This window comes from Pseudobdellovibrionaceae bacterium (genome assembly GCA_023898385.1).
GTDB lineage: Bacteria > Bdellovibrionota > Bdellovibrionia > Bdellovibrionales > UBA1609.
Map to the genome: position 1 here is coordinate 749729 of CP060220.1, position 57671 is coordinate 807399.

Sequence of the window (57671 nt, forward strand, 5' to 3'; positions counted from 1 at the left end):
AACTGCTGCTCACTGGTGATACTGCACTTGCCAGAACCAAGAGAAGATTGAAATTTGGCTTCATCAAATCCCTCGTGTTCTGCAGTACAGTTGTTAAACATGACTAGCAGCGATGCCACACCAAGGCTCAGCACACTGGCCAGAGCCTGTTTTATCGGTTTTCTTTTATGTTGGCCCACTTTCATCATCCCCCTAAAAAAGTAAACGCACGGCCTTTAGACTATTAAAAAAGTCGTACTAGCTATTGATCACGGTGATTTCACTTAGCTCACTTTCAGCAAAAGTACTTTGCGTCACAGACTTAATTAGGTCATGACGTCCAGCAAATGCCAAATAGTTCACAATAGCAGCAGCGACTCCACGTTCGGGACTTCCGCCCACTACAGTGTCTCTTGCCGCACCCTGGCCGTTGTTAAAGTGTCCTAATTGACGAGCTTTTTGCACGGGCTTTTGTTCAGGGTGATAAAAGAAGGTAATAATACCACTTCTTTCACCGCTGTCCGCAGTAAAGTCGGCACCAGGAACCAATGAGTCTTGTGAGGCCACAGATCCATCAGTTGTGATCATAATCATTGTTGGTCGTTGCAGGACGCGAGCCGATTCAAGCATTCGACCCACCATCACGCCAATTTCATTGTCTTTGTTGTCTTGGTTGGCTCGACCGTTACCATGGTAGTCACAGCCTCCGATGTTCATCATTGCCATAGAGGCGTTGCCTTTTAGAGCATTGTAAACAGCAGACGCATTACCACCATTGCCAGAGTTAAGGTCGTTAGCGTTATTCAAATTCCACACGGTTGCAAATTCATTGCTATCAAGCGGGTTGATGCTAACATTGCCGTCACCACCAGATACCAAGTTAATATTAGTGTCCGTGGCAATGTTTGTAAGTTGTGAAAGAGCTTGTCCACCACTGAGGCTAGCTAAATTTCGCCCCTGTGTAGCACTTAACCCACCAATAGCACCAAAGAGTTTTACTTTCTGGTCATCTGTCATAGATGCCAAGCTTCCTTGTACACTCACTGCATTGGCCACATCAGTGAATCGATTCACCATCAAGGGAGCTGTGTTGTTGCGAATGGCGGGTTGGTTTCTGTTTTGACCAAGCGCCGGCAAGAAATCACCCTTAGTGACTTCAGCAAGCATTCCAGACGGGTTTAATGCATTGTTTGCCGTATCATCTTGTGAGGCCACAGCAATACCTAGGACCGCTGTGTTGGCTATAGTGGCCGGCGTAGCGTTTGCTAATACTCCGGCTAGCAACTGGCTTCGATCAGCAAAGCCACCACTTTGAGCTCCAAAGGAAGGGTCAACGTTAAAAGCTCCTGCCGCACCCAGGCCTAAGCGTGAGTAACTTGGCAAGAAATCTCCGTCTTGTCCCATAAATACAAAGTTACCGGCGATAGAGAACCCTCCAGCACCGTTGATCACCATGGCAGCTGGCATTTTTTGTGCCGTGGCCACACATTCGGCGGCATGGGCCACAGAAGATCGGGCGATCATTTCTACAATAGATGGCATAAACAAAGTGGCCGCAGAAGCTTTTAAGCCTGAGGCTAAAAACTCGCGCCGAGTCTTTGGCATGCCGTGGTTTTGAACATATTTGTCTGCGATTTGAAGATTGAGCTTTTCTTGCTCAGTCATCATCTCAGTGTTGGCTTTTTTAAATACTTTAAGTTTCATTTTAATATCCCCTTAAATAAATATTGTTTTAGCTCTCGATTACATCCTGTAGCCATCGAGGCTAGCCAAGACTGACGTGCAGATCGCTATGGCCGCATGGCGACTCTTACTGTCTGCAGCTGACGAATCCACAATATCCATGACATTTTGAAGTAATAAATCGTGTTCTTCTTGGGTCTCATCGCGGCCCCAACAAGCCCGAGCCATGCGTCGCATAGTCTCTTGGGCACCGGCCAAACTTGGCGCTGCCGTACCGGAGATCGCATTAAAGATCCTGCGATCTGTAGAGCTTAAAGCTAACTCTTCGTTGAAAAGATCATCACACACCTCCACAGCGATGGCAGCATGAGCCATAACTAGAGGTGGGTTTACATCCATCACATTACCAAACTCAGATAAGCTGCCTCTGCGGCTATCAAACTCATCTAAGGTCTTTTGGCTGACAACCTGTAAGCCAGTGCAAGCCACCATGTTATCAAGAACTTGTTTTCCGTAGGCAATCGATGCCGTTTCAGCACCTGGAATAATCTCTACGGCAATGTTTCCGCTGCAAGAGTTTTTGCTGGAATCGGTGGATACGCCGTCATCTGGCACCATTTGTCCGCAGGCATTCCCGAGAATAGCGATGGCTGCCGTGATAGTAGCAAGGCTAATGCCCACTGCTATTTTCTTTTTAATTGTTTTCATCTTAAATCCCCCTTAAATCCCTTTTTAATCACCTAGACAGTTTGGAGTAACGGCAACGCGCTCAAATAATTTTTTTAGTCTAAAGTTATCTTCAGTGGCGAATTTGGTCGCCAATTCTTTTAATAAACCTTCGTCAAATATTTCTGGTTCTCGTTTGCATACCGAACGGAAAACCCGAGTGGCCATGCAGTTTGGAAAGGCGCCAGCTGAGGCGATCATTCGCCCGAAGTCACCCATGCCATTTCCTTGAGGCAGATTTGACGGATCATTTATTGTAAATTCAGCAGAGCCGCCTAAACCCACAGGGTACTTGCCCCATTCAAAAAACTGTTTATTCACTCCGCCGATGAGTTGATTTTTCCATTTTGTATCGCGAGAGGCCCAGCCTCCAGGAAACACCTCGGCGTTTTGGTTCATCTTATTTACGATCAATGTGTTCGGGTCCATTTCTGTAGTTCGCGGATCGTCCTCATCGTTGCCATTGCCGACCACAAAAGTGTGCTTGAGAAACCCATTTTCAAAGGTGATACGGGCAAAAGCTTGTCTCAGCGGATCCATCTGAGAGTGGCAGCCACGGCAAGTGGTTTGATAGTCCACGTGGGATCCACCTGGAAAGCGGTCCACATCGCGACCGACCATGGCGTCTCCGCCGGTGTTATCCGCCCATTGTTTGATTGGGCGACATAGGAATTGCCTAAAGCTAAACTCCACCATACGTCGGTTGGTTCCCGCAATAGCATGAGATGATGTAAAAGCTCTTGAGGTAATAACGCCAGCAGGGTCTTTGTGATTCACTACGCCGCCGTTGCCATCATAAAGTTTTTGACCGTCTTGTCGGATAAGAATTTGTGAGTCGGCTAAGTTATAGTCCAGTTGCTCAAGTACTTGGTAGTGGTTATTAGACATCAGAAAATCTTGAATGGTGTCACTCGGGGCAGCTGTTCGCTCAGGGTTGCCTCGATAATAGAAATTTCCGTAGGCGAGTTGTCTAGCGTCATTTCCATCTCTGACATGGCCAATCACCGTGGCGGCAAAGTCATTAAGAGGCACATCAACACTTTCATCACGGTTTGACATGCGTTTTGCAAAATCTTTCACAGTACGGTTGTAAAAACCAGGCTCTGTTGTGGCTCGAGCCGCAGCCGTAACCAAGTTGCCCGATCTGATGTCAGCTTCCATTTGCGCCAGTATAGGGTTGTCAATGGGTGTGGATATTCCCACAACTCGCTTGTAAATCTTTTGAGCCAATTTTCTCTCGGCTGTGATAGGTGCAAATGGGTCGATCGGAAAAGTATTGTCTGACAGCCAAGGAGTGGGGTTGCGCACACCTAGAATTTCTTGTTGGGAAAGAGCTCGACAATAAATGGCCACCATTCGGTAAACCCCGCGCCAGGGTCGGTCTTGGGCGGTAAAACTAGAGGCTCCAATAAAAGGTTGTCCAGCGTCATCAAAAGCATTTATTTCATTGGCAAGTGCTAATACCGATTGATCACTCCATCGTGTAAGGTCGCCGCCAATGGTTTGTGTGGAGCGCAGAACGGGAATGCCGGCACGATCGCTCACATAAATTCTAGAAGCTCCTGCTGAATCTCTTGTGAAGTATACATGTTGGTAGGGGGCCTGTGTGTCGTTAAAGCGCATGACTCCGGCGGGAACCCGCATGGTGTCGTCACCAAGTGTCCCATCGTCGGGATCGTTGTTAAAACTTAGATTGCCGCCTTGATTGCGAACACCCACTTGAAAGAAGTGGTTTCCATCATAGTTGTGGCCTAAGAATAAATCAGTGCTGGCGGCACCTCGAGAAAGAGTTACGATTCTTAATGGTCCGTGTGGAGCAATTAAATCGTTTTGTACTGTGTTTTGAATCCAGGTCTCAATAGTGACTTCATTGCTGCCTTTACACTGATTGATAAGTTTTGTAGCAGGCCCTGCGGTGCGAATAAGGCTTTCTTGTGAAATCATCAGTCCGCCAGACTGCCAAATCACATCAGAGCGACTGTCTATGTTGAGGTTAAGTGGTGTGCCAATGGAGCTATGGTCATTGATCACAGTGCCACTGCCTTCGTTGAACTTGTAAAGGACAACGGCTTCGCTAGCGAGAGCACCGGTACCATCTTTTTCAAGAGCTAAGCTTGGCGTTGCTACTAAAAGCCCCGTAGCGAGACTTAAATAGACTTTCCAATTTTCTCTAAAACTAGTCATGTTGTATCCCCATACCCCAATAAATAGTCTGTGCTATTGCACAGTGATAAAATAGGCCGCGCCGGAGTTGTTCACTGTATTCCCGTCGTCCATGGCCTCACTACCCATAATTAAAGTGTTACCCGAGATCCCAATATCTGATCCCGCATTCTGTTGAGCATCGCGATTAGCTTGTCGCGGGATCATTTTGAATAGGATATTCCCGGTCATATCCATCTGGAAGGTGGCTCCAATTTCAGCTCCATTATGTCTGGAGCCCGGAGCACTCACATAAATTTTGTTATTGGCAATAGCTACGCCGCGACCGAAATAGTCACGCACAGCCACATCAGCGGCTTTAAGCTCAAGCTCGCTCCAAGAAGATCCGTTGGGCGTGTAAAGATAGGCGCGTCCGCGAGAGCTTTCGGCCTGTTCCGCACCCACTACAACATTCGTGCCGTCAGTGGCCACGTCAGAGCCGTACTGCATACCTGACCCAATCATGGTGCTTGAGCGCAGGATGTTTGATTCAGAATAGGTGCCGCCACTATTTCTAAACACGTAAGCGTAGCCTCGACCCAATGTGGCTTCTTCGCTGGACTTCATTGGAGCGCCGATGACTAGCAGCGAGCCAGATACAGCTAGTGATCGTCCAAAGTTATGATACTCGCCACCATTACTGGCCTGTAAGCGTTGTGAAAGGCTCCATGTGTTGCCAGACCGTGAAAAAACATACACGGCACCAGCATCTCTGGATGTACCCCAATCTTCTGTATCAGCGCCTACGATCACACGATCAGCGCTGTCGATGGCTACTTGCATACCAAAACGAGTCACATCATTGGGGTTCACTGTAGGAGTGGGTCCATTGATGGTGTGAATGAGGTTCCAGTTGTTGCCAGACCCTTCATATAAATAGATGCGACCAGTGTGGTTGTTCAATGAAGTAGAGCGACTAGCTATAGCAATAAGGTCTCCGCTAATAGCAACAGCGTTGATTTCTGTATAGGCAGCTGTGGACGGTTCTAAAATGGCAGTGGTTCGATCCCAGCCGCTGCTTGTTTTTTCAAATACATAAGCAGCACCAATTTTGTTGTTACCACCCCGGCCAGGAGCGCTGGCCACGGCGTGATTTCCGCTTATGGCGACCCGTGATCCAAGTGCTGCTTGCGTTTGTGGGTCAGAAGCCGCTAAATATTTTTCGTTCCAACAGACATTGGTGTAGTTGACTGTGATGGTTCCTGTAGAGCGGCCGCCACAGGTGTCTGTAGCAACTATGTTTATAGTTTTTGATCCACCTACGCATTCGGCCGTATCATTGGGCTGTACTTGAAATCCATTGTTGTTGCAGTCAACATCTAGTGGCGCGGAATTATTACAGTTAACATCTCGGTTTACGCCTCCATAAGTGGCATTTGTGCCGCCGGTGATCGTGTAGTAAGTGTTGTCGCGGTTATAGAGATTTTCAATGCCGTTGTAAGAGCGTGGTCGCATGCCGATATCGATGTTTCGAGTGTTCTTATTGATGGCTAGGCTTACTGGCACATAGCCGTTTGCCGGCAAACAAGGATCAATTACAGGAATCACGGGTTCAGTGACGGTTAAAACAACAGATTCAGATGATGCAATACCGCCGCTATTATCGTGGGCATAGGCATATATTGAATAGATGCCACCAGCGGTGATCCTTTGATCCCATTGAAAAGGTGCATCCACATCTTCGCCCACTTTTGTGCCATCAATCCAAAATTCAACTTTTTGAACTTTTCCATCAGAGTCTTCGGTTTGAACTGTAATGGCCACATCGGCCGGCGACATGGCTGAAGAGCCATTTAAAGGTGATGTGACAGTGATCGTGGGAACTGTATTTCCCAGTTCTCCTGTTTCAATTACGCCGGCACCGGGGCCACCGCTTAATCCAGTCACAGAGCCTGAATCAATGGCTTCACCCATAGGGCTGCAATTTTGAAAACTAAATAGGATGGCAAGGGCAGAGCTCACCGCTACACTGATATTAAACCAGCGCTGAATAGATATAGAATTTTTATTTCTGTCCAGCATGAGGTATCCCCCTCCTCCGTATATGGACCGACTACAATATCTTAAGGCAGTGTCAGTTGGTTCCCGCCTTAAGACCTTGTCGGCAGCTTTTTAGAAAACTTGAGACATAGGTCTGGTTTTCTCCGATTTTTAAATAGTGCAATGGTAGGGCCAGCTTATGGCCAATTAACGTCACTCTGAGTGTCAAAATCGAAAAAATCGTAAAAAAGTTAGATGTTTAAAATGAGGTTTTTATTCTTAATTGGTTTAAAACCTGTCTCATTTTGAGATTTATTAAATAGTTGGGCAGCTCACGATGAATATGAGGCGGCATCTCGCGTGACGCAGCATTGCTAGTGTTGGGATACTAACACTCAATAGTGTTATCATTGATTTCATGAACAGCGTTGAAAGTATTGTTGAATTACTTGAGTGTCTCATAACGAATCAACCTCTTAAATGGGGGCAAGATGGGTTGCAGTCAGAGGCCGGCCCTAAATATCATTCTATATCGGGCGTGCCATGGCTATTTCGAGATTCGACAAGCCAGTGGATTCAGTGGAAGTCGCGTTGTGAACAGCTCATAAGCACTTTGAAAGACGAAAAACAAAGATATGAAAAGGCTCAAATAAATAAACACGTATCACTCCTAAATCAGCGTAGGGGAGCCGTAAGCCGTGGTTTGCAAGTCAATATCGAGACCCTGAATCATCTGTTACAGGACTTTTTAAAATCAAATTCATTTTCAGTGCCGCAAAACTTCGCGCTCACAGACCGAGTGGCCAGCACTCAGGAAGCTCACAGTTATTTTGATAATATTTTTCGAGATTGGGTTTGGGGTAAAGAAGAAAACACAAAAAGCCTAGACCTGATAAAAAAAGTCTGGCCCGAATCCATAAAAGAACCAAATGTGGCTGTGCTCGGAGCTGGCGCTGGTCGACTGGGTGTGGATATTCACAGGCATTTAAAACCAAAAAACACCATTCTAGTGGATATTAATCCGGTGTTATTACTCACCGCAGAGCATCTGTTAACTAAAGGCCCCTTGGATTTGTGCGAGTTTCCAAAGACTCCGGTATCTATTGAGCAATCGGCTGTTTTGCATAGATTAGAAAGTGATGAGCGCAAAGGTAATAATATACATTTTGTATTTGCCGATGTGATGAACCTTCCCTTTAAAGCCAAGTCACTGGATGTGGTGGTCACACCTTGGCTTGTGGACATTATACCCGATGACTACCGCGATTTCAGTGCTCGTATGAATAGAGTGTTAAAGCCCGGCGGAGTGTGGATTCAGTTTGGCCCGTTGGGTTTTGCTCATAAGGATTTTTCGAAAAACTACAGTGTGGATGAAGTTCTTAAGATTGTAGGGGATCAAGGCTTCAATCTGACCACGTCTATCCAGGAAAGAATACCGTACCTACAGTCACCCCACAGCGGTTTTTGGCGAGTAGAAAACGTATTGATCTTTGCCGCCGAAAAAAAATCAGATGTGAAGCAGCCAAAGCGGTTTGAATCTCTCCCAGAATGGTTGCTGGATTTCAATAAACCCATATTACTCACAATTGAACTGCAAGAGCTGCGTTTTACAAACCAGGTTCACGCAGAAATTCTTGGAGCTGTCGACGGAAAGCGCACGTTTAACGAAATGGTGCAGCTCATGGCAAAGCACTACCAGATGTCCAGCGACCAAGCGACAGATGCGCTATTCACGCTATTAGCCCGCATCCATGAATCGAAGCTTTAGAGAGCCGACAAGCCAACGAAAATACCAATGACAATCAGAGATGGTCGTGCCTGGATCAGTCACCAAAACCTGGATAAAACCAGACAAGCCTCAAGGCAAGAAGGGCCCCCATGAGTGAGCCGCGTCCTCCCGATGTGCATGGCGTATCCGAGTTGCGGCACGTTAGTGACGCAATCCGAAGACGACATGCGGCCACTCGGGTCGGCGCGGCTCACTCATGGGGGCCCTTCTTGCCTTGAGGCTTGTCTGGTTTTACTTACGCCATCGGATTAGGGGCCGAATTCGATATTCCACCACTCTTGGAGTTTGGCACAAAGGCCGGTGGACTTGCTCGCACAGTGACTTCCGCCGCCGTGACCTTGCCCTGAAGCATTATTGATAAGCGTGTTGTTGCTCGCCGAACCGCCCGCAAAGGGGTTGGGGTTGAGAAGGCTGCCAAAGTGAATATCGTATCCCACGGTATGGCACGAGGTGCAAACTTGCACGCCGCTATAGACTTGTGAGTTGTAGAAAGTTTGACCGGCGCTTGATCCTGCAAAGGCCACATATTGTCGTGGTGTCCCTGAGAGTAAAATAAAACCTGTGGGTGAGTCGATGTAGGCATAGAGAAAATGGTATTGGTTATCGATGAGGTTTTTTGGAATGTTAAATGAAAAGTAGTGACCGTTGTAGGTGCCGCCAGTTTCATTGGCTGCTGCGTACCCTGCTAGAGTGCCTGAGCTGACAGTGCCATCTATATAGATGGCCACTTTTAATGTGGAGTTGGGGCTGTCTGGATCGTAGGCCCAGCCGCGAACATAACCGCTTTCATTGGCGATGGTCACGCTGCCCTTTGAGTTCGGGCCACCGGCTGGTGGCAGCATGGATGCAGATTCAGAGTCTGATCCGCTGGTTTCTTCAACACTTTTACAGTTATTAAAGCTGGTCATTAAGACAAGGCTTAATAAAAAAACGATGGTCCAAGTAATGCTATTTTTTCGTCGCATGCTCTCTCATCCCCCAAAAAAGCAGCTATCAGATAAATAGACATCGGCAGAACGCGTAAAAACTTAAGCCTTTGGTCGGGTTTTTTGATAAATAATCGTCAGATCGAAACAAATTGAACTAGAGCCCCAGATTTTTGGTGAATCAAGGGCAGGTGAGTACAAAGGCCACTTGGGCTACATTGCTTAAAGTAGACATTCCAAAGCGGCTGACTCGAACTTGATAAAGTCCCAGGTCTGAGTTGGCGATGTAGTCGATGGGTAATTCAAGGCCCGTGGCTCCGTCGATTTCTTCTCCGTTTTTTAACCACTGTAGGTCTACATCAGAGTCACCTGAGACTTCCACACTGAGTTCAATAGAATCACCCAGTTCTACGGCTTGTGAAGAGGGTTGTCTTGTGATCACAGGGCGTTGGGATGCGAAATCTCTCGAGTACTCGGCCAATGTTAAAAGATCCAGGTGTCGGCTTTCTTGCACGTAGCCTGAGAGACTTGATTCAGTGACGCTGCCGTTTTTCATGACCCTCTCCAAGTCCGCAGGAGTCAAGTGGCCGCCTTGGCTTCGTAAGTAAGCCAGTGCAAGACCTGCAGCTCCAGCGGCGACGGGTGAGGCCATGGAGGTACCTTGATAGTATCCATATTGGTTGCCAGGTAAAGTGGAGAGAAGTTTGCTGCAGAAACCGATACTTAATAAATCCGAAGCTGATATGCCGCTACTACAAGCAGAATTACTGCTTGATGCCATGGAGTTGTTGTATGAGCCGGGAGCTGCAATTTCAACGTAGGTCGAACTGTAGTTTGAAAAGCTACTACGGTTTCTCGTTCCCGCATCTGTGGAGGCCACGGCCATAAAGCCGTCTACATCTTTTGCATATCCTGCAGGCGAGTAAAAGCTGGAGTTGAGGTTCTTGTTGTCATTACCGGCAGCGGCAACCAGGAATGTCCCTTGCTCTGCCGCATATATCACGGCATCTTGAAGAGCCGTACTTCGAGCGGCGGCACCTAAACTCATATTGGCAATATCAGCCCCTTGGTCTGCGGCGTATCTGATGCCATTGACGATGTCATCAATGGCAGCACCGCTTCCCGTGTCGGGAAATACTTTTACTGCCATCACTTTGGCATGACTGGCCATGACACCTGCGCCGCCCACCTGATTGTTGGTGGCCGCGGCGGCCAGGCCGGCAACGTGAGTGCCATGCGTGTCACCATCCATCGGATCATCGTCGTTTTCAGCAAAGTCATATCCGAATTTTCCATTGCTGTCGGTCCACATAACGCTTTTTAAGTCGGGGTGAGTGTAATCAACCCCTGTGTCAATAACAGCAATCACCACGTCTTCTTTTATTCCGGTACTATCGTCATAAAAGATCTCCCACGCTTTGTCCGCTTTTTGGTTTATGAGATGCTCTTGCCGGTCCACGAAAGGGTCATCGCTGATAGCGAATTTTTCGGCACGTGCCTGAGGAGAAACGCCAATGAGGCAGGGGTCTTTGCGTAGTTCACTTTCAAGTTCGTCTAAATCATAATCGCGGTTCAACTGAAAGCGATAAGCCTGCACACGAAGTCGATGGGTTCTTTTTCTTGAAGCCAATACGATTTCTTCGCTGTGCTCTCCAGGGGAGTCGTTCACACATTCATTGTCGATCAATGCCACATATTCGGTGTGGGCTTTGAGCTTTTTATCTAACGACATGATTTGAGCCGAATCACTCTCAGAAATTTGCACTTTGTTATGGTTAAAGGGCGAGCTAAAGCTGATCGCTCCTTTTTTAAGGGCCTGCGGGTTTACGGTGCACATGGAAGCCAGCGTTGAATCACCAGTGGGTTCAAACGCTTTGCCGCAACCAAAAGAAAAAAGACCAGTTATCAATAAAACAAATAAAACAGACCGCCTCTGCACAATCATTCCCCCCGATTTTGCAAAGAATTACCAAAAGATTGAATAACTAATGAGCAATTAGGGGGCCAGATGAGGTGAGAATGAAGCGGCGTTCATCCTGGGCTCGGGTGAAGCTGGTAGACGCCTGCCTATCCGGTGATCAATTGTTGTATAGGCAACACTCGAATGAAGTACAAAGAAAGTCAGATCGCCCAACGGGTTGCAGGTTATGAGTTCACGGGGTTTTCAGGTGAAGTGTAATACGCTGAAGAGCAGAGTCATGTTAGGTCCTCCCGAGGCCTCGGGCTTTTAGTGGACCATCAGTCTCAAGACATAAGGCTTCAGGCCTTTAAAGAAAAATTCGACGGCGATCATCATAATAATAAGTCCCATCAGGCGAGAAAAAACCTTTGACCCACTTTCACCCAAAAGGCGCATGATTTTTCGAGATCCCAGGAGCAAAAAATACGTAGCCAGGCTCACCAGAAAAAAAGTAGCAAACAAGATCGTGCGCTGTGAGTAGGTGCTAGCATCGGTGGTCAACACGGTGGTGATGGTGATGGCGCCGGGGCCGTAAATGGTGGGGATGGCGAGTGGAGTGACAGCGGCAATTTTGGCCTCGTCCGTGTCGCTTTCGCCATCGGTGAGGGATTTGGTGCGGGCTATTTTTCCTTGAAGCATGTCAAAACCGGTGAGAAAAAATAATATACCGCCCACAATTCTTAGGCCATCTACAGAAATTTTAAAAAAATCGAAAATAAATTTTCCTGTTAATGAAAATACCACCATGGCGATAAAAGCGGTGACGCAGCCGCGTTTGGCGACCGCCACAGCTTTGTCGCGACTGATGTTTTCCGTCATTCCGAGGTAAAGCGGCATTACGGAAAAGGGGTTCACAATGGTAAAAAGACTTGTGAACGCAAAAAGAAAATAAGAAATCTGCTCTTTCATGGAACTTACAATAACATCTTTTACTATTTTTGAGTAATTTTAGATTGTGAGATTTTTTGCAGAAACTTGTCGGCTGTGGTTTCTGTCAGGCTGAAGCTAAAGCCAGGTATGTAAACCTTAATGTAAGGCTCTCCTCGGGCCGAAGCCGAGAACTCTTCGACGCCGCAGATGTGTTCGGGCTTTACCCAAACTCTGGTTTTTTCTTTGGTGGTGAACTCTATGTAGTCGCTCATATAAAAATCATCACTTATGTACGGTGAATTGCCCAGCATTTAGTTTATCAAAATATTCTTTAGAGGCTGCGCGTAACTTTGGAAACAGCATCCAAACAGCAAATAGGTTTGGAACCACCATCAACCCCAACATGATGTCTGAAAAGGCAAGCACCGGCCCCAGGGTCCAAACAGCACCCACGATGGCCAGCAAACAAAAAAGCCCTTTGTATATAAGAAGCGACTTTGTGCTGCCGGGAAACAGAAAATCTACGGCCCGCTCGCCGTAGTACGACCAGCTAAGTAGTGTGGAGTAGGCAAAAAGCACCACAGCCGTAGTCACAAAGAAAGTGCCAAACCCAGGGATACCCGTATCAAAGGCGGCAGCTGTCAGAGTCACACCTTCAACGCCGTCAGAGTTCAAGTGAGCTCCTGAGATAAGGATCACAAGTGCGGTCATCGAACAAATCACCACGGTGTCGATAAAGGGTTCAAGAAGAGCCACCACACCTTCGCGGATGGGCTCATCAGTGGAGGCGGCACTGTGAGCAATGGGGGCCGATCCCAAACCGGCCTCATTTGAAAAACAAGCTCGGCGTACACCTTGAATCAAGGCACGGATAGCGCCACCGGCCACACCTCCGGCGGCTGCGTTTAAACCAAAGGCCTCTGAGAAAATGCTAGAAAACACCGCTGGGACTTGCCCAATGTTAGAAACAATAACGATCAAAGCCCCGATCACATAAATAGCTCCCATCAGCGGCACTAGTATTCCAGTGACATGGCCGATTCGTTTAATTCCGCCGATGATCACCATACCTGTGAGTAGAGAAAGGGTAATTCCAGTGACCCACTTGATCAAGTTTTCATCATAGGGCAGGCTCCGCACGAGAACACTGGCCACTTGATTGGTTTGAAACATATTGGCCGCACCGAAAGAGGCAACGATGGCGGCAAAAGCAAAAAACACGGCCAGTGGTCGCCACTTTTCACCGAGACCGCGAACGATATAGTGCATGGGACCGCCATGAACCTCGCCCCGCTCGTCCACGTGGCGATACATCACAGCCAAGCTGCATTCCGAATATTTCGTAGCCATACCCACAAGGCCAGTGACCACCATCCAAAACACAGCGCCCGGTCCGCCGGCACTGATTGCCACAGCCACACCGGCAATATTACCCAACCCCACCGTCGCTGAAAGAGCCGTGGTAAGAGCTTGGAAGTGCGAAATCTCGCCCGGATCATTCGGGTCATCATAGCGACCACGTATCACGTGAATGGCATGAATGAATCCCTTAATTTGCACAAAGCCCAAGAGCAAAGTGAGAGCCAGGCCAGTGCCCACAAGCACCACCACCATGGGCAGGCTCCAGATCGCACCGACAATTACATTTAATACATTTTCAATAGAATTTAATATCCCCATGGGATCAAAATGTATTGGCCTCTGCCTATGGGGTCAACCATGAAGGTCGTGTAACATAAGGTTTGGGATTAGTTGGCAGCCATGCGTTGACGAATTTCTTGCCATTCTTGCTCAAGAAATAAGCCAGTGTTCGAGCCCTTTCGTCGATAGCTTGCGATCAGTTGTCTAGCATCTCGAAGTCGGTTGCTGCGCAGGAGCATTTTTACGTAATGTTGGGCCACAGTGGTTTGCACGGTGTCGGGTTTGGCCTCTAGCACCACCAGGTAATATTGACGAGCTAAATCAATATGACCATTTCGATCTAGAGTTTTTGCATATTCATATTGAGCTTCTAGTTCCGTGCCGCCTTCTTTGAAGTATTGTCCTAATGTTTGCATGGCTTCATAGTCTTTTCGTTGTTTGGCCTGCAAAATTCCAAGTTCAGCCAATGTTTCTTTGTCGGCGCCGTGCTCGTAGGCACTCAATAGGGCCGTTTCGGCCAAGTCATAAAACTTTCGATCCAAGCAAATTTGCGCATAGTGAGTCATATCATACTGCGTGGCCAGGCCCAGGGTCTGTTTGGCCTTGATAGAAACCACGGAGAGAGAGTGTTGTCCCCAGGTCGAAATAAAAATCAATGAGCCCGCAAAAATAAGGGCAAACATAAAAAGACTGATGGCCGTGCGCTTTTGGTAGTTTTCTAAAATCTTGTTGGGCTTTTTGCTGGATGACCACCCGCAATCACAAATCATCGTGCTCCCAAACATATGTGTAGGCTTAATCGGATCAAAACATCTTGGACAACGCAATTGATTGGATCGCATAGACACCCCTCTTCGTCTCATAAGCAGTGTACATGGCACATTCTGTGCCACCGTCATTGGCCCCTAGAATCCCTGATACGGGTTAAAATCGTGCAACGGTTAACCTTCTGATCAATGGATTGACAATTGCTTTGTTGGCAAGGCAAATGGCTATCTATGGAAAAATCAGTGTTGTTTTCAGAAGAAAAAATCGGTGAGCGGGGTTTGGGGGTTGTGCAGCTCAACCGACCCCGGGCCTTAAACGCCTTGAACTTAGAGATGTTTGAACAGTTGGCTGAGCGGTTGCTGCGCTGGCGCGAGGATCAGAGCATTGCCTGTGTGGTTCTATTAAGTGGTCATGAAAAGGCTTTTTGTGCCGGCGGCGATGTCAAAGGTCTTGTGGAAGGTCTTCGAAAAGGTCCTGAGGGTTTAGATTTAGCCAAAAGGTTTTTTGTTTTTGAGTATTTTGTAGATTATTTGATTCACGCCTATCCAAAACCCGTGTTGGCTTGGACTCAAGGTCTCACCATGGGAGGCGGGATTGGTATCAGCAATGGAGCCAGTCATCGCGTGGTGGTGGAGACCTCAGTGTTTTCCATGCCGGAAGTGAATATAGGGCTGTTTCCCGATGTGGGTGCCAGTTTCTTTTTGCGAGACATGCCTCATGATGTGGGTTTGTTTCTGGGTTTGACGGGATATCGATTGGGTCCCGAAGATGCCATGGCCTTAGGGTTATCCGACTATTATTTAAAAGACGAGTGGAAGCGAAAAGTTTTGGCCGATATCACAAGGCTGCCATGGGTTGGGGAGAGGGGTCATGATGTGAGTCTTCTTGATGACTACTTAAATGGTGTGCAACGCCAACGACCAGCGCCCAGTTCTTCTTTCGTGAAAGAGTTGCCAGCGGTCATGGACCTTGTGGATTACAAACATGTGTTGGAATTTGACAAGGCTTTTTCTGAACTGAAAAAAAGTGAGCGACTCACTGCCGCTTATGAGAATTACACTCGCGGTTGCCCCCTATCAAAAGCCATTACCTTTCGCCAATTAAAAACCGAGCCTTTTCCGACATTGCGTGAGGCGTTTTTAAAAGAATGGCATATGGCCATTACAAGTTGTGAAAACTCCAATTTTGTCGAAGGCGTGAGAGCCCTACTTATAGACAAGGACAATCAACCAAATTGGATGCCTGCGGATTTGAATGAAGTCACTGAAGATCAGGTCGATCCCTATTTCAACGGGGCGAAAAACTCGGCCTCAGAGTTAGATGCTATGATGAAACGTCACGGGATTTAGGTCGGTTTTACTGACTCAAGTGTGTTTGAAGTCGTGAAAAGGAATAAAAGTCCAAAGGCAATAGTTGTTAAGGTGGCCATAGGTAAGGCTAGCTCCAGGTACGACATGCTTTAAAAGACGTGTGGTTTAGGATCGCAACGCCGTCGATAATTCAGCCAGCGGCAAGGTGACTTGTGTGCCCGATTCTAGATTTTTGATTTCCACTTGAGATTTGGCTAAATCCTCATCCGAAAAAATCACGGCCTTTTTTGCCTGCAAACGATCGGCTTTTTTTAGTCGCTTACTCATATTGCCACTGAGTACACACTCCACAATAAATTGATTCTCACGAAGGGTTTGCGCCAGTTTCAGACTTTCTTTTTCAGCCTGTTCTCCCAGCGGTATCAAGGCGATCAGCGGCTCAGCGTTGAGAGTGGGTTCATAGATAAGAGCCAGTCGCTCGATTCCAGAGGCCCAGCCTACGCCTGTGGTTGTTGGGCCACCCATTTGCTCCACTAGACCATCATAGCGACCGCCAGCAAGAACAGTGTCTTGGGCGCCTAAATTTTTTGCCTTAAACTCAAACACACAATGGCAATAATAATCCAATCCGCGCACCAGGCGTGGGTTTTTATTGTAGGGTATTTTTAGCAGATCAAGGCCTGCACACACTTCATCAAACATTTCTTTGGATTCTGCATTCAAAGAGTCATGGAGCCGCGGGGCTTTGCCTATGATGTCTTGGTCTTTTTCATCTTTGGAGTCCAAAATGCGCAGTGGATTGGTGCTGAGTCGTCGTTGACTGTCTTCGCTCAACTGAGTTTCATGTTGCTGGAGATAGTTCACAAGTTTTTCTCGATATTGCAGGCGGCTTTGGGTGTCGCCGATGGAGTTGATATCCAATGAGATTTGATCTTGTAAGCCCAATTCTTTTAAAAACAAAGCCGCCATGGCGATGACTTCGATGTCATCTCGCGGTTTATCTGCACCTAAGTGCTCCACGCCCACTTGATGAAATTGGCGAAGGCGCCCTTTTTGCGGTCGCTCATAGCGAAACATGGGACCATTGTAAAAAGCCTTAAATGGTAGCTGGCGAGTTAAACCATTTGAAATAAAAGCCCGCACAATAGGGGCCGTTCCCTCAGGGCGTAGAGTGATTTCTTCATTGCCCCGATCTACAAAAGTGTACATTTCTTTATGTACAATATCCGAGGTGTCGCCGAGTGTGCGTTTGAAAACTTGCGTGAACTCGAAAATCGGTGTGGTGATGCCTTGAAAGCCAAATCGCCGAGCGACCTCTTCAGCGATGCTTGTGATGTTTTGATGCTTTTTGTAGTCTTCGCCCCATAAATCATGGGTCCCGCGCGCGGGTTGTAGTTTGCTCATTAAAGATAACCTACGATAGGGTGCGAAGTGGCGCAAGCATTTGATGTTTCCGGGGTTGATCTTTACATGTACATCGGTGACCATAGTAAATTATGTCCAGTATTGTCTTTGATATCAGTCCAAAAATCAGCGCAAGAACAGCCGTTTTTCCAGGGGACCAGCCCTTCACCCAAGCGTCCTCCTTGAGTTTTGCCTCGGGGGATCACTTAGAGTTATCGTCGATCAAAACCACTTTGCATATTGGGGCCCATGCCGACGCCCCCAGTCACTACATGGCTGGCGGTGCGCCCATTGATCGAAGAAGCCTTGACTATTACATGGGTCCTTGTCAGGTGGTGCAATGGGCAGAGCCTGTAGTTGGTAGAATCACTCTGAAACACTGGGGAGATCGTTCGGTGTTGGCGCCCCGAGTGTTATTTGCAACAAGATCTTTTTTAAACCCGGATCAATGGAGCAATGAGTTTGCATCACTCTCACCAGAGTTGATCAACTACCTGGCCGAACGCGAAGTGATCACAGTAGGTATAGATACGCCTTCGATTGATCCAGCTGAGGCAAAAGATCTGATCAGTCATCAAGCGGTGGCGGCAAATGACATGGCCATTTTAGAAGGACTCATTCTAAAGAGTGTGCCAGAGGGTGTTTATGATTTGATCGCCTTACCACTAAAAATTGAAGGGGCCGATGCTTCTCCCGTTCGCGCTATTCTTGTGGCAGATGGGAATTATAGTAAAACCCCAGTTGCGCCTTAACATCTTTTGGTAGTTCAGGCAGTTTTGATTTCGGTATAAAAAAAGTGGTCAACTGAAAAAAATCGCTGAAAACTTTGTGGCGTTCTGCTGTGGCCTGGAGATAATCGCTGCCTGAAGATCCGCCGGTCCCAATTTTAGCGCCCAACATGCGGCGAGCCATGAGCGCGTGCCGGTATCTCCAACTGGTCATGTTCTCGTCAATATCTTGAAGAGCGGTGATTAATGAAAATGGAATCTGAAAAATGGGTTGGTGGCGATAGAGCTGAATAAGTAGGGCGGCTCTTGTCGCTTTATGCGAAAGCCTCCAAGTGCCTTGCTGCCTCTGCTGTTCATAGAGTTTTTCATCGAAAAGGGCTGCGAATTTGCCCTCTGATTGTTCTATAGAGGCTACACCGCGCTTTTTATCTTCGTCTGATAAAAAGGGGTTTTGCTTCAAAGCGTCCCGCTCTTGCTGAAACATAGATCCGACGGCTTCTCGATAACGGCCCCAAAAATCAAACTGACCAATTTCTAAAAAGGGAGTGCGCTCAAGCCAGCGTTCGATGCAGTCAAAGAGTGAACTTTGCTCTTCAAGTTCTGAAATGCCTTGCTGTTGGTCAGGACGTAGGTGTTCTGTGTAGCGGGTGTTATTGTAAGAGAGGCGTTGGTTAGGCATTAAACCCAATTTATTTTCAAGAACCCGAAACTGTGCGCTTTGAAAACCACTGGCCGGATATAACAAATCACGAAAATCAAGAAAATCTAGGGGCGTCATTGTTTCTATAATAGACACCTGTTCAAACAGCAGCCTCTGAATCTCGATCACTCGATGTAGGCGGGAGACTGCCGTGCCCATATCTTGTTCATCCACGGTGGGTTGATTGAAACAACTTAAAATGGAGTCCACTTCGTGCAGAATCTGTTTAAACCAGAGTTCATAGGCTTGATGAACGACAATAAAAAGCATCTCATCATGGGCCGGTCGACCATCTTCAGCACTTCGAGGCGTTTGACTTGAAAGTATTTGATCGAGCTTCAAGTAGTCATGGTAGTTGATGGGTTTATAGCTCATAGTTTTTTCACCTCGTTTATGGTTTGAATAAAGCTTTCAATGTCATCAAGGGTCGTATCAAAGCTGATCATAAGTCGCGCGATCCAGGTTTTCTCATCCCAAATATAAAAAAAATGTCTATCCCGCAAAGGTTTCGTCCATGCCTGTGGGAATTTCATAAAAACTGAGTTGGCTTGTACGGGATGGACCACTTCGACGCCATCTATATCCTTTAGGCGTGTGGCCAACTCAAGGGCCTTGCTGTGACCCTCACGCGCGATCTGTTTCCAGAGTTCTTCAGGGCCCAGCAGTTGCAAGAATTGGGCGGCCAGAAATCGCATTTTTGAAGGGAGCTGCATTTGCTGTTTTCGAACGTATTTGAAATCTTTTTTGGCCTGGTCGTTAAATAAAATCACCATTTCCCCAAAAAGCAGACCATTTTTGGTGCCGCCAAAAGACAGGGCGTCTACGCCCACATCAGCGGTGAGTTCTTTAAATGTGGCATTTAATGCTTCCGCCGCATAGATAAAGCGGGCTCCATCCACATGAAAAAATAAACCATGTTGTTTGGCACACTGACTAAGAGCTAGCATTTCTTCTTTAGAGTAAAGGGTTCCCAACTCTGTAGGTTGAGTGATGGAGATGGCTTTAACTTGCGAGAAGTGTTGGTCGCCCTTTCGAATCAACGTTTCTTCAACTTGGGCGGGTGTCAGTTTTCCGTGTTCGGTGGGGACAGCAATCAGTTTGCATCCAATATTCGCCTCAGGAGCACCACACTCGTCCACGTTTAAATGGGAGTCCGTGGTGCACACTATACTGTGGTGACTGCTGACCAATGACTTTATCGCTAAAACGTTGGCGGCTGTGCCATTGAAAACCATGTGAGCTTCAGCCGTGGAGCCAAACAGTTTTTCCACAAGCTTATAGAGCTCATGACTCAGTGGATCTGTTCCATAGCTGGGAGAGTGGCCTGAGTTGATGTGAACAAGGGATTCCATAATGGCTGGATGCACACCCGCATGGTTGTCGCTGCCAAATCCCTTGGTGGCATTAGGTTCACTCATGTTTGCCTTCAATGGATCTCAAATAAACATGCATGATTTGAGCGGCCAGTTTCGCTGTCTGTCCATCGAAGTCCAAAGGCGGAGAGACCTCATAAATACCTAATAGGGGTACATGCAACCGGGAGACCAGCAAATGAAATAGTGGCATAAAGTCATTAACGCCAAAGCCTGTGGGCCAGGACTGACTGCAGCCCATGGCGGCCGTGGAGGTGAAACCATCAATATCCACACTGATAAAAGTAGGTCGGCCTTGCCAAAGTTTTTCGCCTAAGGCCCGCGTGACGTAAACATTGAATGACTCACCCGAAAGTAAAATGTCTTCTTGTGAAATAATCTGTCCGCCACGATCGAGTACCCATTGCCAGTGAGTTTTACTGTTGCAGTGGGGTTGAACGCCGATTTCAACAAAGTCAAAATTGCTAAAATGAGACAGTAGGCGGTAAAAGGGAGTGCCGCTAGAGAGCTTTTCTTCACTGGGCCTTACATCTAAGTGTGCATCAAAATTAATAACCAGGGGTTTTTGTCCCAAATCTTTGCACCAATTCAAAAAGGCAGCGCCATCTGGATAACCATAATCATGACCGCCCCCCAGGCCCACATAGTGATGAGACGAACGCAAGGCCGAAAGAGCCGTTTCTTCAGCCACCTTGTGTCGGTCAGAAAGCGAAAATTCTGAAACGTTGAGATTTCCAATATCATAAAGACCAAGATGAGGATCGCGATGAGGTGATGGGGTCATGCGATAAAAAAAGTTTCGAATTGAGTCGGGCCCTTTGCGGGCACCGAGCCGCCCACCATTAATCTGAATGCCTTCATCGTCCGGGTAGCCAGAAATAACCAGACCCGGTTTGTTGGCACTAAGCGCTGCCACTTTAGTAGAGCGAACCAAGTCGCCCAGTCGAGGATCCAATTTATCGTTTCGGCTAAAAAACAAAGTGGGATTAGATGGTGTAAACAAAGTGCGTCGCCTCATTGGATTGTGAGATGGAAACAGTCATCGCCCCATTTGAAGGCGTCCGCGGGAGGTGTGCCACGGGTGGGCACGAGTGGCCGCATGTCGTCTTCGGATTGCGTCACTAACGTGCCGCAACCCGGATACGCCATGCACATCGTGAACCCGTGGCACACCTCCCGCGGACGCCTTCAAATGGGGCGATGACTGTTTCCACATGGTGTATCGGTCGTTAAAGGAAATTTTACTTGAAAAGGCAATTTAAAAACGTGTGTCTTCGTTAGTGAAATGTGGGTTTTGTTGGGTTATGTTGTAAGGGTAGGCGGCGCCTTGACGCGCTTGGTAAATTTTGTCTTTTTGGGAGGATGTTTTGGCTCACATTCAATGTTCGATGGTGATCCCTGGCGAACGCAGCGAGGTGTTTCAGTACGTTACGGCGTTGGAAAACCAACCCTTACTTCTTGAAGACACCATTGAGGCGGAAAATCTCAATGGCGATCGCATACTGGAAAAAGATGCGGAGTACAGTTTTTTGATGTGTCGCATGCATTTTTCGCAGCCGGTGCGACTTTATGTGACAGAATTTATTCCCGGTGATGTGTTGACCTACCGGCAGACCGAGGGTCTGTTTGAAAAGTGGGTTCACACGATGAAGTTCACAACTCATGGCCCAGGTGAAACTTTGGTCACTGATTTGGTCGAATACGCGGTGCCCATGGGAATATTAGGGAATTTAGCTGATGATTTGTTTATTCGTAAAGATATGGGACGGGTGCTAAAGGCTCGACTCGCTCATGCAGCAGAGTATTTTGAGCGACGCCGGGATGCGAGAGAAATGCAACAAAACTTGGGCAGTGCGGAGAGCGGTTGATTTTACCTGCCGCCATTGATAGCGTGGGACAAATTATTTCTGAAGGAGAACCGTCATGGCTTTTGAACTACCTGCACTTCCATTTGAAAAAAACGCACTAGAACCCCATATTTCTCAAGAAACCATCGAGTATCACTACGGCAAACATCATAATGCCTACGTCACTAAACTAAATAGTCTGATCGAAGGAACAGAATTTGCCAACGCTTCACTAGAGGACATCATTAAAAAATCCAGTGGCGGCATCTTTAATAACGCCGCTCAGGTGTGGAACCACACGTTCTACTGGCATTGTTTAAGCCCCAAAGGGGGAGGTCAGCCCACAGGTGATTTGGCCGCGGCTATCGATAAGACGTGGGGATCTTTTGATAAATTTAAAGAAGAGTTCACAAATACAGCAGCTACACTTTTTGGCTCAGGCTGGGCCTGGCTTGTTAAAAAGCCTAACGGCACTCTCGCGCTTGAGCAAACCAGTAACGCCGGGTGTCCGTTGACCACTGATAGCAAGCCACTAATGACATGTGATGTGTGGGAACATGCCTACTACGTGGACTATCGGAATGCGCGCCCCCAGTATCTTGAGGCTTTCTGGAAACTCGTGAACTGGGATTTTGTGGCAAAGAATTTTAAGTGATCTAGGTAGAGAGACCAGAGCTTGAAATACGGATAGGTTCCGGCCACAAAAAATAGATAAAATCGAAGAGTCCACCCAGGCCAGGGCTTGAGGTGAGGGGGGACAAGTGCATCCACGCTGCCCTCCCGATGTGCATGGCGTATCCGGGTTGCGGCACGTTAGTGACGCAATCCGAAGACGACATGCGGCCACTCGGGCCGGCAGCGTGGATGCACTTGTCCCCCCTCACCTCAAGCCCTGGCCTGGGTGGCCGGTCTGTCACTGAATCGAATGTGTCATTATCTCTGGTTTTTTCTACACGACATTTCTAAATTTAAGTTCTGCTTGTAGGGCTTTTAGCTGGTCCAAGGGGAGACTTCCGACGCCATCGATGAGAATCTTGGTCAAGGCCTCTTTGTGGTCAATATGTTCCCAGGATGTCATTCTGTCGTAAAAGTTGGCCACAGCGGCGGCTGTCACTAAAGGGTCGAGTTGGTTGCCTGTGGTCTTTTTGGGGAAACCACTTCCGTCCACGCGTTCTTCATGTTGCAGCACAACGCTCAATGTAATTTGGTCCACGTGGGCAAGGTCTTTTAAAATGCGAGCTCCTTCGGTCGGGTGCTTTAAATAACTGGATCGCTCTTGTGGGTTGAGTTGGTTCACCGGGCGATCCACCTGCAAATTGGACCTGTGGTGAGCGATGTCGTGAATTGTGCAGCCGACCAAGAAGGCATCAATGAGAGGGGCTTTTGCTTTTGTCAGTCCTGTTTTGTGGGCAATACCGAGAGCGAGGGCGGCCACGTTGATACCATGCTGGGCATAATTGCAATAGGCGTTGGGAATAGACAGCAAGCAGGCCACGGATTCTTGCTCGGTCATTAAGAAATCCGCAAATTGCCGTACCGAATCTTTGAGGGCCACGTAAAACCCGGGGTTGCCGGGTTCGTCGAGCACTTCTTCCACTGTGGCTTGCAGAGCTCCTTGAATGATTTCTGTTCGAATTTGAATGGGTTTGTCGAGGTTTGATTCATACGCTTGTGTGACGTTTCTTGATAGGTAGTCGCGGTAGGATTGTTTGTCAGTGTTCGGAATGTACATGCGATCGAGTTTTTTCTTTTGCAGGCGGGCTAGACGCTCTCCCTCAAAGCTGTCGCCTTTTCGGCAGTACAAAATAAATTTTCCTGCAACTCGCACGTAAGCATCAAACGGAATGGGAAGGTCCCCGCGTAACGTGCTCACTCGAATGGACATGTAATCACTTGGGTTCATCGCATCGTCCTTAGTAAATTGTGTCTTTTTTTGGCGATAATCGCAATGATTAAAGGACTAGGTCTGATTTTATTGGTGGGTATTTGCGGGTCAAAGCTGGTCTAGGGTCCATTGGGCCAGGTCGCCGAGACGAGGGTGATCAACAAGAGCGACAACATCGGCTCTTAACGCCGCAAGCTTGTGGTTTGCTGTAATGATTAGCGCATTTCTTTTTAGCCCCACGCCGCCGGCTCGCAAGAGGGGGCTGCCGTGTAGTTTTTTTTGTATTTGTTTGTTTGAAGTGCTGAGGATCCAGTGGAGTTCATCGATAAGATCGATATCATTGGCCAAAAGCTTTGGCACCATGGCCTGCATTTCTGATTTGCCAAAGGCCTTTTCATTCCAGGGGCAAACGGTTTGACAAATATCACATCCAAATAGCCAATCGCCAATGTGAGGTCGAAGCGCCAACGGGGGGTTGGATTTACTCTCTATGGTCCAATAAGAAATACACTTGGTGGCATCGAGTTTTTTGGCTTCAACAAGAGCCTGAGTGGGGCAGGCATCTATACAGCGAGTGCAGGTGCCACAGCGATCAGGGTGGAGGGCCACAGCGGAAGATCCTAACTCAAAAGTCGCTGGTGGTAACGAGCAATAAATTTCACCAATAAAAAATAAGCTTCCATTTTTTTGATCAATTAAACAGGTGTTTTTTCCCACCCAGCCCAACCCGGCTCGATAGGCCAAGTCTCTTTCAAGCACCGGGCCTGAGTCTGTGATGGCTAAAAATTCATGATCTGAAAATTCGTCTTTTAACGCCAAGGCCAAGGCTTGCAACTGCTTCTTGAACCAATGGTGATAGTCTTCGCCTCGAGCATACAGGGCCACGCGGCTTTTTTTAATAGGTGTGGAGGTCGGGTGGGGGTGAGGAAGGTAGTCTATAGCCACAACTATGGCGGATTGAGCGGACGGCAGCACCCGATGGGCCTCTTGTTTTTGTTGAACGTGTGTCTCTAAGTAGGCCATTTCGCCATGGTATTGATCTTTTATCCACTGGCGGTAGTGCTCCATGGATAGGGGGGCTGTCAGTGCGGCAAAACCAAAGCGCTGAAAGCCAAAGTTTTTGATCTGTTGTTCGATTCGTGATTTCATAGCGCCAGGTGGTTAATGTGAAACTTCTCTCAGCTTTTGAAAATCATAAACAATGGCCTCATGTCAAAGAAGTGGCTGAAAAACTTATTAATAACGGTTTTAAAGCCTTTCTGGCCGGTGGTTGTGTACGTGATGCCATAATAGGACGAGTGCCAAAGGATTTTGATATTGCCACTGATGCCCCTCCAACAGCTGTGGAGGGTTTTTTTGAAAAGACCATACCCGTGGGGCGAGAGTTTGGAATTGTGATTGTGCCGTTTTCGGGATTTCAGGTGGAGGTGGCCACATTCAGAAAAGATGGGGCCTATGTGGACGGCAGGCACCCTGAAGCTGTGACCTTTAGCTCACCCCAAGAAGATGCGGCTCGCAGAGATTTTACTGTGAACGCTTTATTCTACGATATTCAATCCAATGCCGTCATTGATCACGTGGGTGGTCTGCAAGATATAAAAGACAAATCTCTACGGGCCGTGGGCGATCCTTGTCGTCGGTTTGATGAGGATAAGTTGCGTTTAATGCGTGCCGTGCGTTTTAGTGGTGAACTGAATTTCTCGTTGGCTCCGGCCACTTATTTGGCACTTTGCGAGAGGGCCGAATCGATTCAGGCGGTTTCCGTAGAGCGTATTTTTTCTGAAATGAATCGAATATGGCTCAGTGAAAATCCGGTGAAAGGATTCAATGGATTGTTTGAAACTGGTCTATTGCAGGTGCTGATGCCGGAATTATTTCTGAACAAAGACCAAAGTGATGCAGTCTCCTGCGGTCAAAAGTTCAAAGTGATGCTCAATGGTTTTATGCAGCGAAAAGTTAATGCCATTGAGTCCTACTGGGCTGGATTATTTTTGTCATTCAATGTGAGTGATGCCAAGGCCCACGATTGTCTGATGGAATGGCACGGTCCGCGGCAACTGGCGGACGATGTGACTTGGTTGGTGCAACACTATCATTCACTGATAGCGATTTTTACCAAGCATCCGGCTAAGGCTTTGCGTTTACTGGGACATGGGATGGGTGTTTATTTATTGGACCTTCTTCAGTTTAAATCGATAATAGAAAGAGGTGACACCTCGTCATTGGAGTCTTTGGTGATAGCTTACAACCAAATCTGTGACTCACAAGGCCTGCTGCCTGCGGCCTGGGTCAAGGGGAAGGATGTTTTAAACTTAGGCCTAGCGCCCGGCAAAAGTGTGGGAGAGCTTGTGGAGGCCGCCTATGATCGGCAGTTACTCGGTGAGAGTTTAAATCGAAAAGAATTGTTAGAATGGTTAATGAGTGAAGTGTCCCGTCGAGGACTTTCCTAGACCATCAAGGCTTCCGAGTACAAGGCCATAAAAAATTGAAAAATCGCCGTAAGCATTTTTATCAAATCCTTTATAGAGGCCAGTCACAAATGAAATGGGTAAGTGAAATCCAGCTTGCATGTTCAGGTGCATTTCTAGGCCCGTGGACCAAAAAGAAGAGTCAAATTGATTCCTTTGGTAGGCGCCTCCGCCAAGCGGGCGACTGAGTGCCGCGCCATCTACGGAGATGCCATCAACAAATACCGATGCGGTCAGGTCATTGACGAACAAGGGAAACAATCCTCGACCCTGATAAATATCAAAAACGGGAAAGCTGTAACTGAGGCTGGTGTTGACTAGGGATTTTCCAATGAAGGCGCCACTAGGATAGCCGCGCATCAAATATGAACTATTAATCAGGCTTGCCACATAGTTGACGCCAGAGGTTTTGTCTCCTAGCTCGACCAGATCTTGCGTTTGAATTTCAGGGGCAAACGTCCCTTTGAGTTGCCAGCCAATACTGTGCTGGGGTCTGAGGCCTCGAGTCCATTCATATTGCAAGCTGCCGCTGGTTTTGTTGTATGTTCGAAAATTTGGTCCACCATCGTAAAAATAAGACAGCCATTCAAGGCGCGATAAAAAGTGATTGTCTTTATAGCCTCCTTCGGGTCGCTCGCTATTTGTGGAGTCATTATAGCTCACGCTGATCAGAGAACCCCACCTTTCAATGGGAGTGCCCTCAAAACTTCCGGATTGGCTAGAGATGCTACCCAGGTTCATGATCCATTGGTTGTTTTCCGCTAAAAAGAATCCGGCTCCCACCTGACCCGAGCGACTGGTGAGAAGCGCCCCGCTGGGGAAGTAGTCGTTGTACTCCACGTAACTCATATACAACGACGTGGGCAGGGATCGGTTGGTGAAAGACACCGCGTAAGAGGGCAGTTGTGTCACTGTGTCGTAACCGAGGTTTAAGGTGTAACTGTTTACACCTGCGGGGTCTGAACCCGTGGTGAGTGCTTGAATCAAAACGCCATCTTCCATGGGATAAATAAAGGGAATCCAATATTTGGGAAGCAGATACCCAAGAGGAGAGTAATCTTTCTTTTTCATTGAGATTGACTTTAAGGGTTTTTCTGAAACTTCAGGCCAATAGGGTTTCACCACGGGATCAAGCTGTGGAGGATGTTCTATGGCCAGTGGTTTGGACTTGAGCTTTAACCCTTGGCTGGTGAGCTCACTAGCATAAATGGTTTGAGTTTTTGTATCCAGATCGCCACTTGTGACTTGGGTCAAGGTGTTGGTTAGGGGCTGGGCTTTTTCGTAGGGAAACTTTGATAGAAAAAGATTTTCAGCCCCCGTTTGTCCGCTGACAAAAACAAGGCCACTGGATGTGAGGCGGGGCATCTTTGCCGGCCGGTAGGTCGGCAAAAGAGACTTGATTTTGCCGCTATTCATATCAAGAGCATAGAGCATTTCTGGTGTGCCGGGGCTTTTCTTTGAAAAGGCCACAGTGTTTTTATCTAAAAACTCAGGCCTTGAAAGTCGAGTGCCAGATTCGGGCTTGTAGATGATTCGGGTCTGACGGGAGGGAAGAGACATCAGAGCGAGCTCACTTTTATTGGGGCCCATTTTTATAAACGCAAGGCGGTCACCTTCTGGAGAAAAGGCGGGCTCATGAGCTCGGAGTCCCTTTGTGATGCGCCGAACTTGTTTTGTCTTTAGATCATAGAAAAATAAATCACGATAACTGTTGTAGTGGTTGACCGTGTTGAGTTGATCAAACACAAACCCGCTGCTGTCGGGCTTCCAACTGGCTCTTAAAAACCCATACCCGCGATGCACGACCTCACTTTTGCCATGTGCAAAGGTGGGCGTTCCCTCAAGGTTATTTTCTTTTTTGATCAACCGCAATTGCCCCTGTTGTTTTGGCACAAAACCTGGAAACACCAGCCATTGACCGTCGGGGCTAACGGATGGGCTATGTTGTCCGGCACCGGCCAGATTCATAGAGACTAAGGGGATAGAGCGCTTGTCTTGAATGGATTTTATCTGCTCGCTCGCATCACTTGTGAGGCGCTGATACAGTGAAAGACGAAGCTGTTCGTATGTTTTATCTGTGATCTTTAAAGCCGGCTCGTCTAAAAGAAACAGTGGGATTCGTCGTGAGTAGTGCTGATTGATTTTTTCAAAAATGGCCGGATCATTTGATCGCGCCATCTCCGTCCACATCAAAGAACCATAAAAATAAGGTCGGCTTCCGAAGGGCCATCGGGGAATGCTTGAAGGATTTATTTGATCTAAAGTTTCTTTTGAAAGTTGGTTTTCGTGCACAAGGGCCCTGATGGCCGCATGCACGTAGTCGGAGCGCAGACGCCCGCCATCACTCAGGCGAGTTTCCATTTCAACGGCCAGTCCCTCCATGTACCATCGTGGCAAGACGGCGTTGGGGCGCACCACGTTTCCAAAAATGTATTTGAAAGGAACGTAGAATCCATGCACGGGTTGAAAATTCAAAATATGAGTGTACTCATGAATCATTAGCTCCTCGGCCCAAGAGTCGAAATCGCCGATGGAGCTAATGGGGTCTGGCAAAACCGTATGAGCCACAATGATGGGCTCAGGCACAAAAGTGGCCATGCCGTTGGCCGAGTCCGTTGAGCTATCTAGCAAGACCAGCGTTTTTTGAGGGGCTTCCTTGAATATAGGCAAAAGCCGCGTGCGAGCGACCTCGGAAGCCACGGCGTATTCGCGAGCGGCCTCAGGATAGCGCTGGTCGTAAATGATTTGAAAATGGTCTGTTTCTAATACTTCCCATTTAATACGAGGGTCGCTGGCCTGTGCAAATGGATACGACAAAACACACGCCAGCCCAAAAAGAAGGCCTAAATAGCGCATCACTGAGACTTGCGATGTGTTTTGGCTTTAGTTCCAGAATGGTTTTTCCAGTTAAACTCTTCGCCGGCAATATAGCGGTTTTTCCAGTTCTCCCAAGTTTGTTTGCCCAGCTCGTGTCGAACCTGCCCATCTTTGTCGAAAATCTTCGGGCTCTTGCCAAAAATAAAATCCAAAACTTTACTCATGGATGTACCGCCTTGTTAGTTGCTCCAGTTAGTGATTTCTAATGATTGGCTCTGGGGACTCACCCCCGTGAGAGTGCCCACGGGCTCAGGATAGCTGTATCGATTGTTGTTGTCCGTGTCCACAAAGGCACAAAGCGTATAGGTATCATTGGGAAGAAATCCAATATCCTGCCCCTCGCTCTGCCACTCAGTGGGGCCAATTTCGCCAATAAGAACTGAGGAAGAAGGTGAAAAAGAAGTGGTGGTTCCCCAGGCTGAAAACACATCGTCCATAATAAACAATGACTCAAGTTGCAAAAATACACTTTCGCAATCAGCAGAGGCGTGTCCATGCCAGCCCACATAGACTTTTAATGTGGGGTTGCTCACGGGGTCACAATCATTGTTTTGACTGATGTCGCATTGAAAATACACGGCCGGAAGTGCCACCAGTGACGAAGATCCACCTGAGGCGCCATCAAAACAACCTGTGAGAGTGAAAACGGAAAATAAAAACAGCCAATGAATGAGTTTCATTGGCTTTAGGTTTACCGAGAAATGGCTAAGGCGTCACCCAGTATCTTCGCCTGAGGTGACGCCGGACTCAGTTGACAGTCTGAGTTATCGACGACCGCCATGGCCGCCACGGCCATCGCGTCCACCTCGGCCAGGTCCGCGGCCTCGATCATCGCGGTCACGATCCCAGCGATTGGGGACATCAATAAACAAAGTGACACTATCTACTTTAATGTTACCAACAAGATCAATTTGCCAGGGCCCCGTGCGCCACTGGTCCCAGTTACGTAAGAAAACGGTGTCATAACTCCAGCGACTATTGTCGTAATAGTTGCCCTTATTGTCGATGGTAGCCCAGGATTGATCATTGTGGCCCACAGTCAATGTGGCACGGCCATGACCCATTCGACTTTTTGCAACAAGGCGAACAGATTCAAGCTTAGCCGAACCGTTTTTGATCATATCAATGAGGCGATGGCGATAGCCATGTTGTTGCTCGGCTTTGGCTTTTAAAAATAAGACATCAGGTCTATACGGACCAGCTTGAAATTCTTGTCCGCGGTAATCCAACTCAAGAGTTTCAATGTCGGCCTGCGCCGTAGCAGCAGCTAAACTGACCACTAAAGATGCGGCCATGCAAAAGCGAGATAGTGTAGACGTTCTTTGTAACATAAGAGTTCCCCTCGTTTATGTGGTTGAAGTGACAAATTGCTTGTCGAAGAACTCATTGAGCACGGATTGTGCCAAGGCGAGGAGTTGATATTTTTAATTTCAAGCTAAGACTGGGGTCAAAGCGACACAGAACAAAAGGGTTTCGGTTAATAGTAGGGACAGAAGGTGACCGAAAATATCTTTCGGTCACATTCCTAAATGTTCACACATGAATCAATAATCAAAGCGGCTTGAGCATCATCGGGGAGTTCGCCTCGCTTTTGCACAAAAAGATCAATTCGGCGATCAAAGCATTCTTCAGAAGCGGTAGAGCGGGCTGCATTTTTATTGGGGCCATCTGTTTTAATGGTACCAATATCACCGGCTTGATATTGAAAGGTGGCTGTTTCAGAGGCCGCAGCAACGCCAATATGGCCTATAAGGATAAATATGATAGCGGCAAATAGGGCTGCAAAAAGTTTCATTTCTCCCTCCCGGAGTATTGTTTAACCAGGTAAAGAGCAAATAAAGAGCCAGTGCCACTTTGAAGGGTTCACGTAAGTTGCGGAAAACATTACGAAAATAGATGCTTGGTCAGGGGAGAGGTCATTTAGAAGGGGCCTTCAGCTCAAAAGGCCCCAATTCGTCACAGGGGTGTTCAGCCTTAAAACAGGCCCCGGCCTCTCTCTTTTTTTGTCGATCTAGGAGTGAGCTAAAATGTATCTGTGGTTGAGATCCCCCATTTTCTGGAGGATTTTCAGGGCGACGTATTGCATATCCTTATACCCATAGGCCTAGCGCTTATTATCAGGTGTAGCCCTTTAACAAGAAATTCCAATACATAAACGGAATAAAATGCCGTTTCAGTTGGTACATGCTCCAGCGTTCTTTGGCCTGGTTGAATGGAAAGGTTTCCATCACTTCACCGTCGTAGCCAAACTCAGCCAAAATGCAACGGCTTCGGCTAGTGATTAGGGGGCATGAGGCATAGCCATCATATTTGGCTGTGGGCTCAAGGCCATCAACCACCCGCATAAGGTTATCAAAAGCTACGGGGGCCTGACTGCGAATGGCAGCTCCGGTGCGCGAAGTGGGGAGGCTACTGGCATCGCCTAAGCAAAAGATATTTTTGAATCGTGGGTGTTGAAGTGTGTATTTGTCGGCTTCGGCCCAGCCGCCTTCTTTGGCAGCGATGGGACTGTTTTTAATAAAGTCGGGCGGGCCCATGGGAGGTGTGACATGAAGCATGTCATAATCCATGGTCACAAGTTCTCCGGTGTCGAGATTTTTAAATGTAGCCTTCTTGTTGGGGCCGTCCACTTTTACAAGATCGTGTTTAAACAAGGTTTTAATATCTCGTGAATCTACTACTTTTTCTAAAGCCTCACGATATTTGGGCACGCCGAAGATAGCGCCGCCGGCCGAGACAAACATGACTTCCGATTTGTCACGCACACCCGACATACGGAAATACTCTTCTGCCAAATACATCACCTTCTGCGGAGCCCCAGCACATTTCACAGGGGTGCTCGGCATGGTGAAAATCGCTCTTCCGCCTTTAAAGTTTTTCTCAAGCTCCCAGGTGTAGTTTACAGACTCAAAGGCGTAATTGCTGCACACGCCATTTTTACCTAAAGTTTCAGAAAGTCCTTCCACCAAGTTCCAGTTGATCTGAAGTCCTGGGGCAACAATCAGGTAGTCGTACTCCACGCGAGTGCCACCGGCAGTCATCACATAATTGTCGTCAGGAAAAAACTCAGTGACCCGGTCTTTCACCCATTCAACATTGTCAGGTATATAATCGGCCTGATCCCGAACAGATTTTTCGCGTTCAACGATGCCGCCACTCACAAGAGTCCAAAGAGGCTGGTAGTAATGTTTCTCTGATGGTTCAATGATGGCAATCTTATCGCCACCCATGCGCCGAGCAATCATTGCACAAACGGTGATGCCACCTGTTCCCGCACCAATAATCACAAACTGTCGTTTAACTGTACCCATGATGTCATCCTTTGCCAATATTTGAACCCAGAAGGAAGAGACAAGCCTCCTCAAGGAGAGGGGCACAGCTTCATCCACGCTGCCCTCCCGATGTGCATGGCGTATCCGGGTTGCGGCACAAAGTGACGCAATCCGAAGACGACATGCGGCCACTCGGGCCGGCAGCGTGGATGAAGCTGTGCCCCTCTCCTTGAGGAGGCTTGTCTCTTCCGTTCCCTCGTCTACAAAGCTATACTCTAATGATATTCCGATGATGGCAATATGGGTGAGGTTACTGGTGCGACATGTTGGGGGTGCGATTGTGCGCCGCGCGGTGAAAAGGTGTCGTCCTGTGGGTATATCTTCGCCATGTCAATTTCTGAGCGGCAACAATCCTTAGTGCAAGAGTTTAAAGATCTTCCCAATTGGGAGGAGCGTTACAAACGTATTATTGAAATCGGTAAAGAAGCTGAGCCTTTGTCTGATGAAGACAAGATCGATGAAAATCTTGTGAAGGGCTGCCAATCTCAGGTGTGGGTGACTGCCGAACTAGAAGGCAACAAAGTGTTTTATGCCGGCGATAGCGATGCGTTAATAGTGCGGGGCTTGGTGGCTTTGCTTATGCGGCTTTACTCAGGGGCCACGCCGGATGAAATTTTAGGTACAGATCCAGAGTTTATTTCTGCTTTAGGTTTTGAGCGTCAGCTAACGCCGAGCCGGGCCAAAGGGTTGCATGCCATGATCAAGCAGATCAAATATTACGCCCTCGCCTTTAAAGCCATTCAGCAACGCCAACAAGCGTAGTTGTTTAACTGATTGTGGCGTAGACACGGTGGGTGTCGTCGTTGTCTTCCAGGGCTTCTAGAAAGTCGATCACCTCTTGTTTTTGTTCTTCATTGATCTCAGAAAAGTTTTTTGGTCGATACCCGAGTTCGGCCTTTGTAATGTCCCAGCCTCTCTCAGTTAGCGCTGTGCGAATGGTATCTAGGTCTGACACCTCACCATAAAAAGCAAATGTGCTATCGCCATTGTCTTCCACATCATTGGCGCCGGCTTCAATGGCTTCCTCTTCGGGGTCGGAGATGTTGTCGTGAGACCCCTCGATGATGCTCACCCGATCAAACATCCACTGCACACTACCGCTTTCGCCCATTCGTCCGCCTTTTTTATTGAAGATGGTTCGAAGGTCAGAAATGGTGCGGTTTTTATTGTCGGTTTGGCATTCGATGATAACGCCCACATTGTGTGGGGCATGGCCCTCGTAGGTGAGCTCTTCAATGATAGTGCCGTCGTCCAATTGACCAGAACCCTTTTTTATGGCCCGTTCGATGGTGTCTTTTGGGCACGATGCGGCGCGAGCCACATTCACAGCGAGTTTCAAGCGAGCATTAGAGTCTGGATCAGGGCCGCCAAGCTTTGCTGCCACTGCAATTTCTTTGGCAAATTTAGTGAACAATTGACCTTTTTTTGCAGCTTGCGCCGCTTTCATTGGATTTTTCCAGCTCTTACCCATGGTTGTTATCCCTCATGTACGTATTGGATTAGTGGCGCCATTTTTACGATAAAATGGGTGTCTGGCAAGTGCCGGGTTTTAAAAATTTTCGCCAGGCAATAGGTAACGCCAATGGCCCGGGCGTAGGCCGCCAAGCGATATTTGGCCAATGCGAATGCGTTTAAGGGCAATCACTTTGAGATCAACCAGTTCGCACATGCGACGGATCTGTCGTTTTCGACCTTCTTTTAAAATAAACCGGAGCCGTCCTGGTCCCGCTTTTGTGACTTTTGCTTGTTTTAAGGCTCGATGATCAAGGTGAAGGCCTGAACACAATAGATTGAGTTTTTCTTGCGTGATCTTGCCGTCCACTCGCACCAGGTATTCTTTTTCGATCAAAGAATTTTCGCCGATCAGTTGTTTAGCGATGCGCCCATCTTGCGTGAGTACGAGAAGTCCCGTGGAGTCAATGTCTAGGCGGCCAGCGGGCGCCATGGACTTTTTCTGCTCGGGCGTAAATTTCAACGGACTTTTGTTGCGAAGTTGGTTGTTGGCTTGAATTAAATCCAAAGCTTGTGGGTAGTTGTCTTCATTCGGCGACGACGTGTAGCCGATGGGTTTATTGAGAATCACAGTGGCTTTAAGCGAGCTTGTTTTTTGAGCCTCAGCGCTAAGTGATATTTTGGCATCACGAGGAACTTTAGTGCCCAATGTGGAGCATTGTTCTCCATTTACAAACACCCAGCCTTTAGTGATATAGGCATCGGCCTCTCTTCGTGAGCACAAGCCCTGTTCGGACATTAACTTTGATAGGCGAACCATAGACCGAAGTTCAGACATAAAAAAAACCGTGCGCAAAGTGGGTTTGAAGGTTACCATGAGATTTAAAGGAGCCTATTTTGGCAAAACGATCCCATAAAAAAGCCAACTTTTTTGATAAGATGGAAGCCATGAGTGCCGGTGCTTTTTTTATTGGTGTATTGATTGTTGTGGCCATGCTCGTTTATATGCTCTTTTTCTTCTGACAGGTGTAATAACTGTTTTTTGCCGTCTCTCTTACGGTGACATCATTTAAAATGGGGCCAAGTTCGGAGTCTTTTAAAAGGTCAAAGAACTTCTGCGCGAGCACTTCACCTGTAGTGTGTTCAAAGTGATCGTTTAAATAGGATTTATCATACGGGGCAATTAAGATCCGCTCCACAATGCCATTCATGTATTTGCGGTCTACACTTAGCCCGCTTTCTTGGTGGATCGAGTCTTCAATAGTGACTTCAATTAAATAGTGATGTCCGTGATCACCGAATCGGTCGGGTAGAAGCTCAGGAAAGGGCAGTTTGTGTACGCATCTCATTTTGTAGGTTTGAGTGAGGCGAACTTTTTCTGGCATTAGAGATCCGCTCCGTAATCAACCCAAACATCGTCACCCTCATAGACCCGCACCTTTAACAGCTGTAAGGACGTTGGTTTAAGGCTTTCAGAAATTCTCTCAAAGCAATAAACGGCGATGTTTTCAAGGGTGGGTACGGTATTAAAAAAATATGGCACGTCCTTATTAAGGAAGCGATGATCGAGGGGTTTGACCGCCTCTTTTAAAATTTGATCAAAGTCAGCCATATTAATAATCATGCCCGTGACCGGGTCAATGGCGCCTTCCACGTAAGCCTCGAGCGCAAAGTTGTGACCCATGCCGTGGGGTGAGTAGAGATCGCCGTAAATTTCTTGGTTTTTTTGTTCAGACCATTGGGGCTGATAGTATTGGTGAGCAGAGCTAAAATACACCCTTCGGGAGAGCCGAGCTTTGGGTGTGGAATCGGGCGTTTTCATAGGTCAAAGGTGTAACATAACAATTGATTGACCACAACTGCACTGACTCCACAAATAGGAAACCCCCACAGATTGTTTAATCAGTGAGGGTCAAAACATAAGGAAATCTGGTAATTAGGCGGCTGTTTTATGCCGTCGAGAGAAGGCCTGGTATTTTTTATCAAAATCACTGGGCTTTTCACCCTTACGATTAATGAGTCCTTCTTTGAACCAAAGAAAATGTTCGTCACAAAAGCCAGCCCGTTTGGGCTTTTTTCCGCATTGTGAAACTGGGCATTGCTGAGGCAATTGCACCACATTGTTACTTCCGCCTGAATTTTTCGGTCCGTTATTATCTGCCATATAGGCCCCCTTATTCCCGTGATGATCTGCAGGGCTAAGTTCCAGTGAGTCATTAAAATACTCACGCCCGCAGGGCCGGCCAAAACATCAGGCCGACAAAGGACCTATCGGCCTTAGTGGAGGCAGACTTTAGGGGCGGCAGCGGATTTTTTTCTGGCTCCGCGAGACTGTTTCAAATTGAGATCTGGTAATAGGTATCCGCCAAAAGGTATCGGATTCCCTTTGGTAGCAATGGTGCGTCACTTGAGTGACGCACCATTGCTACCAAAGGGAATCCGATACCTTTTGGCGGATACCTTTTTAGTAAATCAATACGCGATGGTTGCTCGTGTCTGATACATACAAACGGCAGCCGTCCCAGTAAACAAAGTGCGGACCCCATAGCGTGTTTGCAGCAGCCGTCGAGCAATTGCATTGGTTGTGATTGCCCGTACCGCCACCGGGTTGACCAATGATGATATCTGCATCTGTGCCGGGCGAAGGTAAAGAGTTAAATATCAATATACGATCGTTATTGCGATCCACCACGAGCAGTCGTGTTCCATCGTAGAAGCTACTGATCGGGTCGTCCATTTGGTTGGCGGCATTCCCGTAGCTTCCGCCAACGACAAGGTCAGGGTCCACACCCGTGGACAGTGAGTTGATGTCATTGTAAACGAGAACCCTGTTATTATAGAGGTCCGTCGCGAACAATTTGGTCCCATCTGAAAAAACCCCTAAAGGTGCATCCATTTTATTGTCTGCGCTACCAAAGCTTGTCGTCAGAAAATCAGGTTGGCCTAGTGCAGTTTCTGCACTCATTCCCGTTGCGAAGCTACTTTTGTCGTAAACCACCACTCTGTTGTTATTCACGTCGGTGGCAAAATACTTATTGCCTCCAAAAGCGGGTTGACTTGAATTTTTTATTGTATTTGCTCCTGCAGTGCCACCTTGATTGCTGCTCCCAGAAACGAGGTCGGGCTGGCCCAGGGCGTGAGTGGCCGCCGAAAGATTTGACAGAGGCCAGAAGCTAATTCGGTTGTTGGACCACTCAGACACCATCAGGTAGTTGTCATCCACGGCAACGCCCTGAACGCCCGCAAACTGAGTGGCGGATGTGCCGCTGCTTGCGGTGACAAAATCAGGTTGCCCCACCACAGCATCGGCCGCCGCGCCGTCAGTTGTAGGGATTGTGTTATAAATCAAAACTCTATGGTTACCGCTGTCACCCACATACAGTTTGCCATCTTTAACCCAAACCCCTAAAGGTGACTTCAATGTGTTTGCGGCTGCAGTGCCGCCTTGGTTTGCTGAAGAGTTAACGAAATTTGTTTGTCCAATTACAGTACGGGCACTCATATTTGTCGCAAATACGGTTGGCCCGCCCGGACAACTCGGAGGTGGTGACGCTGCCGCAATTGAATATTCAACTAAGAACACTTGACCATCAATTGTGATCTGGATTTGTCCGTTTCCTGATAATGCAGCAGAAATACTAATTGAAAGTGAATCTGGTGCCACTGTTATGGAGGCAGGTCCGCTGATAACTTCCCAAAGTATAGAGTCGGGATTCAGCGAGTCGCCGTTGCTGTCAGTAATGTTAATGAAAAAATCTTCGGCCTGACCCACTTCGCCGGTAATCTCACTCACTGTGCTCCCTGCGCCGCCGCCATCAGTAGAGATTGAAATGTTTTTGTTTTTTGGTGCAATTTGAACGCTTCCGCTAATTGTACTCTCACCCAGACGGCAGGACACAACGGCCATCGCCAATGCGATCAAACTCGTAGCCAAAATACTTCGATTTACATTTGGTAACGTTCCATTTTTGTAGGGCGACATTTTGCCTCCATATTAAGCACTCCATTAAAATTGATATACTTAGTATCGTCTGATGCGGTGAATAACTTTAGTTATTTTTGCTGTACTTGTTAAAAAATTTTAGAAATGTCCGGTTTTTTTGGCCTTTTCCCAAGTTGAAATGTCCCCTTTTCTCAGTCTGACACATTGTGCGTGTTTCGTTTTGAGCCATTCTTAAATTCTGTTAGTTTTTTACACTCAATCACCTCATGTGGGATTGCCTCTCTGGTTTTTTCGTGAACCACGCTCAAGGTGCCATCGGTGTGGATGCTGACCTCCACTTTTGCCTTTGCCCAGTTGGCTCTGTGAGCGGCTGGCAGGAGTTGGATTTTATAAAGGCCCTTTCGAGCAATGATGTTATCTGGCCGTACTGTACTTGTGTATTTAGCGCAGAGGATGTTCCGTAAGCACTTGGGGTCAAAGAGCTCTACAAAGGCTTTCCTGGGGCTTTTTAGGCGCCTTCCTGAAGCGCTTCCTGAAGTCAGGTAAAAATACACGTCTTCGATAAATACGTTTGCAACGTCGATGTTTTTATTTTTCGAAGCCTGAGCTCTGAGATCAGTCGATCTTGAAAAGTCCTGTTCATTCTCTCAACGCGACCCTTAGCGGGGGCCGAGTGTGCTGCTATGAACTCGACTCCCCAGCTCATCAAGGGCTCTGCCGATTTGGGTGAGGACTTTTTGTCTTCCTTTGGATCTTCGAAGTACGACTTGTGAGTACCTACCTTCACTCCTTGTCCTGAGTAGTGGAACCAACTGGCCTTGTCCGTGTAGATGGCCATAGGAAGGCCATAAGTTCTAAACACATGTTCGAGGGCCTTGAAGTTAGGCATACAACGTCCCGTCATGCTCAAAGAACTGTGCATAGAGCGGGTCTGAGGTGTTGCATCATCGACAATCACGATTAGTTGTAGCTCCCGGCCTGTGCCCAGCCAGTCGTGCGGTGATGTGTCTTGTTGCAAAGCTCGCCGGCACTCTCACGTCTCGGGCGCCTTTTTGCGGTGCCAGCTTCCTGGGACGATGCATTTTCTTGTCAGTGAGGTTTCCACTGCGCAGTATTTTTTCGCACCGACTCAACGCTGATCTTTATTCCTCCACTTCATTGAGCTTCTCAGTAAAGTGAGTGAAGTTAAGATTTGCTTTCTGGTACTGATTTACCCACAAAGACTTGACCCTCTCCACCTTCTCTGGAGATATAGCGTTGTTGCTTGTACGACCGACAAGACCGTGCACAACACCTTTGGCGCCTTGAAGACGTACGAGGTCTTCAAGGCGTCGTACCTGCCTTGTTGACAACCCCAATACCTCTGCGGCTTCTTTCTGACGCATGCGTTTATCCATCACGTCTTTTATCACTCTGAATTTTTTCACCTCTGCCCCCGTTAATCTAAGCCGTTTAGCACCCATTTAAGCCCCCTCATGGTGAGAGAGCTTAATAAATCACCACTAAGTCACTGTAATGACTCAATGTAGAAAAGCGGACATTTCTACTTTGTGAAAAAAGCGGACACTTTAACTTTGTCGGAACAGTTATTTTTGCTGTACTGCTCGTTTTTTATGCATCAATTTGAGAATAGCTGCGCCATTGTTGTGGGTCGAAGCTTAAGCCCAATTGGGCGTCTCAAACAGCGACAGTTTTTATGAATTCACCGTAACTGTTGAATAGTGCTAGAGTATTTTTGAGTTTTACACCTTATTGTCTGGATTGAAGTGATGACTAAGACAGCCCGTCTAAAACAACTACGTGAGTTGCGAAGAATAGCAAGAACTCGCGGTGGTCGGTTATTAACAAAAGAGTATGCAAACGGTCGAACAAAGATGTTATGGCGGTGCGAGGCTCGTCATGAGTGGTTGGCGACACCAGAGAACATTAAGCAAGGCAGTTGGTGTAGGCGATGTTATTTTAAGCGTCGTGGTGAGGAGCTTCGAGGCGACATTACAATACAAAGGGCTCGGGCCAAGGCACATAAAGGGCTTTGTTTATCTAGAATCTACATCGATGCCCATACGATGCTTAAGTGGAAGTGTTTATGGGGTCACATGTTTTTATGACCCCAGCCAATGTTAGCCAAGGCAAGTGGTGTCCCATCTGTCGAAGGCGAGAGGGGCTTTAAAAAGAGAAAGGCCACAGTCAAGGAGATCAGAAAGCTTGCCAAAGATCACAATGCCAAGCTTTTATCAAAGTCCTACGAGCATATAGACGCGCCACTTGATTGGCAGTGTTTAAAGTGTAAGTGCAAGTGGCAAAGAAGTCTTCACAATGCCAAGCGAACGAAATGGTGTCCTCGGTGTTTAAAAGAACACCAAGCTCAGTTGAAAGCTCCATCGAGTCGTCGAAGAAAGGTTGTTCGCAAGAGTGATAAGTGGTGGCGTTGAGAAGATAAAAAAATGATCTCCTTGTTGATGCTCGACTAAAAACAAACAACAAGGAGACCACCAAATGATTGAGCAAATATTGTCTTTAAAAGTGGGCGCAAGTCTATCAGAAAATGAATTTACTTTAGACGAGCTACTCTTAGCGTCAAAAGAGTTATTTGAGCGCGAGGGTATACCCGGGTTTTTGCAGGTGTTGTTAAGGCTACTTGACGACATGGTCTACAAGAAAGTGCTGGGGGTGGGTCGCCACGACTGTTGCAAGAAGTCACATCTTGTTGTCACAAGACGAGAAGAAAAAAAGACGGTTCGAACGGGTGTGGGTACAGTGACGGTGCTATGGACCCGGCTCAAAATGCAAAAGCTGCCATAAGACGACGATCCCACTGAGAGAACTTTTTTAGGACTCGATCGGTATCAGAAAAAAATCCGTAGAGTTAGAGAAGACTGTTGTGGAGCTTCTCAGTGAGCAGAGCTATCGTCGAGGTGAGGTTCACTTAAAAAGCATTGATCGATTGAGATCCCCCACGACTCTTCATCGGTGGGTTATGGCAAGTTGTTGTGACGAAATCCTCTTAAGGGCCGCTGTGATACGTTAGTTGCCGATGGCACTGGTTATAAGAAAAAGCCAGAGTACGAGTCGAATCGCGGAGAGGTGAAGGTTGTAGTTGGTGTGGATCGAGATGGAGGCGTCCGTCCATATGGCGCTTGGACAGATGAGAGTTGGCAAAGCATTGGGCAAATGATCAAAGCCGCTAACCATCCTAATGAGCGAGTAAAATTTAAAGCCATAGCTAATGTGCTGGTCTCAGATGGCGAGGCCGGACTGATACATGGTCTTAAGAAGTTGACGCTCGATCATCAACGATGTCACTGGCACATCGTAAAGGATATCTATCAGCCTTTACGCATAGAAGGAGGTGCTTCAATAGAAGAAACAAGATCGTTCCAGGGTGAATTAGCTGCAGCGATTGAATTACATATACCTGAAGAAGACTTCGATCAGGTCAGCGCAGAGGAAAAGCTAGGTCTTGAGAAAAAATTTGATGGCAGAAAAAGGCGTTCAAGACTTAATCGATGAATTAATTACGAAGGGTTACGGAGATGCCGCGAGGTACTTGATACGAGCCAAAAAGGGGATGTTTGCTTACTTACGCACGTGGCTTCATATGGGATTAAAGAATCCCCGAGTGAGTTCAATGATAGAGAGAATGATGCGCGAAATCGGCCGCCGCATAAAAAAGATCGGGTTCGGTTGGAGTAAAAAAGGCGCCGAAAAGATGACAAAAATCATCATAAAACGCATAACAAGTGCCGGCGAGTGGGAAGAATATTGGAAAAACCGACTTAATATTACAGGAAATGTCAGACTAACGTTTTTGGGCTGCGAAATAATGGAACCGTCCTAAGGAAATGGAACGTTACCTTACATTTAAACGTACCACAAAACCCCCTCAATCAATATATCTATTGTATATCAGAACCCACTTTTTTTAAACGAAACTGTGTGAGCACGAAGCAGAACGTCTTAAAATAAGACTAAATTCTGCGGACAGATGATCTTCGTGGCAATGATAAACGGGTGTGGTTGTAGTGAAGAAGTCCAGGTCGACAACTCAGTGATAGATTGGATTTTCTGGGGCGTTCTGGTGTCGGCCATCAACGGGACTGAACTCAGAATACAAAACCAGCAAAAAACATGGGTGAAATCTAGTCGTTGGTCACCCACCGCAGCCTGTACCCAGGCCAAGTGGCGCCGAAGTCGGATGTCCATTTGACATACATAGAAGGGCCCGTGGAGGTGAATGTACCGCGAGATTTTCCGGTTACGGCGGATCCCAATTGTGGAGCTGTATCGTCGACGCCATCATAGATAAAGAGTTTGTCGTAGCCCCGTTCTACATTGAAGTAGGGGATTTCTAAAGTCACCGAAGTTCCAGAAGGGGGCTGAATGAGAAATCCACAGTTTTGATTGTTACTGTAGTTAGCAGTGTCTCCCCCGGAGTCGACAATGACTCCGGCTAAATCAGTGGATGAAAAATCACTGCAGGTTTTAAAAGTTTTTACCACTTTGATATTCAAATCATAGGTGTGGCCGTTACTTGAATCTGACACTCGTAATACAGCATCACCGGGGAGACTGGGTGTCATAAATGAGAATAGGTCTTGCGATCCTAACGCGTTAAAATATCCACCACCAGAAACAATACTGTACGAAAGATTTGATGGGCTAGTGAAGTTGGCTACCTCGCCGAGAACAGTTTCGTTGGTCCGGTAGATATTATACCGATTGGTCGTGGCCGTTAGATTACCTGAGGTGGGCGTTACGGACCACGACATTTCAAACCCGGGCCCGCTTCCACCATGGTCGGACGTGAACACGAAATAGGCCGAATTACTTATTGAATAATTGAGGGGTAAGCCAGGGCTGCCAGTGAGATTGGCAATCAGTATGCCGGTATCGCCCCGGCCTTCATAAATATAAAAACGATCCCAACCATTTTCGATACTGAATGATGTAAACGAAAGATCAATTGTGCCATCGAAACCCGGATCAATTAGAAATGCGCAATTTTGATAGGTGCCATAATTGGCTGAAGGCCCGCCTTCGTCATACAATGTGCCGGCAAGCTCTGACGATTCACGCAAAGTCCCGCACATATTGTACGTAGAGGCTGATTGAGCAATAAAAACGGTCACCGTCCCGGTAGTGACTTCGCCCCGCGCGTCTTCAACTTCATAAGTAAAGGTGTCAGAGCCACTATTGCCAGGCGTAGGCTCATAGGTGATAGTGCCATCGCCGTGAAGAGTGGCCGTTCCCTTGCTGCCATCAGTAACACTAATTACCGTCAGGCCATCGCCATCAATATCTTCGTCGTTGGCCAGCGGGTCGAATCGAAGAGGACTATTCAAAGGTATCGAGAGAGCATCAGCCACGGCAGTGGGTGGATTATTGGGGCCAGGCGGCGGTGGCGGAGGTGGAGGTTCTGGGACTTCAGGAGTCGGCGGCAAAGCATCGCCCGAGGCACCGTTAAATGTACCGGAGAGAGAAGATTCGAGCTTTCAGCCTACGGAGCCCGAAATAACAATGAACAAAAGTACCGACAGGATCTTCATAATATCTTACTCGGACGAACGTCGAGATAACTTTAGCAGTTTCTCGTGTTTTTTCGTGTTTTTTTTTTAGGCCGAGGCTTCGGTTGATTTTGTCAGTGAAATGGCGGCAAACAGTGGTGTTTTCAAAAAATGGGGCTTGGTCCGCGAGACTGGTCCGCGAGACTGTTTCAAATTGAGATTTGGAAAAAGGTATCCCTTTCCTTTTTGCGTTGCTCTGCAAAACAAAAAGGAAAGGGATACCGTACGAATTTCAGGAAAAAATGTCGAAATTGTTTAAGTTATTCGACGCATCATCCGATAGGTGGTCTAGTATTTTTGCTGGAGCATTAAAGAGGAGGCTAAGTGTCATCCTACAAAAATGGAACGTTACCTCAGGCGATTACTCAGAGTTGTTTATTTGCCGTTGTTGTTTTTTTAAGTTCATGTCAGTTGGCAGATAATACGATAAATGGAGCTGTTCGAAGTGACGGGGTTAAGGCAGTTCTGACTTTCTCCGGAGCCTACACTCAGAAAACTTACGAGTCTAACATCATTGTGAGTGCTCAGTTTTCAAAACCCGTAGAGCCACTTTTGGCCAGCCACTTTAGTATCCAAAATGCCGCAATTGTCCAGATCCAAGGTTCTGGCACATCCTATATGATAAGTTTGACTCCTCAAAACTACGGGCCGGTTTCCCTTCAATTTGTTGGTGACACGGCAACACAGATAACAGGAGAAAATGCGCCTATAAGTATTGAATACACCCGATTTCCTTACCCCATTCGAACAATCTCTTTGGGATCTGTTTCGTATCTATTTCGAGTCATCCCGGTGGCTGGTACTGATGATCAAATTGCCATTGGCAAATACAGCACTGGAACTGATCGAGCTTACGTACGCCGGGAGACCAATGACGGACAAATTATTTGGGAGAGGGCATTTCAATTTAAATCATTTAATGATGGTCTAATAGTTGGGGCGACGTTATTTGTCTCTGGCCAAATATACTTTGATGAAGGAGTGATGACAGCTATTGATCTGGCAACAGGTACGCCTCTTTGGGCGAGAACTTTTGGCAAATCTGCATTCGGTTCCCGAGTTTACGTTGATAAAACAACGGCCATGGCGGACGGTGGATTCACACAAATTGGAGCCTCAGTAAACGTGTCCTTGGGGCCCAATGGGGGATCAATTATTAATACAGATTCGGCTGGCGTTATTGATTGGCAGAAGCGTTTCGACGGAGATGCCAATTACGCTAGTTTTTCGAGCGGACTAACTACAAGCAGCGACGAAATTGTTGCTGTGGGCAGTGTGTCCTCTGGTGCAGACCTACACATGTGGTTTTTGAAGTTAGCCAACGATGGCACAGAACTTGTGAATAGAACTTTCAATGTTGGATCTGGCACAATTGGCCGGTTTAATTGGATTGAACAGATGCCGGACGGCAATTACCTTTTGAATGGTTTATTGAGTAACGAGGCCATTGTAGTTAAGGTTGACGGCAATGGTGATGTTCTATGGAGTTGGAAGGCGCAAGAATCGGGAGTTAACATCAAGCGAGTCAAGCCTGTGAGTGATGGTCAAATAATAGGAGTGGGATCCATTTCTTCAACGGAGTCTCTGGTTTTAAGTTTGAGTGGCGCTGGACAGTTTCTTTGGGCAAAAAGATTGCCAGAAGGGGCGTTTTTTCACGACTTTGTGGAAACTCAAGATCACTCGCTTAAGATTGTGGGGCATAAGGGTGATTTGACGGCTTTTGTGACAAAGATCAATTTAGACGGCAGCGTGATGCAATATGATTGCGACGAATGGAGTGATGTGCAGCTGACTGACTCATCCCTTGCTTTCAATGATGGCTCAGGTCCCCCAGAGACAACTTCGAGCGCCGATCAAAATAATTTGATTGATCAGGCCAATCTAGAAAATGTCATCAACTATGGCGCCACGCCAAGCAGTACGGAAAGTCTCATTTGCGAACCCTAACCTCCAAAAGGTATCGGATTCCCTTTGGTAGCAATGGTGCGTCACTTAAGTGACGCACCATTGCTACCAAAGGGAATCCGATACCTTTTGGAGGTTTGCGAGGTCTAGTTGATTCATGGAGTTGATGGAGAAATTTTTGAATCTATAATTATGTAACATTGAGTATTTCATTTCGCCGAGCGGGATCAGGTGGTGGTTGTCTAGAAGAAGCTGGGTGGCTTCTGTGCAGAGCTTTTTTCGTTGGGTGGGTTGGTTGGTTTGGCGAAGTTGTTCTATGTATTGATCAAAGGTTTTGCTGCTAAGGCCGATAAAGTTTTCCGGGTGATTTGATTCGAAAATCTCAATGGCAGCCAGGCAGGTCGGGCGGTCTAAGGGGGCGCTTTTTCTGAATAAGCCGTTTTTGTATTTTTTAATAGAGTAAATCAGCATCCCGCTTTCAATGGGTTTGATTTCGATGGGTAAGTTTAAATGTTTTTTCCACTGATTTTGCATCCACTCCATACCGATGCGAAAATCTTCTCCGCCCACTTTGCTGTAGAGAAGCGGCAAGGGGAGTGAGGGTTTTGTGTGGTCAGCCAGTGACTGTGCAAGATTTTTTGCATTTCTCGAGTCGTATTTAACACAAGGTTTTTTAGTGAAAAAAGATTCAGGCAATCCGGGGCACCCGGGCCACCCTTCGCTATGGTAGAGTGTTTTCAATTCTTCAAAATTCAGTGACAAGGAGAGTGCTTTTCTTAAGGCGCTATTTTGATTCAGGCCTTCGCCAAACCCGATGTAATCAAAGCGAAGCATGGGGACGCGAAAAAAACCGCGGGTGTTTTCGTATTTGGGGATTTCGCTTGTGGCTAGCTGCCGTAAAAAATCCAACCGTCCGGCTAAATAAAGATTGTGTGCGGTGGAATGGTCGTTCACGACGTAGATTTCAACGACCGGGCGATGGGGGTTTCCGAAGGGGTAGTGTGGGTTTGGAATCATAGTGATTTTTCGCTCTCGTTGCCAAGAGTGAATTTTGTAAGGGCCATTGGTTTTTAATTTTTGTGGATCAGAAATATCGGGAATACCGTCTTTAGGGATCGGCGCGAAAACGGGTACAGTCAGTCGTTCCAGAAAGTCTTTGTCGTCACTATCAAGTTGAAAGTGGAGTTCATAAGAGCCTTTGGTGGTAATTCCCAGTGGTGTTTTTTTTTGTGGGTTCGAAAGCCGCTCTTTTGCGCCGGCCAGAGCCAATAGCGAACTGACGGCCTCTGACTTGGCCGACGTTGCAAAGAGTCTCTCAAAAGCTCTTACATAGTCTTCAGCAACCACAATGGTGCCATCGCTCCACTTTACATTGGTGTTTAGTTGGCACGCGAGTTTTTTAGAGGTTGTCCAGTCACAGCGAGTGGCGCCTTCTGGCACCAGTCCTTTTTCGCTGTCAAAGCGATAGAGACTACGAAACAAATTGTTAAACACATAATCCGCCGCCACTCCCCGAACTCGGGCGGGATCGAGTGACATAGGATCTTCTACGATATGAAACCGAAAGGCCTTCGTTGTAGAAGGCTTGCTTTGGGCCAGCGGGGTCACGCAAACGGCCAAGAGGACTATTGCAACGGAGAAAATGAGATTCACGATACGGACCTTAGTTGTGCCATTAGTTGGGAAATGTTCACTAAATTAAGACGTCTGTCAAAGACTTGAGCGCTGCATTTCAATGTGGTTGACCTGAATGGGGTCTGTTGTTTGCAATAAATAGGTGTGATCAAAGGGGTTTATCGTCTCATTCTGAGACTGGTTGTGGGGGAATTATGAGAAGTATTTATCGCATGGGGTTGGTTATCGTAGGCATTGGCGTGTTGCTTTTTGCTTACAATAACTGCGACCAAAATCAAGGCACAATTCCTATTAGCAGCCAGGGTTCACTCTGTGAGTCAGGAACCTGTGGGGGTGTGGCGAGTCAGCTGAGCCTCACGTTAAGCGATACTCGTGATCTCTATGTGGACAGCAGTTCATCGCAAATGAGTTTGCAGGGGAGTTGCAGTGATGGCGGTTTTTTGCAAAACAGAATTGATTGGTATTTGCTTGCACAAACTGCATCGGGTTTTGTGCCAGTGGATTCTAAGGAGAATGTGGGCCGCTGCGTGGGTAGTGTTTTTCGCATTGATGTGCAACTCAAGTGTCCGGGGCTTCGATCAGGCGATAATTGCGAGTACTCACCGCAGGCTTTTATTTTGCAGGTGAACATTGTGGGTATAGGCGGAGCTGATCAGCTTTTTGATAACTTTCCGGCTAGTGCGAATTCTCTTTATGTTGTGCCGTCGGGTTATTAATAAGAATCTTATTGATTACGGTTTCCCAAATCAAACCATAAGCGGGGATATCTTCAGTAGTTTGAACCCGAGAGAGTGGAAAGCTTCTTAATCTGGTTGCACTAAAGGCCTTGTGGGTGTCACTCTGATCGAAATGATCGGTGGTGGTAGCGAGCCCCATGGATTCAGCCAGTTGTACGGCCCCAGCTTTCGAGAGCATAAAGCCCATAAGTTTTTCGAAGGATTTAAGCTGGCTCTCAGAGATGTTTGGACTGGCCACGCCCACGCCGGTCCACAAAAGACCTTTGTCTTCGGGTACGACAAATTGAAACTTTTCGCTGGCAGCAAGCTTCTTTTCAAAAAAACCATGGTCGATTTCAAGCCAATGAATTTGGCCATCCATCACCGAGTTGATGGCCGCTTTGTAATCACCCACGTGCGGCTCAAGGTAGGGGATTGAAAATTTATAAATCTGCTCCACATTTTCTGAAGCCAGCCACTTGTTCATCAGAGGATATTTTTTAAGCGTGTGATTGAGTAACGTGTAAGACCATGGAAGCAGTCGGACTTTCTCATTTCTGGAAGTTTCATCAAGAACAAGCGTGGAGCTTATATCAGAAGAGTCTTTGTCACTTTTGTCTCTTGCAAATCCGTTGAGTCCCCAGCAAAAGGGGATATAGGGAGTTGTTTCTTGGTTACTAACAGCGATGAAGTCAGCTGCCAGGCGGGTGATGTTTTCCACGCGTCGGAAGTCAATGGTCGAAAAGCCTTGTTTTCTCTGCAAGTGAGGCAGTTCAAAGGAAAACAAAAAAGCCACGTCATAATTCTCTGGGGCCAGTAAGGCTTGTTGCAGTTCAAGATCGTTACCTTTCACAGTAACTTTAAGTTGAAGGCCGATTTCTTTTTCAATCTGGATTGCTAAATCAGGGCTCCAAAACCGCTCGGCAGTGAGAAGTCTTAAGCGCCTATCCGTATCAGGTCGCTTGCTTTGGGAGTTGAGGTTGAGTTTCCAGCCCCACCACAGCCCGAGCAGAAAACCAACGGGCACAAAAAGAATAAGGACACGCCATTTAAATCGCATGTCCTTATTGTAATGATCGATTGGTTTTCAGCCAACTATTACGAGCCGTAATTCACTGGATCGTAGTCTATTTTTATTTTGTCGCCTTGGTTGGGAATATGATCCCCATGAAACATGATGCTATTAGACTCTGCATTATAAGACCACCCACCAGAGGTTGGTCCAGGGTTGTTATTTCGATTAGGCACCAGTTGTCCGTTCACAATCACTCGAATGGTTTCGGGGATGGGAATGCGGCTTAGGTAAAACTGCGTGGCTTGCTGAATAATGTTTTTCGAGATGAGGTCAAAGTCAGCGGCGAAGTCACCACATAGATCACCCTTCACACCACCAGTGGCATCAGCGAGCTCTCCGTAGCGAGCGCCAATTTTACGGCCCGTCCAACTTTGGTTAAGAAAGTCTCGACACTCTTCATCTTGTATGGCCATGGCTGAAATATTATAACGTCGATCGCCCTCAGTTGAGCCAGTAATCCCATCTAAATAAGTGAGGTAATCGTTAGTGGCATGTAGATCATTCGTCGAATAGGGCTGAAACTCAGCTCCATCTCGTGAGATATCGTCTTCATCACTCACTATAACAATGGCTAAAAATGCATCATTGCGCACAAAGCCAGCGTTATCAGTGTCATCTAAAGCAGCTTTCATGCTTTGAAAGGCCCTCTCATCGCCACTTCCTGAAACCCCTTGCACCACGTTGATCATAAACGTGTTAACAAGGTCTGGTGTGCTGGGCGTAATGATTGGATATCCCGTGTGTGATGTGGAGTTTGTGCCATCTCGGAAATCAGAGTTGCGCACGTAGGCTTCTGTCGTGGTCACAGCGATTTGATAATCAAAACCCTTACTCACGAAGTCGTTAATAAATACATTAAAGTTATTGGCTGTGTTTGCTTGGGAGGTGTCCATGGAGCCAGAGTTATCGATCACCCAAAGAATATCCATCTTTGCGTTAAGAACTTTATCGTTATTTTGTTGGAAGATATCTTCCTCTGGCAGCAGTGAGAAGGATGGCGTTTGCTCGCCGCAACCCACTATCATCATAAGTAGAACAGGCAAGATGCTGACGGCCATTTTATTTGCTGTTCTGTTAAACATTACTAACCCCCTTTATTGAACGCAGACGTTCAATAAAAAAATAAAAAACCAAAAATGTAATTGATTTGGTAATTAAAGAACTGGCGTGTGATGCCACAGATACATGCTAGACATTAATCCTATCGACAAAAGTCCTGAAAAGTTTAGCCCGTCGCCTCAATTAGGCCACCACGCCTAAACCCGCAGTTCTATTGCTGAAAAAGACAGGTGTCTCAAGATGAGACTTGCAACCCATTGAATTTGTTGTGGAAAATATTTTTTCAAAAAGTAATAAAAGAGATATTCGTAAAACACTTAAACAAAAAACCAAACTTTCAAGGGTGAGAATTTAGTTTTATTGACTAACTTTTATTAATACTCGTGGGAGGCCAATGATTTAATCTGCAGGTTCCCACGACTCGCCTTCAAAAGTTCCTGAGCCAAATGGCCCATGGTATTCATCCAAAATGAGTTTTTTAACAAGAAAGCGTTGATTATCTTTGGTTTCAAATCGACGTTCCACATGGCCAGAAGCCGAGATGGCGCCAGGATTACTGCTACTTGTGCTGAATAGGCTTGCAGAAGACCTGTTTGTGGCTGAGAGACTGCTAGAAAGTCGGTTTGTGCCGCCAAACCCCTCGTACTGAGAAAAAATCAATCTATCAGGGTCATACAGATAGGTGACATTTAGCCAGACGCCATTAACAGGACTGGCTACGGAGCTTCTGGCATTGGCTCTAAATTGGGCCGTTGCGAGCACATAGTCGATTTGCACCACAAAATCACTCTCGACACTCCCGTTGCCCACAGACTTTTGGAGTTTTCCCACGTAGGTGCCGGCAAACCGGTCACTCATTATTTTCATACGCTCACGGTATTCATCTTCGCGTTCTTCAGATGATAGACCCGACACAACATCGGATGTCTTCTTCAAGGTCATTGTCCCGATGATCTGTGAGCTTCGATTCAACATGTCTGCTTGAATTTCGCTTTCATTAAAAAGGCTTCCTTTGATGGAGTGTTGTTCGGCAGAGCCGTAAAGCGGGTGTTCTTTGCCATCGGGGTTATAGAATAAAACAAGTTCACCTGTGTATTGATTGTAGCTCGCTACAAAATCCATGTACTCAATGGGTTCAACTCGTCCATCCAAATACCGCAAATTTCCAACTAACAGAGGAAGCTCTTGCAAAGTGCCATCTGTTTTTCGGTTCGATGGATCCAAGTAGGGGCGCGTTTGTAGAGATAGCTGCACGGGTATGGTGGTCTTTGCTCGGCGAAGTTCCCCTTGGTAGACCCCCTCGACACCTTCATATACGGCTAAAAGCTCTTGCACGCGCTCATCAGTTTCAAAGTTATCGCGACGGGCATCTAAACCACAGCCCAAAGCAGAGACAAGTAAACCTAACAAGACGCCGCTAAGGAACGACTTTTTCTTCATAATGACTCCCCCTCAAATCTGTAGCGCCGGCAGCTTTGAGCGCCTCGCCTTCATCGTCGGCCACCGGAATCAATCCCTTGAACCAGCGATGAAACAACCCACTGATATCATCAATAATGGCGTATCCGCAAGGTATCCATATCAACGTTAAAATAGTTCCGCTAACAAGCCCCCAGGCGAGCGCCAGCGTCATCGGCACTAAGATCGAATCGTGGCCACCAATGCTATAAGCTGTGGGAAATAAACCCCCTACAGTGGTAAGGCTTGTTACTAAAACCGCCCGTAGTCGATTTCCTGAGGCTTTGGCCAAGATTTCATGCAAACCAAGCTTCCCTTCGTCGATGAGATCATTGATATAACTGACAAGGACAATAGCCGAGTTCACCACCACGCCGGCAAGTCCCACCACCCCAATCAACGCTAGAAAACTCAATGGTTTATTATGTAGAAAAAAGGCCCAACTCACACCCACTAATCCCAAAGGAATACTTGTCAGAACCAATAAAGGGTGAAGGAAGGTTTTAAATAAAAACACAAGCACGGCAAAGATCGAAAAAATCGCAATAATCATGGCATTTCGTAAGGAGCCCGTGGACTCTTTGGTGCTTTCTTCTTCTCCGCCGTAGGTCATGCTCACGGTGTCGTATTTTTCAAGAAGACTGTCAGCGATTTTTCGGGTCTTCATGTTAAGTACCACAGAAGTGATTTTTTCAGGGACCACGCCGGCGGTCACTGTGATAGATCGTTTAAAGTTATAGTGTTTTCGTACAGGCGGGGCTTCGCTGAGTTTAAGGTTTACAATAGACATAAGGGGTATCAGTCGTCCGCCCGGCTCCATGATCTTTGTGCTTTTTAGAGAATCAACAGTGGCTCTTTGTTCGTTAGCGTAGCGAATGCGAAGACTGAATTCATCTCCAGCAATGTTGAGCTCAGAAGCTATGGCGCCTTGCAGGGCCGTCCGAAGGGCTTTGCCCACGGCTTCGGTGGAGAGGTTCAGTTTAGCTAAGGCCTCGTGGTCGGGGATAATTCGATATTCTGGGCCACCGCTGATTTCATTATCAAGAAGATCCACCACGCCATCGACCTTTGAAATTTCTTGTTTGAACTCATCAACAATGCCGCGCAACTGCTCGTAGTTATTGGTTCTAAAGGTTACATTAAGAGCCTCCCCCACAGGTGGGCCGCGTCTTGAAGCATCAAAAGTCAATCGAGTGAATTCACCTTTTGGAAGGTTTCGAAGTTTTTCTAAAACCTCATCGGGGTTGATGTCTTTGGCCTTGTCGGTGGGTACAGCAATGACAAGCATTCCAACGTAGTCGCCATTTTTACCCTCGCCTCCCATGCCCAATTGTTGAACGCCCGCTCTTGAAATAATGTATTCCACCACTTCCGGGCCAAGAGTTTTCATGATGGTGTTTGAGAGTTCGCCGGCGAGATCATCAGTGTAGTCAAGAGTGGAGGTGATTGAGGTCTCGAAGCTTGCGTAATAGTATTCAACCTCTTCACGGGGAAACAATTCAAATCGATTGCCAAAAATAGACAACACAATGCTTGAGACTAAAAGTACTGTAACGGCCAATAAAACAATATAGCGGTGATACACGGCTTTTTGCATGAAGGCCTCAAACCGATCTCTGACATCGTCAAACCAAGTGCGGGCCTTTGAATTGGTGCCCTCTGATTTTTTTCGATAGGCCTCAAGATTTCGAATGGTGAATTTGAGTCGGGCCGGCAGAAGAAAGTAAGCCTCTAACAGGCTCATGGTTAAAGCCACAGTGACCATAATGGGGATCCAGCGAATAAACTGGCCCATAATACCTTTTGTGACGAGCATGGGTAGAAAAGCTAAAATAGTGGTGGCCACAGTGGCCGCTAGCGGCAGCCAAAACTGATACACGGCTTTTAAAGAAGCATCTCTTCGGTTGAGGCCATCAAGTCGAAGTCGTGCGTAGTTTTCACTGATCACAACGGAGTTGTCCACCAACATGCCGATGGCAATAACCAGGGCCAGCATGGTGATGTTGTTAAAGTTCACACCCATCAGTGGCATCATTCCCAGGGTTCCAAAAATAGCGAGAGGTAAACTCAGTGAAGCCATCACGCCTAACACGCCTGGTAAGAACAAGAGCAAGATAATAAACACCAAAACCAACCCCGAGAGGGCGTTATTAATGACGATGCCTAGGCGGTTTTTAATGCGGCTGGGTTCATCGTTATAGGTGATAATTTGGTAGCCCGATGTTAGGCGTTTTTTTTGAAAATCATCAATATGGGCCTGGAGGCGCTCAAAAACAGTGATGGCATCGGCGTCGGCTTTTTTACTGACGATAATTAGAGTGGCGGGCTCCCCATTAACTCGCACGGTGACGGAGGGGTCTTCTGATCCGTCTTTCACTTCGGCGACATCTTTAATTCGAATGCGTTGGCCTGAAAAATTAGAGCGAACGACGATGTCGCCCATTTCTTCTGCGGTTTTTACTTGGCCAGTGACGCGCACGAGTTTTTGGTCACCTGGTGTGCGAATAAAGCCTGCAGGAATATCTTGTGTGCGCTCGCGAACAGCCTTCTCCACTTCAGTAATGCCCACATGCAAGTCTTGCATCTTTATGGGATCTAGTAAAATTTGAAACTCACGCTCACGATACCCGGTGAGACGCACTGATGACACGCCAGGATCGTCCTCTAAAATAGACTCCAATTGCTCAGCAAAACGATCGCGCTGCCGGCTCTCGTTGCTACCGATCAAGGCCATTTCTAAAATGGGAATTTCTTTGGCGTTAAGTTTAGTGAATTTTGGATTATCAAGGATGTCTTTGGGTAAATCTGTGACCCTTTGCACGGCTCTTTGAACATCATCCATCACTCGTTCAGTATCGGCATTGTCCATGTCGGCCCGCACCCGAATGGCGCTCAACCCCGACTGTGATACAGAGGTTACATCTTTAATGCCTTCGATGCTTCGAAGTTCATCTTCGATCTTCATGGTGATTTTTTCTTCAACCTCAGCAGGAGAAGACCCGGGGTAGAAGGTGTCAATGTTGGCTTTGGCAAAGTCCACAGGCGGACGGCTTTCCCGCCTTAAGTTGGGGAGGCCCAAAATCCCCATGGCGAGAAGTAAAAACGACATGAGAAAGCTCAACTTGTGGTTTTCTACAAAAAAAGCAAAGACCTTCTTCATGGCTACCTTCCCTTGATTTCAGTTTGGGGTATTTTAATCAGCTCATCTTGAATGGCAGCTAGCTTGTTCAGTGCGATATGGTAGTCGCCAATGGCGCGAATAGCTTTTGTTTGGTTAGTGAAAAGTGAATTGTAGGCCTGGATCACATTGAAAATATCTGTGCGCCCCTGCCTGTATGCCCGTTCAAATTCTTTGACAGCCTTGTCGCGAAAGGACACCTGCCGGGAGGCGCTTTCTGCTATTTTAAAGTGGGTATTAACTTCGCGTTGGGCTTCAAGGTGCGCCACTGAGAGTTGATCCTTAGCTATTTTAAGGGCGTATTCTTTTTCCATCACCTGCGACCGAAAGTGCGCAAGCTCCCCTTGTCTGAGGTTTGAACCAAATGATGTAGCAAATTGCAGCCCCACTGAATAAATAGGTCGGGTGCCACTAAGGGCTTCAGAAAAAGCCTCGGAAGGTTCAGCGTCACCACCGGTCAACGAAGCTTCCGCCACCAGATTGAGTGCAGGGCTTTGTTGAGACTCCACAGATTCTAACTCCAATTGGCTCATATTGAGTTTTTGTTTGGCCAATTGAATGCTTCGATTGGTGTCAAGAACAAGAGACTGTTCCTTGGGTTTTGCGGGCAGCGTATCCTCCACTTTAAAAGTGACGTCACTGGGAGGATCCATTTGCAACGTCTTAAATAGCAAATCCACTGCAGACAGATAAGTGAATGAGGCTGACTTCACTCGCTGCTCTTGCTCTTCAAGGTCAGCTTGGGATTGGGCGAGCTCCCCGGGGGCAGTGAAGCCCAGTTTTGATTTATTCTGCACGGTCTGTACGAGGTTTCGAAAGCGGTCTCGAGAGGCCAAGCTGTGCTGCAGATTTTGTTGAGCCACATAAGCCGCCCAAAATTGATTGAGTGCAGTGAGAACCAGCTGTTCATAGTCTTCAATTTTTTGTAAGCTTGCGTTTTTCAGATTTTCTCTGGCCACTTCCACAGCTAAACGGTCAGCTTTGCCAAATAAATTCTGCCAGAGTTCCTGAGTGATGTTGAGGGCCAGGGTGTCCAGGCTCCAATCAGGAGAAAGTCCATTGGCTTGAGCAAAGCTATTGAGTTCACTGCTTCTCGTTTGTCGCGCGTAGGTGAATTCTAAATTGGTTCCGGTAGGGAGCTTTTGGCTGAATCCGAAGCCGTAGGATTGGGTGCGGTCTTCATCATTGCTGAAAACTTGCGTGAGGGACTCAGATTTTGAGATTTCATAGCTGCCGTTGACTGTGAACTTGTTGTCAAACTTTGATCGGGCTTGATACCAAGATCGTTTTTGCAAAGCTTCTTTGGTCTCAATATTTTTAGCCTCGACACTTGAAGTGAGGGTGCGGTCCACCACAAACTGGGGAGACAAGATAAGCGGCTCAGCCAAAGCAACAGCGGGAATACATCCAACAATAGAAAATGGGATGAGCCAATTTTTCCAAGTCATCACAAAAACCACCCCTCAAATCCCACGGAGAAAGCCGTTTGCGGCGATTGCCTATCAATGGATTGATTCAGAGCCGTTGCGGTCCAGCTGTATTTTTCACTGGCGGCAAAGCGAAGACCGAGGCGGGCCTCTATAAAAAACTCTCTTGTGGAATATTGAGCTAAATAGAGATCGCTGGTTTGCACAAAGGCTTGATAACCTAAAAAAGCGGAAGATCGTGCGTAGATTGGCCAACGTGAAAACACGCGCCACTCAGCGCTTGGGCCCGCAGCTAGTTCAAAGCGACGAAGGGCGGTGTTTCGAGGTGCGATGCCATTAGCCGTCTTAACAGGTGACGGGTATTGGCTAAAGCCAAAGCGACCACCGAGGCCAAAAAAACGGGGAGCAAAAGCGTTTGAATATTTCGTCGCCCAGAAAGATTGAATAGAGGCCAGTATCTGCGGAGAAAAACCCAACTGCGAGTAGTCATAGTTGGTTAAACCACTCATTTGGCTACTTCCCACCGGAGGGCTTGATGAGATCTCAAAGCCCAGCACCAGGGACCTGTTTGTTGTAAGTGTGTTAAATTCAGGAATTTCAGCATTCACTGTGGCAGCTGGTTGTTTATGAATAAGCGTATCGCTGAATACAGGTGAGCTTGAAGAAAGCTCTTTTTCGGCTTTTTCGAGAAGTAGATCTGCTTTGGCCGGAAAGACAAAGGCGGTGGCTAGGAGAAAAAGTACAGCTCTATATGACATCGGTACGTCCTTTGTTGGGATGACAAAAAGTTTACTTCTTTTTCCCAAAATAAGACAAAGGTCAAAGTCTGTTGACGCAGAAAGTAAGGGGGCGTTTCCATAAGATTTGATTGGGGTGAGTATAAACACTTTCATCTGGCGAAGGAGATACTCTTGGGGTTATCCTAAGGGTGCTATCTGTAGCAAGAAAGGAGGTGGTGCGTATGAGTCTTAGTATTTCGAGGTCAAACGCGATGGAGGTGATGACAAGCTAGCTACGGCAAGGCTTGAAAATCATTTTTATAATCGCGAACCATCTCACGGGCCAAGGAAACATCCTTGGCCCGCTTTATTTCACCTGGACGCCGGTCCAGGTTCTTGAGCTAAAAACTAGGTGCTCGACTTTAAATCCGTGTAGAATTGAAGTGAACCCATTGATCACTCAAAGGATGCCAGCATGCGGTTTACGAGTTGGACTCTATTACTTCTATTTGCCTCTGCATCGGTATCTTGTGCCACAAAAATTTTCCCACCACCAGGGGCAGAGGTTGTGAATACCCCTGAAATCATGGTGGACGAAAATAATCTAGAAGAAGAAAGCTACGAGCGCCCTCTCGAGCATGAAGAAGAAGAAACGGTGCAGCTTGAACCTGACACTGAGGTTCTTGAAATCACCAACGCCACAGACACCAGTCCAGATGTCGTACCCGGAAGCTATAAGCTTACAAAATCCTGCAATGTCCGTTCAGAGCCCTCAGCGACCGGAAAAAAAATGGGTCTCGCAAAAAAAGGAAGTACTTTAAAAATCAAACCCCACTCTGAAAAATGGGTCCGGGTAAACTGGAAGGGCAAACCCGCCTACGTGAGCAGCGCATGCTTTCCCGTCCCATAGCTACGTGAGCAGCACCTGTTTTCAAGTTCCATAATATAGAATATGTTAAACCCAGAGAGGCCCCTCAAGCCCTCCCAAGCCAAAGAGGCGCTGCCCCCGCAGCCACAGCACATCACGATGCGCATTGCGTATCCGGGTTGCGGCACGCCAGTGACGCAATCCGAAGACGAAATGCGGCCACT

General features: G+C 47.2%; 53 protein-coding genes (1 of these 53 cut by a window edge). 14 read left to right on the plus strand and 39 right to left on the minus strand.

Translation table 11 applies throughout. The annotated features are described in order from the left end of the window. The 5 genes in view from H6626_03170 to H6626_03190 are tightly spaced (at most 58 nt apart) and all read right to left on the minus strand, a layout consistent with a single transcriptional unit that may run on beyond the window. Positions 1 to 179, minus strand: partial view of a hypothetical protein gene (locus tag H6626_03170; GenBank protein ID USN48104.1) — the 5' portion only. The gene continues 1552 nt to the left of window position 1, outside the view; the window shows 179 of its 1731 coding nt (coding positions 1-179); the start codon lies at positions 177 to 179; the stop codon falls past the left edge of the window. Positions 180 to 237: 58 nt separating this feature from the next. Continuing rightward, a complete protein-coding gene (locus H6626_03175; GenBank protein ID USN48105.1) occupies positions 238 to 1683 on the minus strand; it encodes a hypothetical protein in 1446 nt (481 codons plus the stop codon). 39 nt (positions 1684 to 1722) lie between these two features. Then, complete coding sequence (locus H6626_03180) at positions 1723 to 2370, minus strand: hypothetical protein (GenBank protein USN48106.1); 648 nt, start codon at positions 2368 to 2370, stop codon at positions 1723 to 1725. Between the two features lie 24 nt (positions 2371 to 2394). Further along, complete coding sequence (locus tag H6626_03185; protein USN48107.1) at positions 2395 to 4572, minus strand: hypothetical protein; 2178 nt, start codon at positions 4570 to 4572, stop codon at positions 2395 to 2397. A 33-nt stretch (positions 4573 to 4605) separates the two neighbouring features. Then, complete coding sequence (locus H6626_03190; protein ID USN48108.1) at positions 4606 to 6612, minus strand: hypothetical protein; 2007 nt, start codon at positions 6610 to 6612, stop codon at positions 4606 to 4608. 376 nt (positions 6613 to 6988) lie between these two features. On the opposite strand from H6626_03190, the gene H6626_03195 reads away from it, so the two are divergent. Beyond that, entirely contained in the window at positions 6989 to 8338 is a 1350-nt protein-coding gene (locus H6626_03195; GenBank protein ID USN48109.1) for a class I SAM-dependent methyltransferase, read from the plus strand. Between the two features lie 269 nt (positions 8339 to 8607). Here the strand turns inward: H6626_03195 and H6626_03200 are convergent, their stop codons facing one another. The 6 genes from H6626_03200 to H6626_03225 form a co-directional block, all read right to left on the minus strand. After that, on the minus strand, positions 8608 to 9324 hold the full coding sequence (locus tag H6626_03200; GenBank protein ID USN48110.1) for a hypothetical protein: 717 nt from the start codon (positions 9322 to 9324) through the stop codon (positions 8608 to 8610). Between the two features lie 142 nt (positions 9325 to 9466). Beyond that, complete coding sequence (locus tag H6626_03205) at positions 9467 to 11224, minus strand: S8 family serine peptidase (protein USN48111.1); 1758 nt, start codon at positions 11222 to 11224, stop codon at positions 9467 to 9469. A 288-nt stretch (positions 11225 to 11512) separates the two neighbouring features. After that, positions 11513 to 12154 carry a MarC family protein gene (locus H6626_03210; GenBank protein ID USN48112.1) on the minus strand — a complete coding sequence of 214 codons (642 nt, stop codon included), beginning with the start codon at positions 12152 to 12154 and terminating at the stop codon, positions 11513 to 11515. 23 nt (positions 12155 to 12177) lie between these two features. Further along, complete coding sequence (locus tag H6626_03215) at positions 12178 to 12387, minus strand: hypothetical protein (GenBank protein USN48113.1); 210 nt, start codon at positions 12385 to 12387, stop codon at positions 12178 to 12180. 10 nt (positions 12388 to 12397) lie between these two features. Then, positions 12398 to 13729 carry an alanine:cation symporter family protein gene (locus H6626_03220; GenBank protein USN48941.1) on the minus strand — a complete coding sequence of 444 codons (1332 nt, stop codon included), beginning with the start codon at positions 13727 to 13729 and terminating at the stop codon, positions 12398 to 12400. A gap of 134 nt (positions 13730 to 13863) precedes the next feature. Then, a complete protein-coding gene (locus H6626_03225; protein ID USN48114.1) occupies positions 13864 to 14598 on the minus strand; it encodes a hypothetical protein in 735 nt (244 codons plus the stop codon). A 156-nt stretch (positions 14599 to 14754) separates the two neighbouring features. Here H6626_03225 and H6626_03230 point away from each other — a divergent pair, with 156 nt between their 5' ends. Then, positions 14755 to 15873: an enoyl-CoA hydratase/isomerase family protein gene (locus H6626_03230; protein ID USN48115.1), complete on the plus strand. Its 1119-nt coding sequence runs from the start codon at positions 14755 to 14757 to the stop codon at positions 15871 to 15873. A gap of 126 nt (positions 15874 to 15999) precedes the next feature. Here the strand turns inward: H6626_03230 and H6626_03235 are convergent, their stop codons facing one another. Beyond that, positions 16000 to 17238: a histidine--tRNA ligase gene (locus tag H6626_03235; GenBank protein ID USN48116.1), complete on the minus strand. Its 1239-nt coding sequence runs from the start codon at positions 17236 to 17238 to the stop codon at positions 16000 to 16002. Positions 17239 to 17327: 89 nt separating this feature from the next. Here H6626_03235 and H6626_03240 point away from each other — a divergent pair, with 89 nt between their 5' ends. Continuing rightward, positions 17328 to 17990, plus strand: a complete 663-nt coding sequence (locus tag H6626_03240; protein USN48942.1) for a cyclase family protein — start codon at positions 17328 to 17330, stop codon at positions 17988 to 17990. Here H6626_03240 and H6626_03245 read toward each other — a convergent pair. From H6626_03245 to H6626_03255, 3 genes are read right to left on the minus strand one after another with little or no spacing between them, the layout of a single operon-like run. Further along, on the minus strand, positions 17941 to 19041 hold the full coding sequence (locus tag H6626_03245) for a tryptophan 2,3-dioxygenase (GenBank protein ID USN48117.1): 1101 nt from the start codon (positions 19039 to 19041) through the stop codon (positions 17941 to 17943). The two genes, H6626_03240 and H6626_03245, sit on opposite strands and share 50 nt — an antisense overlap. Continuing rightward, complete coding sequence (locus H6626_03250) at positions 19038 to 20084, minus strand: aminotransferase class V-fold PLP-dependent enzyme (GenBank protein USN48118.1); 1047 nt, start codon at positions 20082 to 20084, stop codon at positions 19038 to 19040. The genes H6626_03245 and H6626_03250 overlap by 4 nt, the downstream gene beginning before the upstream one ends. Next, positions 20077 to 21042, minus strand: coding sequence for a formimidoylglutamase (locus H6626_03255; protein USN48119.1), 966 nt, complete (start codon positions 21040 to 21042; stop codon positions 20077 to 20079). The genes H6626_03250 and H6626_03255 overlap by 8 nt, the downstream gene beginning before the upstream one ends. A gap of 364 nt (positions 21043 to 21406) precedes the next feature. Here H6626_03255 and H6626_03260 point away from each other — a divergent pair, with 364 nt between their 5' ends. Together H6626_03260 and H6626_03265 are read left to right on the plus strand one after the other, a co-directional pair. Further along, positions 21407 to 21907, plus strand: coding sequence for a hypothetical protein (locus H6626_03260; protein USN48120.1), 501 nt, complete (start codon positions 21407 to 21409; stop codon positions 21905 to 21907). A 55-nt stretch (positions 21908 to 21962) separates the two neighbouring features. Next, a complete protein-coding gene (locus tag H6626_03265; GenBank protein ID USN48121.1) occupies positions 21963 to 22541 on the plus strand; it encodes a superoxide dismutase [Fe] in 579 nt (192 codons plus the stop codon). A 294-nt stretch (positions 22542 to 22835) separates the two neighbouring features. Here the strand turns inward: H6626_03265 and H6626_03270 are convergent, their stop codons facing one another. Further along, positions 22836 to 23789, minus strand: a complete 954-nt coding sequence (locus H6626_03270) for an HD domain-containing protein (GenBank protein USN48122.1) — start codon at positions 23787 to 23789, stop codon at positions 22836 to 22838. 90 nt (positions 23790 to 23879) lie between these two features. Next, positions 23880 to 24920, minus strand: coding sequence for a tRNA epoxyqueuosine(34) reductase QueG (gene queG / locus H6626_03275; GenBank protein USN48123.1), 1041 nt, complete (start codon positions 24918 to 24920; stop codon positions 23880 to 23882). 17 nt (positions 24921 to 24937) lie between these two features. Here queG and H6626_03280 point away from each other — a divergent pair, with 17 nt between their 5' ends. Beyond that, entirely contained in the window at positions 24938 to 26221 is a 1284-nt protein-coding gene (locus H6626_03280) for a CCA tRNA nucleotidyltransferase (protein ID USN48124.1), read from the plus strand. Here H6626_03280 and H6626_03285 read toward each other — a convergent pair. From H6626_03285 to H6626_03310, 6 genes are all read right to left on the minus strand, one after another. Further along, positions 26186 to 29056 (minus strand): PD40 domain-containing protein, encoded by a 2871-nt coding sequence (locus tag H6626_03285; GenBank protein USN48125.1) that lies wholly within the window; start codon positions 29054 to 29056, stop codon positions 26186 to 26188. The genes H6626_03280 and H6626_03285 overlap by 36 nt on opposite strands. Before the next feature lie 38 nt (positions 29057 to 29094). Further along, positions 29095 to 29280, minus strand: coding sequence for a hypothetical protein (locus H6626_03290; protein USN48126.1), 186 nt, complete (start codon positions 29278 to 29280; stop codon positions 29095 to 29097). Between the two features lie 15 nt (positions 29281 to 29295). Next, positions 29296 to 29796 carry a hypothetical protein gene (locus H6626_03295; protein ID USN48127.1) on the minus strand — a complete coding sequence of 167 codons (501 nt, stop codon included), beginning with the start codon at positions 29794 to 29796 and terminating at the stop codon, positions 29296 to 29298. Between the two features lie 84 nt (positions 29797 to 29880). After that, positions 29881 to 30447, minus strand: a complete 567-nt coding sequence (locus H6626_03300) for a hypothetical protein (GenBank protein USN48128.1) — start codon at positions 30445 to 30447, stop codon at positions 29881 to 29883. Between the two features lie 194 nt (positions 30448 to 30641). After that, positions 30642 to 30911 (minus strand): hypothetical protein, encoded by a 270-nt coding sequence (locus H6626_03305; GenBank protein USN48129.1) that lies wholly within the window; start codon positions 30909 to 30911, stop codon positions 30642 to 30644. A 322-nt stretch (positions 30912 to 31233) separates the two neighbouring features. Next, positions 31234 to 32427, minus strand: coding sequence for an NAD(P)/FAD-dependent oxidoreductase (locus tag H6626_03310; GenBank protein ID USN48130.1), 1194 nt, complete (start codon positions 32425 to 32427; stop codon positions 31234 to 31236). A gap of 348 nt (positions 32428 to 32775) precedes the next feature. Here H6626_03310 and H6626_03315 point away from each other — a divergent pair, with 348 nt between their 5' ends. Further along, positions 32776 to 33210: a SufE family protein gene (locus tag H6626_03315; GenBank protein ID USN48943.1), complete on the plus strand. Its 435-nt coding sequence runs from the start codon at positions 32776 to 32778 to the stop codon at positions 33208 to 33210. A 4-nt stretch (positions 33211 to 33214) separates the two neighbouring features. Here H6626_03315 and H6626_03320 read toward each other — a convergent pair whose 3' ends face one another. The 8 genes from H6626_03320 to H6626_03355 all read right to left on the minus strand — a co-directional run bounded on the left by H6626_03320 (position 33215) and on the right by H6626_03355 (position 39306). Continuing rightward, positions 33215 to 33919 (minus strand): YebC/PmpR family DNA-binding transcriptional regulator, encoded by a 705-nt coding sequence (locus H6626_03320; protein USN48131.1) that lies wholly within the window; start codon positions 33917 to 33919, stop codon positions 33215 to 33217. Between the two features lie 78 nt (positions 33920 to 33997). Next, on the minus strand, positions 33998 to 34738 hold the full coding sequence (locus H6626_03325) for an rRNA pseudouridine synthase (GenBank protein ID USN48132.1): 741 nt from the start codon (positions 34736 to 34738) through the stop codon (positions 33998 to 34000). Between the two features lie 163 nt (positions 34739 to 34901). Next, the gene (locus H6626_03330) at positions 34902 to 35285 is read right to left on the minus strand and encodes a 6-carboxytetrahydropterin synthase (GenBank protein ID USN48133.1); all 384 of its coding nucleotides are present in this window, start codon (positions 35283 to 35285) and stop codon (positions 34902 to 34904) included. Beyond that, on the minus strand, positions 35285 to 35722 hold the full coding sequence (locus H6626_03335; GenBank protein ID USN48134.1) for a 6-carboxytetrahydropterin synthase: 438 nt from the start codon (positions 35720 to 35722) through the stop codon (positions 35285 to 35287). Before H6626_03335 ends, H6626_03330 begins: the two co-directional genes overlap by 1 nt. A gap of 114 nt (positions 35723 to 35836) precedes the next feature. Further along, on the minus strand, positions 35837 to 36064 hold the full coding sequence (locus tag H6626_03340; protein ID USN48135.1) for a hypothetical protein: 228 nt from the start codon (positions 36062 to 36064) through the stop codon (positions 35837 to 35839). 300 nt (positions 36065 to 36364) lie between these two features. After that, positions 36365 to 37882 carry an NHL repeat-containing protein gene (locus tag H6626_03345; protein ID USN48136.1) on the minus strand — a complete coding sequence of 506 codons (1518 nt, stop codon included), beginning with the start codon at positions 37880 to 37882 and terminating at the stop codon, positions 36365 to 36367. A 499-nt stretch (positions 37883 to 38381) separates the two neighbouring features. Continuing rightward, entirely contained in the window at positions 38382 to 38732 is a 351-nt protein-coding gene (locus H6626_03350; GenBank protein ID USN48137.1) for a hypothetical protein, read from the minus strand. A 253-nt stretch (positions 38733 to 38985) separates the two neighbouring features. Further along, a complete protein-coding gene (locus H6626_03355; GenBank protein USN48138.1) occupies positions 38986 to 39306 on the minus strand; it encodes a helix-turn-helix domain-containing protein in 321 nt (106 codons plus the stop codon). Between the two features lie 306 nt (positions 39307 to 39612). Here H6626_03355 and H6626_03360 point away from each other — a divergent pair, with 306 nt between their 5' ends. From H6626_03360 to H6626_03375, 4 genes are all read left to right on the plus strand, one after another. Next, positions 39613 to 39951 carry a hypothetical protein gene (locus tag H6626_03360; protein USN48139.1) on the plus strand — a complete coding sequence of 113 codons (339 nt, stop codon included), beginning with the start codon at positions 39613 to 39615 and terminating at the stop codon, positions 39949 to 39951. A gap of 388 nt (positions 39952 to 40339) precedes the next feature. Continuing rightward, positions 40340 to 40645 (plus strand): hypothetical protein, encoded by a 306-nt coding sequence (locus tag H6626_03365; protein USN48140.1) that lies wholly within the window; start codon positions 40340 to 40342, stop codon positions 40643 to 40645. 282 nt (positions 40646 to 40927) lie between these two features. Further along, positions 40928 to 41353 (plus strand): hypothetical protein, encoded by a 426-nt coding sequence (locus H6626_03370; GenBank protein ID USN48141.1) that lies wholly within the window; start codon positions 40928 to 40930, stop codon positions 41351 to 41353. After that, on the plus strand, positions 41319 to 41681 hold the full coding sequence (locus H6626_03375; GenBank protein USN48142.1) for a hypothetical protein: 363 nt from the start codon (positions 41319 to 41321) through the stop codon (positions 41679 to 41681). Before H6626_03370 ends, H6626_03375 begins: the two co-directional genes overlap by 35 nt. A gap of 301 nt (positions 41682 to 41982) precedes the next feature. Here the strand turns inward: H6626_03375 and H6626_03380 are convergent, their stop codons facing one another. Further along, positions 41983 to 43284: a cadherin-like domain-containing protein gene (locus tag H6626_03380; GenBank protein USN48143.1), complete on the minus strand. Its 1302-nt coding sequence runs from the start codon at positions 43282 to 43284 to the stop codon at positions 41983 to 41985. A 447-nt stretch (positions 43285 to 43731) separates the two neighbouring features. On the opposite strand from H6626_03380, the gene H6626_03385 reads away from it, so the two are divergent. Next, positions 43732 to 45354 (plus strand): PQQ-like beta-propeller repeat protein, encoded by a 1623-nt coding sequence (locus H6626_03385; GenBank protein USN48144.1) that lies wholly within the window; start codon positions 43732 to 43734, stop codon positions 45352 to 45354. 63 nt (positions 45355 to 45417) lie between these two features. Here the strand turns inward: H6626_03385 and H6626_03390 are convergent, their stop codons facing one another. Beyond that, positions 45418 to 46851 (minus strand): hypothetical protein, encoded by a 1434-nt coding sequence (locus tag H6626_03390; protein ID USN48145.1) that lies wholly within the window; start codon positions 46849 to 46851, stop codon positions 45418 to 45420. Positions 46852 to 47141: 290 nt separating this feature from the next. On the opposite strand from H6626_03390, the gene H6626_03395 reads away from it, so the two are divergent. Beyond that, positions 47142 to 47663, plus strand: a complete 522-nt coding sequence (locus H6626_03395) for a hypothetical protein (protein USN48146.1) — start codon at positions 47142 to 47144, stop codon at positions 47661 to 47663. Here H6626_03395 and H6626_03400 read toward each other — a convergent pair. The 6 genes from H6626_03400 to H6626_03425 all read right to left on the minus strand — a co-directional run bounded on the left by H6626_03400 (position 47623) and on the right by H6626_03425 (position 56618). Next, positions 47623 to 48723: a hypothetical protein gene (locus tag H6626_03400; protein USN48147.1), complete on the minus strand. Its 1101-nt coding sequence runs from the start codon at positions 48721 to 48723 to the stop codon at positions 47623 to 47625. The two genes, H6626_03395 and H6626_03400, sit on opposite strands and share 41 nt — an antisense overlap. Before the next feature lie 38 nt (positions 48724 to 48761). Then, positions 48762 to 49820 (minus strand): hypothetical protein, encoded by a 1059-nt coding sequence (locus tag H6626_03405; GenBank protein USN48148.1) that lies wholly within the window; start codon positions 49818 to 49820, stop codon positions 48762 to 48764. Between the two features lie 376 nt (positions 49821 to 50196). Beyond that, positions 50197 to 51237, minus strand: coding sequence for a hypothetical protein (locus H6626_03410; protein ID USN48149.1), 1041 nt, complete (start codon positions 51235 to 51237; stop codon positions 50197 to 50199). Next, entirely contained in the window at positions 51215 to 54415 is a 3201-nt protein-coding gene (locus H6626_03415; protein USN48150.1) for an efflux RND transporter permease subunit, read from the minus strand. The genes H6626_03410 and H6626_03415 overlap by 23 nt, the downstream gene beginning before the upstream one ends. A gap of 2 nt (positions 54416 to 54417) precedes the next feature. Continuing rightward, a complete protein-coding gene (locus tag H6626_03420; GenBank protein USN48151.1) occupies positions 54418 to 55884 on the minus strand; it encodes a TolC family protein in 1467 nt (488 codons plus the stop codon). Continuing rightward, complete coding sequence (locus H6626_03425; GenBank protein USN48152.1) at positions 55881 to 56618, minus strand: hypothetical protein; 738 nt, start codon at positions 56616 to 56618, stop codon at positions 55881 to 55883. Before H6626_03425 ends, H6626_03420 begins: the two co-directional genes overlap by 4 nt. 436 nt (positions 56619 to 57054) lie before the next feature. On the opposite strand from H6626_03425, the gene H6626_03430 reads away from it, so the two are divergent. Then, a complete protein-coding gene (locus H6626_03430) occupies positions 57055 to 57489 on the plus strand; it encodes an SH3 domain-containing protein (protein USN48153.1) in 435 nt (144 codons plus the stop codon). The last annotated feature ends 182 nt before the right edge of the window (positions 57490 to 57671 follow it).

What these genes read in the sequence shown, in the direction of transcription:
- H6626_03185 (USN48107.1), bottom strand. Translation starts at nt 4,572, where the DNA reads ATGACTAGTTTTAGAGAAAATTGGAAAGTCTATTTAAGTCTCGCTACG.
- H6626_03315 (USN48943.1), top strand. Translation starts at nt 32,776, where the DNA reads ATGTCAATTTCTGAGCGGCAACAATCCTTAGTGCAAGAGTTTAAAGAT.
- H6626_03225 (USN48114.1), bottom strand. Translation starts at nt 14,598, where the DNA reads ATGCGATCCAATCAATTGCGTTGTCCAAGATGTTTTGATCCGATTAAG.
- H6626_03290 (USN48126.1), bottom strand. Translation starts at nt 29,280, where the DNA reads ATGAGTAAAGTTTTGGATTTTATTTTTGGCAAGAGCCCGAAGATTTTC.
- H6626_03220 (USN48941.1), bottom strand. Translation starts at nt 13,729, where the DNA reads ATGGTGGTGGTGCTTGTGGGCACTGGCCTGGCTCTCACTTTGCTCTTG.
- H6626_03400 (USN48147.1), bottom strand. Translation starts at nt 48,723, where the DNA reads ATGCGATTTAAATGGCGTGTCCTTATTCTTTTTGTGCCCGTTGGTTTT.
- H6626_03230 (USN48115.1), top strand. Translation starts at nt 14,755, where the DNA reads ATGGAAAAATCAGTGTTGTTTTCAGAAGAAAAAATCGGTGAGCGGGGT.
- H6626_03360 (USN48139.1), top strand. Translation starts at nt 39,613, where the DNA reads ATGACTAAGACAGCCCGTCTAAAACAACTACGTGAGTTGCGAAGAATA.
- H6626_03310 (USN48130.1), bottom strand. Translation starts at nt 32,427, where the DNA reads ATGGGTACAGTTAAACGACAGTTTGTGATTATTGGTGCGGGAACAGGT.
- H6626_03390 (USN48145.1), bottom strand. Translation starts at nt 46,851, where the DNA reads ATGTCACTCGATCCCGCCCGAGTTCGGGGAGTGGCGGCGGATTATGTG.
- H6626_03335 (USN48134.1), bottom strand. Translation starts at nt 35,722, where the DNA reads ATGAAAACGCCCGATTCCACACCCAAAGCTCGGCTCTCCCGAAGGGTG.
- H6626_03415 (USN48150.1), bottom strand. Translation starts at nt 54,415, where the DNA reads ATGAAGAAGGTCTTTGCTTTTTTTGTAGAAAACCACAAGTTGAGCTTT.
- H6626_03200 (USN48110.1), bottom strand. Translation starts at nt 9,324, where the DNA reads ATGCGACGAAAAAATAGCATTACTTGGACCATCGTTTTTTTATTAAGC.
- queG (USN48123.1), bottom strand. Translation starts at nt 24,920, where the DNA reads ATGAAATCACGAATCGAACAACAGATCAAAAACTTTGGCTTTCAGCGC.
- H6626_03180 (USN48106.1), bottom strand. Translation starts at nt 2,370, where the DNA reads ATGAAAACAATTAAAAAGAAAATAGCAGTGGGCATTAGCCTTGCTACT.
- H6626_03270 (USN48122.1), bottom strand. Translation starts at nt 23,789, where the DNA reads ATGAACCCAAGTGATTACATGTCCATTCGAGTGAGCACGTTACGCGGG.
- H6626_03375 (USN48142.1), top strand. Translation starts at nt 41,319, where the DNA reads ATGGCAGAAAAAGGCGTTCAAGACTTAATCGATGAATTAATTACGAAG.
- H6626_03245 (USN48117.1), bottom strand. Translation starts at nt 19,041, where the DNA reads ATGAGCTATAAACCCATCAACTACCATGACTACTTGAAGCTCGATCAA.
- H6626_03175 (USN48105.1), bottom strand. Translation starts at nt 1,683, where the DNA reads ATGAAACTTAAAGTATTTAAAAAAGCCAACACTGAGATGATGACTGAG.
- H6626_03265 (USN48121.1), top strand. Translation starts at nt 21,963, where the DNA reads ATGGCTTTTGAACTACCTGCACTTCCATTTGAAAAAAACGCACTAGAA.
- H6626_03210 (USN48112.1), bottom strand. Translation starts at nt 12,154, where the DNA reads ATGAAAGAGCAGATTTCTTATTTTCTTTTTGCGTTCACAAGTCTTTTT.
- H6626_03350 (USN48137.1), bottom strand. Translation starts at nt 38,732, where the DNA reads ATGCCTAACTTCAAGGCCCTCGAACATGTGTTTAGAACTTATGGCCTT.
- H6626_03325 (USN48132.1), bottom strand. Translation starts at nt 34,738, where the DNA reads ATGTCTGAACTTCGGTCTATGGTTCGCCTATCAAAGTTAATGTCCGAA.
- H6626_03405 (USN48148.1), bottom strand. Translation starts at nt 49,820, where the DNA reads ATGTTTAACAGAACAGCAAATAAAATGGCCGTCAGCATCTTGCCTGTT.
- H6626_03195 (USN48109.1), top strand. Translation starts at nt 6,989, where the DNA reads ATGAACAGCGTTGAAAGTATTGTTGAATTACTTGAGTGTCTCATAACG.
- H6626_03365 (USN48140.1), top strand. Translation starts at nt 40,340, where the DNA reads ATGATTGAGCAAATATTGTCTTTAAAAGTGGGCGCAAGTCTATCAGAA.
- H6626_03345 (USN48136.1), bottom strand. Translation starts at nt 37,882, where the DNA reads ATGTCGCCCTACAAAAATGGAACGTTACCAAATGTAAATCGAAGTATT.
- H6626_03340 (USN48135.1), bottom strand. Translation starts at nt 36,064, where the DNA reads ATGGCAGATAATAACGGACCGAAAAATTCAGGCGGAAGTAACAATGTG.
- H6626_03190 (USN48108.1), bottom strand. Translation starts at nt 6,612, where the DNA reads ATGCTGGACAGAAATAAAAATTCTATATCTATTCAGCGCTGGTTTAAT.
- H6626_03215 (USN48113.1), bottom strand. Translation starts at nt 12,387, where the DNA reads ATGAGCGACTACATAGAGTTCACCACCAAAGAAAAAACCAGAGTTTGG.
- H6626_03410 (USN48149.1), bottom strand. Translation starts at nt 51,237, where the DNA reads ATGAAGAAAAAGTCGTTCCTTAGCGGCGTCTTGTTAGGTTTACTTGTC.
- H6626_03320 (USN48131.1), bottom strand. Translation starts at nt 33,919, where the DNA reads ATGGGTAAGAGCTGGAAAAATCCAATGAAAGCGGCGCAAGCTGCAAAA.
- H6626_03355 (USN48138.1), bottom strand. Translation starts at nt 39,306, where the DNA reads ATGGGTGCTAAACGGCTTAGATTAACGGGGGCAGAGGTGAAAAAATTC.
- H6626_03250 (USN48118.1), bottom strand. Translation starts at nt 20,084, where the DNA reads ATGAGTGAACCTAATGCCACCAAGGGATTTGGCAGCGACAACCATGCG.
- H6626_03395 (USN48146.1), top strand. Translation starts at nt 47,142, where the DNA reads ATGAGAAGTATTTATCGCATGGGGTTGGTTATCGTAGGCATTGGCGTG.
- H6626_03305 (USN48129.1), bottom strand. Translation starts at nt 30,911, where the DNA reads ATGAAACTTTTTGCAGCCCTATTTGCCGCTATCATATTTATCCTTATA.
- H6626_03295 (USN48127.1), bottom strand. Translation starts at nt 29,796, where the DNA reads ATGAAACTCATTCATTGGCTGTTTTTATTTTCCGTTTTCACTCTCACA.
- H6626_03330 (USN48133.1), bottom strand. Translation starts at nt 35,285, where the DNA reads ATGCCAGAAAAAGTTCGCCTCACTCAAACCTACAAAATGAGATGCGTA.
- H6626_03425 (USN48152.1), bottom strand. Translation starts at nt 56,618, where the DNA reads ATGTCATATAGAGCTGTACTTTTTCTCCTAGCCACCGCCTTTGTCTTT.
- H6626_03300 (USN48128.1), bottom strand. Translation starts at nt 30,447, where the DNA reads ATGTTACAAAGAACGTCTACACTATCTCGCTTTTGCATGGCCGCATCT.
- H6626_03235 (USN48116.1), bottom strand. Translation starts at nt 17,238, where the DNA reads ATGAGCAAACTACAACCCGCGCGCGGGACCCATGATTTATGGGGCGAA.
- H6626_03430 (USN48153.1), top strand. Translation starts at nt 57,055, where the DNA reads ATGCGGTTTACGAGTTGGACTCTATTACTTCTATTTGCCTCTGCATCG.